43 protein-coding genes and 1 pseudogene are annotated in these 57671 nt (G+C 47.5%); 40 read left to right on the plus strand and 4 right to left on the minus strand.

Annotated features, from left to right (window positions below; genetic code table 11):
• Nucleotides 1-254 precede the first annotated feature (254 nt).
• The 10 genes from RDW05_RS04670 (at nt 255) to trpA (ending at nt 13193) form a co-directional block, all read left to right on the plus strand.
• A complete protein-coding gene (locus RDW05_RS04670; protein ID WP_307978020.1) occupies nt 255-1139 on the plus strand; it encodes a hypothetical protein in 885 nt (294 codons plus the stop codon).
• Between the two features lie 5 nt (nt 1140-1144).
• Nucleotides 1145-2083, plus strand: a complete 939-nt coding sequence (locus tag RDW05_RS04675) for a DUF1848 domain-containing protein (protein ID WP_307978021.1) — start codon at nt 1145-1147, stop codon at nt 2081-2083.
• 149 nt (nt 2084-2232) lie between these two features.
• Complete coding sequence (gene fusA / locus RDW05_RS04680) at nt 2233-4293, plus strand: elongation factor G (RefSeq protein ID WP_210684389.1); 2061 nt, start codon at nt 2233-2235, stop codon at nt 4291-4293.
• Nucleotides 4294-4641: 348 nt separating this feature from the next.
• On the plus strand, nt 4642-5973 hold the full coding sequence (locus RDW05_RS04685) for an RNA-binding domain-containing protein (RefSeq protein WP_307978022.1): 1332 nt from the start codon (nt 4642-4644) through the stop codon (nt 5971-5973).
• A gap of 256 nt (nt 5974-6229) precedes the next feature.
• On the plus strand, nt 6230-8245 hold the full coding sequence (locus RDW05_RS04690; RefSeq protein WP_307978023.1) for a DUF4357 domain-containing protein: 2016 nt from the start codon (nt 6230-6232) through the stop codon (nt 8243-8245).
• 544 nt (nt 8246-8789) lie between these two features.
• Nucleotides 8790-9806: an anthranilate phosphoribosyltransferase gene (gene trpD, locus RDW05_RS04695; protein WP_307978024.1), complete on the plus strand. Its 1017-nt coding sequence runs from the start codon at nt 8790-8792 to the stop codon at nt 9804-9806.
• 21 nt (nt 9807-9827) lie between these two features.
• Complete coding sequence (trpC, locus tag RDW05_RS04700) at nt 9828-10607, plus strand: indole-3-glycerol phosphate synthase TrpC (RefSeq protein WP_307978025.1); 780 nt, start codon at nt 9828-9830, stop codon at nt 10605-10607.
• The gene (locus RDW05_RS04705) at nt 10600-11238 is read left to right on the plus strand and encodes a phosphoribosylanthranilate isomerase (RefSeq protein ID WP_307978026.1); all 639 of its coding nucleotides are present in this window, start codon (nt 10600-10602) and stop codon (nt 11236-11238) included. The genes trpC and RDW05_RS04705 overlap by 8 nt, the downstream gene beginning before the upstream one ends.
• Nucleotides 11225-12409, plus strand: a complete 1185-nt coding sequence (trpB, locus tag RDW05_RS04710) for a tryptophan synthase subunit beta (protein WP_009145719.1) — start codon at nt 11225-11227, stop codon at nt 12407-12409. The genes RDW05_RS04705 and trpB overlap by 14 nt, the downstream gene beginning before the upstream one ends.
• Nucleotides 12402-13193, plus strand: coding sequence for a tryptophan synthase subunit alpha (gene trpA, locus RDW05_RS04715; protein ID WP_307978027.1), 792 nt, complete (start codon nt 12402-12404; stop codon nt 13191-13193). The genes trpB and trpA overlap by 8 nt, the downstream gene beginning before the upstream one ends.
• 75 nt (nt 13194-13268) lie before the next feature.
• Here the strand turns inward: trpA and RDW05_RS04720 are convergent, their stop codons facing one another.
• Nucleotides 13269-13643, minus strand: a complete 375-nt coding sequence (locus tag RDW05_RS04720; protein ID WP_277259348.1) for a hypothetical protein — start codon at nt 13641-13643, stop codon at nt 13269-13271.
• 347 nt (nt 13644-13990) lie between these two features.
• Between RDW05_RS04720 and RDW05_RS04725 the strand changes: the two genes are divergently transcribed.
• The 3 genes from RDW05_RS04725 to RDW05_RS04735 all read left to right on the plus strand — a co-directional run bounded on the left by RDW05_RS04725 (nt 13991) and on the right by RDW05_RS04735 (nt 17501).
• Nucleotides 13991-14962 (plus strand): TAXI family TRAP transporter solute-binding subunit, encoded by a 972-nt coding sequence (locus RDW05_RS04725; protein ID WP_293696384.1) that lies wholly within the window; start codon nt 13991-13993, stop codon nt 14960-14962.
• Nucleotides 14963-15073: 111 nt separating this feature from the next.
• Nucleotides 15074-15511, plus strand: coding sequence for a DUF1850 domain-containing protein (locus RDW05_RS04730; RefSeq protein WP_307978028.1), 438 nt, complete (start codon nt 15074-15076; stop codon nt 15509-15511).
• A 34-nt stretch (nt 15512-15545) separates the two neighbouring features.
• Entirely contained in the window at nt 15546-17501 is a 1956-nt protein-coding gene (locus RDW05_RS04735) for a TRAP transporter permease (protein WP_307978029.1), read from the plus strand.
• A gap of 289 nt (nt 17502-17790) precedes the next feature.
• Here the strand turns inward: RDW05_RS04735 and RDW05_RS04740 are convergent, their stop codons facing one another.
• Nucleotides 17791-18138 (minus strand): hypothetical protein, encoded by a 348-nt coding sequence (locus tag RDW05_RS04740; protein WP_307978030.1) that lies wholly within the window; start codon nt 18136-18138, stop codon nt 17791-17793.
• A gap of 26 nt (nt 18139-18164) precedes the next feature.
• Nucleotides 18165-18692 carry a hypothetical protein gene (locus RDW05_RS04745; RefSeq protein ID WP_307978031.1) on the minus strand — a complete coding sequence of 176 codons (528 nt, stop codon included), beginning with the start codon at nt 18690-18692 and terminating at the stop codon, nt 18165-18167.
• Between the two features lie 292 nt (nt 18693-18984).
• Here RDW05_RS04745 and RDW05_RS04750 point away from each other — a divergent pair, with 292 nt between their 5' ends.
• The 19 genes from RDW05_RS04750 (at nt 18985) to RDW05_RS04840 (ending at nt 49462) form a co-directional block, all read left to right on the plus strand.
• Nucleotides 18985-20649, plus strand: coding sequence for a ribonuclease J (locus tag RDW05_RS04750; protein ID WP_021721156.1), 1665 nt, complete (start codon nt 18985-18987; stop codon nt 20647-20649).
• A gap of 101 nt (nt 20650-20750) precedes the next feature.
• The gene (locus tag RDW05_RS04755; RefSeq protein WP_307978032.1) at nt 20751-23315 is read left to right on the plus strand and encodes a DNA translocase FtsK; all 2565 of its coding nucleotides are present in this window, start codon (nt 20751-20753) and stop codon (nt 23313-23315) included.
• A gap of 17 nt (nt 23316-23332) precedes the next feature.
• Nucleotides 23333-24331: a RodZ domain-containing protein gene (locus RDW05_RS04760; protein ID WP_307978033.1), complete on the plus strand. Its 999-nt coding sequence runs from the start codon at nt 23333-23335 to the stop codon at nt 24329-24331.
• 21 nt (nt 24332-24352) lie between these two features.
• Complete coding sequence (locus RDW05_RS04765; RefSeq protein ID WP_307978034.1) at nt 24353-26302, plus strand: YgiQ family radical SAM protein; 1950 nt, start codon at nt 24353-24355, stop codon at nt 26300-26302.
• A 15-nt stretch (nt 26303-26317) separates the two neighbouring features.
• Complete coding sequence (locus RDW05_RS04770) at nt 26318-27307, plus strand: extracellular solute-binding protein (RefSeq protein WP_307978035.1); 990 nt, start codon at nt 26318-26320, stop codon at nt 27305-27307.
• 128 nt (nt 27308-27435) lie between these two features.
• Nucleotides 27436-28761, plus strand: a complete 1326-nt coding sequence (rimO, locus tag RDW05_RS04775; protein WP_307978036.1) for a 30S ribosomal protein S12 methylthiotransferase RimO — start codon at nt 27436-27438, stop codon at nt 28759-28761.
• 48 nt (nt 28762-28809) lie between these two features.
• Nucleotides 28810-30072, plus strand: a complete 1263-nt coding sequence (locus RDW05_RS04780; protein WP_307978037.1) for a competence/damage-inducible protein A — start codon at nt 28810-28812, stop codon at nt 30070-30072.
• Complete coding sequence (locus RDW05_RS04785) at nt 30072-31661, plus strand: DEAD/DEAH box helicase (protein WP_304097316.1); 1590 nt, start codon at nt 30072-30074, stop codon at nt 31659-31661. Before RDW05_RS04780 ends, RDW05_RS04785 begins: the two co-directional genes overlap by 1 nt.
• A gap of 150 nt (nt 31662-31811) precedes the next feature.
• Nucleotides 31812-33644 carry a GTPase HflX gene (gene hflX / locus RDW05_RS04790; RefSeq protein ID WP_307978038.1) on the plus strand — a complete coding sequence of 611 codons (1833 nt, stop codon included), beginning with the start codon at nt 31812-31814 and terminating at the stop codon, nt 33642-33644.
• A 39-nt stretch (nt 33645-33683) separates the two neighbouring features.
• Nucleotides 33684-34934 carry a methionine gamma-lyase family protein gene (locus RDW05_RS04795; RefSeq protein ID WP_307978039.1) on the plus strand — a complete coding sequence of 417 codons (1251 nt, stop codon included), beginning with the start codon at nt 33684-33686 and terminating at the stop codon, nt 34932-34934.
• A gap of 67 nt (nt 34935-35001) precedes the next feature.
• Nucleotides 35002-35481 carry a tripartite tricarboxylate transporter TctB family protein gene (locus tag RDW05_RS04800; RefSeq protein ID WP_298881863.1) on the plus strand — a complete coding sequence of 160 codons (480 nt, stop codon included), beginning with the start codon at nt 35002-35004 and terminating at the stop codon, nt 35479-35481.
• 12 nt (nt 35482-35493) lie between these two features.
• Nucleotides 35494-36975 carry a tripartite tricarboxylate transporter permease gene (locus tag RDW05_RS04805; RefSeq protein WP_307978040.1) on the plus strand — a complete coding sequence of 494 codons (1482 nt, stop codon included), beginning with the start codon at nt 35494-35496 and terminating at the stop codon, nt 36973-36975.
• 206 nt (nt 36976-37181) lie between these two features.
• The gene (locus RDW05_RS04810; protein WP_307978041.1) at nt 37182-38108 is read left to right on the plus strand and encodes a calcium/sodium antiporter; all 927 of its coding nucleotides are present in this window, start codon (nt 37182-37184) and stop codon (nt 38106-38108) included.
• Nucleotides 38109-38251: 143 nt separating this feature from the next.
• Entirely contained in the window at nt 38252-44221 is a 5970-nt protein-coding gene (locus RDW05_RS04815) for a hypothetical protein (protein ID WP_307978042.1), read from the plus strand.
• Nucleotides 44214-45290 (plus strand): hypothetical protein, encoded by a 1077-nt coding sequence (locus RDW05_RS04820; protein WP_307978043.1) that lies wholly within the window; start codon nt 44214-44216, stop codon nt 45288-45290. Before RDW05_RS04815 ends, RDW05_RS04820 begins: the two co-directional genes overlap by 8 nt.
• A gap of 286 nt (nt 45291-45576) precedes the next feature.
• Nucleotides 45577-46314: a 30S ribosomal protein S2 gene (gene rpsB / locus RDW05_RS04825; protein ID WP_021721143.1), complete on the plus strand. Its 738-nt coding sequence runs from the start codon at nt 45577-45579 to the stop codon at nt 46312-46314.
• A gap of 40 nt (nt 46315-46354) precedes the next feature.
• Entirely contained in the window at nt 46355-47233 is an 879-nt protein-coding gene (gene tsf, locus RDW05_RS04830; protein WP_021721142.1) for a translation elongation factor Ts, read from the plus strand.
• 196 nt (nt 47234-47429) lie between these two features.
• Complete coding sequence (locus tag RDW05_RS04835) at nt 47430-48263, plus strand: MetQ/NlpA family ABC transporter substrate-binding protein (protein ID WP_210684476.1); 834 nt, start codon at nt 47430-47432, stop codon at nt 48261-48263.
• Between the two features lie 77 nt (nt 48264-48340).
• Nucleotides 48341-49462: an amidohydrolase gene (locus RDW05_RS04840; RefSeq protein ID WP_307978044.1), complete on the plus strand. Its 1122-nt coding sequence runs from the start codon at nt 48341-48343 to the stop codon at nt 49460-49462.
• An 89-nt stretch (nt 49463-49551) separates the two neighbouring features.
• On the opposite strand, the gene RDW05_RS04845 is transcribed toward RDW05_RS04840, so the two are convergent.
• The gene (locus RDW05_RS04845; protein WP_307978045.1) at nt 49552-50019 is read right to left on the minus strand and encodes a flavodoxin; all 468 of its coding nucleotides are present in this window, start codon (nt 50017-50019) and stop codon (nt 49552-49554) included.
• A 143-nt stretch (nt 50020-50162) separates the two neighbouring features.
• Here RDW05_RS04845 and larA point away from each other — a divergent pair, with 143 nt between their 5' ends.
• The 8 genes and pseudogenes from larA (at nt 50163) to RDW05_RS04885 (ending at nt 57653) form a co-directional block, all read left to right on the plus strand.
• On the plus strand, nt 50163-51461 hold the full coding sequence (gene larA, locus RDW05_RS04850) for a nickel-dependent lactate racemase (RefSeq protein WP_307978046.1): 1299 nt from the start codon (nt 50163-50165) through the stop codon (nt 51459-51461).
• Nucleotides 51462-51494: 33 nt separating this feature from the next.
• Nucleotides 51495-52457, plus strand: coding sequence for an L-lactate dehydrogenase (locus tag RDW05_RS04855; protein ID WP_307978047.1), 963 nt, complete (start codon nt 51495-51497; stop codon nt 52455-52457).
• A 199-nt stretch (nt 52458-52656) separates the two neighbouring features.
• Entirely contained in the window at nt 52657-53730 is a 1074-nt protein-coding gene (locus RDW05_RS04860; protein ID WP_210684471.1) for a Xaa-Pro peptidase family protein, read from the plus strand.
• A 26-nt stretch (nt 53731-53756) separates the two neighbouring features.
• The gene (gene efp, locus RDW05_RS04865) at nt 53757-54314 is read left to right on the plus strand and encodes an elongation factor P (RefSeq protein WP_009145091.1); all 558 of its coding nucleotides are present in this window, start codon (nt 53757-53759) and stop codon (nt 54312-54314) included.
• 202 nt (nt 54315-54516) lie between these two features.
• Nucleotides 54517-54807 (plus strand): annotated as a pseudogene (locus tag RDW05_RS04870) (type II toxin-antitoxin system RelB/DinJ family antitoxin); the annotation flags it as partial.
• Between the two features lie 287 nt (nt 54808-55094).
• A complete protein-coding gene (locus tag RDW05_RS04875; RefSeq protein WP_293690248.1) occupies nt 55095-55244 on the plus strand; it encodes a hypothetical protein in 150 nt (49 codons plus the stop codon).
• Nucleotides 55245-55262: 18 nt separating this feature from the next.
• Nucleotides 55263-55901: a TetR family transcriptional regulator gene (locus tag RDW05_RS04880; protein ID WP_307978048.1), complete on the plus strand. Its 639-nt coding sequence runs from the start codon at nt 55263-55265 to the stop codon at nt 55899-55901.
• Nucleotides 55902-56072: 171 nt separating this feature from the next.
• Nucleotides 56073-57653 carry an ABC transporter substrate-binding protein gene (locus tag RDW05_RS04885; protein WP_307978049.1) on the plus strand — a complete coding sequence of 527 codons (1581 nt, stop codon included), beginning with the start codon at nt 56073-56075 and terminating at the stop codon, nt 57651-57653.
• Nucleotides 57654-57671: the final 18 nt, after the last annotated feature.

Here is a 57671-nt window from a genome sequence, read left to right on the forward strand (position 1 = left end):
TATTTAAAGTCATATAATAAATCGAAAAATGTTTATAATAAAAGTTAATTAGTTTAATATTATAAGGTTTCAATACTTAAGAAATGATTTCTGCTTTGTACTGTATTTAGAATGTTTTTGCAGATATATAGTGAAGTGGATTAGCAATTTGAAAAGCCAACATGTCAACGCGCACCTTTTTTGCCATGCTCTTTGCAGGCTGGCAACTTATAATTAATATATCGAAAGCATTGAAAACGAAAGGAACTGATAACATGATCTCTATTACTGATTACATTTACATGAAGGCTCAAAATCTCAAAGAAAAGCTGGGAAAAGGTTCTAGCCTGTGCAGCTGCCGTTCCTTGCGCTTTAATGGCGGTAATTTGCCGGACTACACTAACGAACTTCTTCAGGATGTGTATGCTATGCGTTATAGCCTTGCTTATGCCTACGAGTATAAAGAAATTTATCAAAAACTGCTTGAACGCATGACTCTCGGTAGAATGCTTGAGGTTACTTCGATTGGTTGCGGCAACATGGTTGATTACTGGTCCTTAAAGCATGCTCTGCCAGGTGAATGCCATGTCCGTTATCACGGTGTAGATGTTATTGACTGGAATGACAAGTTCGCTGCCTGCGATGGTGATCATATTGATTTCGCGAAGCAGAAGATCGCTGATTATTTGTCAGAGTGTGATGCTCTGAATTCTGACGTATATGTGTTACCTAAGTCCAACAGTGAAATCAATGATGACGAGATAGAGGCCATTTGCCGTACGATTGGTGAAAAGGGCTTTACTAAGAATGAGGTACACTTCCTGTTCTCTATGCGTGCCTACAAAGATAACTTGAAAGACGATAAGAGCAAGGCCAAAAAAATTTGTGAAGCAATTATGGAACTGGGCATGGCACCAGATGCAGATAACGGAATTGTATATGAAGGTGAGAACAAGAAAATCTACTATAGCGATCGTGACTTTTGGATTGGTAAACTGATGAATGGAACATATGATATGCTGTACAATTTCCCGATGCTGTGCGAAAATTATACTAAGGGAATTTGCTCCTGTGCTATGTGCAATAATAATACAAATAGACCAATGTTGAATGCCATGTATATGAGATACCAAATCTTTACTTTCAGAAAGGTGGCTTAAAGCCGATGATTATAAGTGCAAGCAGAAGAACAGATATACCGACATATTATTCAGACTGGTTTATGCAGCGCATCAAAGAAGGCTATGTGCTGGCGCGCAATCCGATGAATGCGCATCAGGTGAGCCGCATCAGCCTCAATCCGGAGGTGGTGGACGGCATTGTCTTCTGGACAAAGAACCCGCTGCCGATGCTGGATAAGCTGCCGCTGCTCAAGGATTACATGTACTACTTTCAGTTTACGCTCAACGGCTATGAGCAGGACGTGGAGGCAGGCGTGCCTCCGAAGGATAAGTTCATTGTGCCAGGCTTTCAGCGTCTGAGCGACATGCTGGGGCCGGAGCGCGTTATCTGGCGCTATGATCCGATTTTGCTCAACAATAAATATACCTTTAATTATCATGTGCAGCGCTTTGCGGAGCTGGCCAAGCAGCTGGCGCCGTATACGAAGCAGTGCACCATCAGCTTTTTGGATATGTACGCCAAAACCGAACGCAACATGCAAGGGCTGGCAGTGCAGCCGTGGAGCCTGGAAAAAATGGACGCTATGGCGAAGGCGCTGGCAGAAATTGCGCACAGCTACGGCTTGGAGCTGGCGACCTGCGCCGAGGGCATCGAGCTGGATAAATATGGCATTAAGCATGCGCATTGCATCGACGGCGGCCTGTTTGAAAAGCTGCTCGGCTGCCCGATGAAGGTGGGCAAGGACAAGAATCAGCGCCAAGAATGCGGTTGCGTGGCAAGCGTCGATATCGGTGCCTACAATACCTGTCGCAACGGCTGCCGTTACTGCTATGCCAACTTCAATAATGCGATGGTGCAGAAAAACAGGCAGCAGCATCATCCCGGTTCGGCGTTGCTATTGGGCGAAGTAGGTGAGGAGGACAGAATTACTGAGCGTAAAATGCAATCCTGTCTGGAGAGACAGCAGGGCCTGTTCGCCTAACCCCCGTCTTCCTCCAAAAAACTGTAATATGCGTTACAATTTTAAGTGAATTTAAAAAATTATGAGAAATTTTTCACAAAAAGCAGGATAAATAGGTAATATCAGCGAAATACTAGTCATAACAAATGCCTGATAAAGGGGGATTTATCATGAAAGAGTACACTGGAGATAAGATTAGAAATGTGGCCATTGTGGGTCATGGTGGAGCAGGAACCACGTCCGTTACCGAAGCCCTGCTGTATCGCAGCGGAGCAATCAGCAGAATGTGCAAGGTTGAAGACGGTGCTACCACCACTGACTATGAACCCGAGGAAATCAAACGTAAGGTCTCCGTTAACGCCACTTTGGCACCTGTTGAATGGCGTGATACCAAGATTAACTTCATCGACACTCCCGGCTTTGCTGACTTCGTTGCCGAGGTTAAAGGAGCTTTTAGAGCAGTAGACAGTGCGTTGATCGTGGTTTGCGCAACCAGCGGTGTACAGGTTGGTACCGAACAATGCTGGAAGCTGGCTGAGGAAGCCGGTTTGCCGCGTATCATTTTTGTCAACAAGATGGATCGTGAGAACGCTGATTTTGATAGCATTTTGGATAACCTGCGTGGCAAGTTCGGTAAGCATGTACTGCCGTTACAGCTGCCTTTGGGCAAGGAGGACAACTTCCAGGGTATTATAGACCTTTACAAAATGAAGGCCTATCGTGCCAACGGTAATGGCTCCGATGAAATAGAGATTCCGGATGAGTATAAAGAGGCTGCTGCTGCTGCTCACGAAAAGATGGTAGAGGCTGCGGTTGAAGCAGATGACGATTGCATGATGCGTTATTTGGAAGGAGAAGAGATTAGCGACGAGGAAATTATGAAATGTCTGATTAAGGGCATTCGTCAGGCTATCATCTATCCTATGCTTTGCGGCAGTGCCTACAAGAACATTGGTCTTGGTCGATTGATGAACGCTATCATCGACTTTACCTATCCGGCAATTTTGAACGACTATATCGTTATGGATAAAGAAACCGGCGAAGAAGAAGTGCGTGACGCCAATGCTCCGATGGCAGCGTTGGTATTTAAGACAACTTCCGACCCCTTTGTTGGCCGTCTAAGTTATTTCCGTGTATTCTCAGGCTCAATTAAAGCAGATAGCGTAGTTTATAACTCCCGCCGTGAAGAAGAAGAGCGTATTGCTAACATCTTCACAATGCGTGGTAAGACTCAGATTCCTATGAAGCAGGTTCCTGCCGGTGATATCGGTGTAGTTGCCAAGCTGCAATATACCTCTACCGGTGACACCCTCTGCGACAAGAACTCTGAGGTTGAATTCCCGCCCATTAACTTCCCGCTGCCGATGTACACCAGAGCAATTTACCCGAAGAAAAAGGGTGATGAGGACAAGATCATGTCCGCTCTGAATCGTCTGATGGATGAAGACCCGACGATTATCGTTACCAAGAACCCTGTTACCAAGGAAACCTTAATCAGCGGTATGGGCGACCAGCACATTGATATCATCATGGAGCGTATGCAGCGTAAATTTGGTGTTGAGGCTATTTTGAAAGCACCGATTATCGAATATCGCGAAACTATTCGTGGCTCTGCCGAGGTAGAAGGCAAGCACAAGAAGCAGTCCGGCGGTCATGGCCAGTATGGTCACGTAGTTATTAAAATGGAGCCCCTACCGCCCGGAGGTGGATTTGAGTTTGTAGATAAGATTTTCGGTGGTGCAGTACCTCGCCAATATATCCCTGCTGTTGAAAAGGGCATGCGTGAAGCTATGGAAAAGGGTATCCTTGCAGGCTATCCGGTTGTAGATATGCGTATTACCCTGCTTGATGGTTCGTATCATACTGTCGATTCCTCTGAAATGGCATTTAAAACTGCTTCCAATATCGCCTTCAAGAAGGCCATGGAACAATGCAAGCCAGTGTTGCTTGAGCCTATTTACAGCTTAAATGTAACCTGTGCCGATTCTATGATGGGCGATGTTATCGGCGATTTGAACTCTAAACGCGGTCGCATTCTCGGTATGCAGAGCGTAGAAGATGGCTTGAGCGTAGTTAATGCTCAGGTACCCTATGCAGAGATTTCGGAATATGCCGTAGACCTCCGCGCAATTACCCAAGGCCAGGGAACATTTGAAATGAAGTTTGACCATTACGAAGATGTTCCGCCTAAGATGGCAGAAAAAATTATCGCTGAACATAAGGAAGCATAATTAAAACTGCGACAACTGAATAAAGCGCTAACGGGCCTGCCGCCTGACGTGAGTCAGCCGGCAGGTTTGTTGTTTGTTTGCAGTTAGTATGTGGAGTGGGAAAGTGAAGTTTTTTCTTGATGTGCTGGTATAAACAAAGTATATAAGAAGGCAGGTTTAAATCTCTGCATCTTAATGATTTTAGTAGGCATGGTTACTGCTTAAGGATGAGGTTAATGTAAGTATCGGACAAGAGGATTGTAGGTTATTTATCTGTATATCAGCTAGTGCTTTTATGATAGACGTTTTTTGTTGCTTTCTTTCTTTAAGTAATGTATAATTAAAGGAAAACGAAAGGAACGAAAGCTAATGACAAAAGAAACACTTGCGTATGAGAATATCGACAGAAAGTTTAAAGAGCTGTATGTCAGTGACATCAAAAAAACAGTAGTTGCTTTTGCCAATACAGAGGGCGGAATTTTATATATAGGTATAAATGATGCAGGAGAGGTTGTCGGTCTGCAGAATGTAGACGAGGTAATGCAGCAGACAGCCAACACGCTTAAGGACAGCATTGCACCGGATGTTATGCCATTTGTTAAAATACGCGCAGTTACCAGGGAAGGCAAACAGATTATTGAGGTTGCGGTGCAAAACGGCACGAGCAGACCGTATTATATTCGTGAAAAAGGCTTAAAGCCAAGCGGTGTTTATATCAGGCAGGGCAGCAGCAACCAGCAGCTGAGCGATGAAGGCATTCGCCGTATGCTGATAGAGGTTAACGGCAAAAGCTACGAAAGCATGCGCAGTATGCAGCAGGAGCTGACCTTTACTGCTTTACGCAAGCATTTTCAGCAGCGTGAGCTGAAATTGGACGAGGCGCAGCTGCGCACTCTTAAGCTCATCGGTGACGATGGCTTGTACACGAATCTGGCGCTGCTGCTTTCCGAGCAGTGCGAGCATTCACTGAAGGTAGCGGTTTTTCAGGGCAGTACGAGAGCGGTTTTTCGCGACAGACGTGAGTTTACCGGCTCCTTGCTGCAGCAACTTTACGATGCTTACGCATTTATAGATAATTATAATAAGACTAAGGCAACCTTTCACGGCTTGGAGCGTGTAGATACGCAGGATTATCCGCCTGAGGCTGTGCGCGAGGTGCTGCTGAACTGCCTTGTACACCGTGATTACAGCTTCAGCGGCAGCACGTTGGTCAATATTTACGATGACCGCATTGAGTTTATCTCTTTGGGAGGACTCGTCACTGGCTTAAAAATGGAAACAATTTTCATCGGTGTATCGCAGACGCGCAATCCTGCATTGGCTGCTGTGTTCTACCGCTTGCGTTTAATAGAGAGCTTTGGTACGGGGATTGAAAAAATTCAGCAGAGCTATCTGGATACTGCGGCAAGGCCGGAATTTATTGCGGTTTATGGTGGCTTTAAGGTTGTTTTGCCCAATATTAATGAGGTGCAGGCCAAGGAGTTTAGCATCAGCGAAACGCAGGAAAGCTATGGCTTTGCGGATGAAAAGGACAAAGTAATGCAGCTGGCTGATATGCAGGGCTATGTTACCCGCAAGCAGGTAGAGGATGCCTTGCAGGTGAAAACAACTAAGGCCTATATGCTTTTGCAGGAGCTGTGTGATGCAGGCAGGCTGGCGCCTATCGGAGTAGGGAGAAGCAGAAAGTATATTAGCAGGTAAGCTTAACGCTCTGCGTATTACTGACGGTAGTACGCAGAGCGTTTTTTGTTATGGTTTTATAGAATTTTCTATTGCGTTTTATGGAAGAGTTTTGTTAGATAGAGATGAAGAAGTAACGCTATTTAAGGATATAAAATAAACTTGTAGATAGAAGAAGTTTTTACTGTTATTTCATGGTATAATAAAATTAATAATCCTGCAAAGAATTGTTGTGATAGATTATTCTTTGTGCAAGTGAGAAGAGGAGAAACGTAATATGAGCAATAAAATCAAAGGTAACGAATACACTTTATCAAAAATATTTAGCTCAGATTTTGAATATCATATTCCTGGATACCAGCGACCATATGCTTGGACAGCTGTTGAAGCAGGAATTCTTTTTGATGATTTATATGATTTTTTTCAAAAAGAGTCTGTTGATGATTATTTTCTTGGGAGTATAGTGCTGATAAAGGAAGAAGATAAACCTTATGCTGAGGTTATTGATGGACAACAGCGCTTAACTACTTTATCAATTTTATTTTCTGCTATGGGCAATGCTTTCGTTACAGAAAAATATAAAAATCTCTGTAAAAAGTATTTGCAAGAGGAGGGTAATGAATTAGAAGAAATACCTGCTCAGCCACGTATTTTCTTGAGAGAATGGGATCAGGATTTTTTCAATAAGTATATTCAAAATGTGCAGCTAAAAGACCTGATGAGCAAAGATCCCATGACATTGAAAACAGAATCTCAACGTCATATACTTATTAATTGTAAGGTGTTAAGTGATAAAATTGCTGATGCTTTTTCAGAGGATGAAGAACTCTTAAAGTTTTGCAAATTCTTATTAAATCGTTGTTTTTTAGTGGTTGTTTCAACATCAAATCAAGAATCTGCATTCAGAGTTTTTTCTGTAATGAATAGTAGAGGCCTAGATCTTTTGCCGACTGATATTATTAAATCTAAAACTATTGGTAGGCTTCCTATAGATAAGCAAGAGGCGTACACTGATAAATGGGAAAAAATGGAAAACAGTATCGGTAGGGATGGATTTAATGAAGTATTTACCCATACTCGTACAATATTTTCTAAAGAGAGACCGAGAACTAATTTACTTAAAGAGTTTGAAGAATATGTAATGAGTACAACAGAACCAAGAGTTTTAATTGACTCATATTTAATTCCATATACAACAGCCTATGAGCAATTAAAGAATTGTACATTTTCGTCTACAAAGAATGCTGATGAAATTAATGATCTCTTATATTGGTTAAACAAAACTAATAACTATGATTGGATGCCGCCTGCAATAAAGTTTTTAGCAGACCATATTGATGATTCTGATTACATCCTCTGGTTTATTCGTAAATTGGAGCGTCTTGCATCATACTTACTGGTAACATCGCAAGATGTTAATCATCGTATGGATAGGTATAAATGGATTTTAGTTGAAATGGACAGTAATCCTCATAGCTCGCTTGCTAATCCGTTAAAAAGTATTGAACTTACCAAATGGGAAAAGCAGAAATTTGCTGATGCTTTAGCTGGGGAAATTTATCCAATGACTGCTCAGCGTCGCAATTATATAATTCAGCGTCTAGATTCTTTTGTTAGTGATGGTGCAGCATCTTACAATTCTAAAGTATTTACTATAGAACATGTACTTCCGCAAAATCCTGCTAAAGATAGCGAATGGATGAAATTATGGCCTGATGAGCAAGAGCAGAAATACTGGCTTAATCGTATAGCAAATTTGGTGCCATTAACTAGAAGACATAATTCGGAAGCTCAAAATTTTGATTTTCCTACGAAGAAGATTAAATATTTTAAGTCAAAGAATGCTACTAGTTCTTATACACTTACAACACAGGTTATTGGGATAGATTCTTGGACACTTGAAATTGTTAAGGAACGACAAAAAAACATAGAAAAGGTATTTGCAGATAAATGGGAACTTCATTTGGATGATTATTCGGCTGCAGAAAATGATACATATGAGTTAGCAGGAAGAGGAGCAAGTGCTACAGGGTATTTCAGTGAATCCGATGCATTTATTGTTTTAAAAGGAAGTAAAATTTCCCAAAACGAAACAGAAGGTATTCCATTGAATATATCCGAAAAAAGAAAAGAGCTAATTACTAGTGGAGTTATTAGTGATTTTTGCTTTGTAAAAGATTATGAGTTTACCAGCGTGTCAACAGCAGCTGCAGTTATTCTAGGTCGCTCTTCTAATGGAAGAAAAGAATGGACCAAGATTGATGGTCGTACCGTGGCACAAACTGGTCATTAATAGTATAAAATATTTGCAGGAATAATAGTGAACCAGTTCACTGACGGTAGTACGCAGAGCGTTTTTTGTTACAAATCTGTAACCTGCTTTACAAAATCACGGATAAATAAAAAAATCCGCAAGTTTTTGTACAAAGTTGTTGACGAAAGATATCCGCAGTGGTAAACTAGGCACAACTTAAAAAAAACCACAAACCGTTGAGACGGAGATCAAGTCAGCAGATGCGCTTACAGAGAGTCCGGGAGGCTGGAAGCCGGATAGAGATGCAGGCTGATAAATGGACCGTTGAGGGTGCTGTCAAATCGCGCAGGCGAGAGTATTCAGCAACGTAACACCAGCGTTAAGGGTGAGGAGTGTGATGGCACTCTGCGAGAGCGCGTCGCAATGGCGGCGAAACAAGGTGGTACCGCAGGTATAAGTATTTACAGCCTGTCCTTGGAATTGCTTAGAAAAGTTAAGCAGCTTCAGGACAGGCTTTTTTGTATAACAAAACTGTGATAGACCTTCTCGTAGAATGTTAGCGTAAACTATGGGAGGAATTAAAATGATTAAAGAAGCTATTGTAAAAATCGTCGGTAAAGAGGACTTAACCTATAACGAAGCATATGACGTAATCAACGAGATTATGAGCGGTGAAACAAGTGCAACGCAGAATGCAGCCTTTCTGGCAGCGCTTTCTACCAAGAGCACTACGGCGGAGACTACCGATGAAATAGCCGGCTGCGCCGCTGCAATGCGTGACCACGCACTGAAATGCGAAACCGGCATGGACATCTTTGAAATAGTCGGTACCGGCGGTGACGGCTCCAACAGCTTCAACATCTCCACAACCTCCGCTCTGGTTGCTGCGGCAGGCGGCATGAAGGTTGCTAAGCATGGCAACCGCGCGGCTTCCTCCAAATGCGGCACCGCAGATTGCCTGGAGGCGTTGGGCGTGAACATTCAGCAGGACCCGGAAAAATGTGTGGAGCTGTTAAAGGAAGCCGGCATGTGCTTCTTCTTCGCACAGAAATACCACACCTCGATGAAATATGTAGGACCTATCCGCAAGGAGCTGGGCATCCGCACCGTATTCAACATCCTCGGACCTTTGACGAACCCCGGCAGCCCGAAGATGCAGCTCTTGGGTGTGTATGACGAGTATCTGGTTCAGCCGTTGGCGCAGGTACTGATGAACCTTGGAGTTAAGCGTGGCATGGTGGTTTACGGTCAGGACAGACTTGATGAGATTTCGCTGAGCGCACCTACTACCGTTTGCGAGTTCAAGGACGGCTGGATGAAAAATTACGTGATCAAGCCTGAGGACTTCGGCATGGAGCGCTGTACCAAGGCAGATCTGGTAGGCGGTCTGCCGGAGGAAAACGCTAAGATTACGCGCGACATTCTGGCAGGAGCGCAGGGACCGAAACGCAATGCAGTTTTGCTGAACGCCGGCGCCAGCCTGTATATCGGCGGCAAGGCTGCAAGCTTTGCGGATGGCGTGAAGCTGGCGGCAGAGCTGATTGACAGCGGCAAGGCGCTGCAGACATTGGAAAAGCTGATTGAGCTGAGCAATAAATAAGCTGATTAAAGAGGTTAGATTATGATTTTAGATGAGATTGCGGAATATACCAAGGAGCGTGTGCGGGCGCTCAAAGCGCACAAAAGCCTTTACGCGGTGCGTGATGAGGCAGAGGGCAGACCGCAGGGCAAGGATTTCAGGGCAGCTCTTGCTGCCCCCGGCCTGAGTGTCATCGCCGAGCTGAAGAAGGCATCCCCCTCGAAGGGCATCATTGCCCCCGATTTTGCGGACATCTACCTGCGCAAGGCTGCAGAGTACGAGGCAGGCGGCGCAGCAGCCATCTCCTGCCTGACGGAGCCGAAGTTCTTCCAAGGCAGCGATGCTTACCTGCAGGCGGTGCGCCAAAGAGTGGAGCTGCCGCTTCTGCGGAAGGATTTTACGCTGGACGAGTACCAGATTTACGAAGCAAAATGCATCGGAGCCGACGCTGTTCTGCTTATCTGCAGCCTGCTGAGTGCAGCGCAGCTGGGCGAATACTTGGCGCAGGCGCAGGAGCTGGGGCTGAGCGCTCTGGTGGAGGCGCACACCGCAGGCGAGGTGCAGATGGCACTGGCGGCGGGCGCGGAAATCATCGGCGTGAACAACCGCAATCTCAAGGATTTCAGCGTGAACCCGCTAAACAGCCTGCGCCTGAGGGATGCGATTCCCGCAAGTAAGATTTTTGTAGCGGAAAGCGGCATTCAATGCGTAGCTGATACGCAGGCGCTGAAGCAGGCGGGCGTGCAGGCGGTGCTGGTGGGCGAAGCATTGATGCGCAGTGCGGATGCTGCGGCGATGCTGAAGGAGATGCGTGATGCGTAAGGTAAAGGTTAAAATCTGTGGCTTGAAGCGTGCGCAGGATATAGAATGCGTGAACAGGCTGCTGCCCGATTATATAGGCTTCGTTTTTGCCAAGACCAAACGCGAGGTGACGGAGCAGCAGGCAGCACAGCTGAAGGCAATGCTTAACCCGCAGATTAAGGCAGTGGGCGTTTTCGTCAACGCCGAGATATATAAGATTGTACGCCTGGCCAAAAGCAGGATTATAGACATCATCCAGCTGCACGGTGACGAGGATGCGGCCTATTGCGAAAGGCTGCGGCTGCAGACGGAGCTGCCGATTATCAAAGCAGTCCGCGTGAAGGACGCAGGCTCCTTTGAAAATCTGCAAGCCTATCCCTGCGATTACCTGCTCTTTGATACCTATACCAAGGGGCAGTACGGCGGCACCGGCAAGCGTTTTGATTTAGCGCTGGTGGCAGATGAAAAAATAAGCAAGCCGTATTTTATCGCAGGCGGTCTTGAGGCAGCGAATGTTGCAGATGTATTAAAAAACAGTAACGCCTTTGCCGTAGATGTAAGCGGTGGCGTAGAAACAGAAGGGTTGAAGGACCCGGAAAAAATTGCCGCATTTATAGCGGAGGTAAGGGGAGATAACGATGACAAAAGGTAGATATGGTATTCACGGCGGTCAATACATGCCGGAAACTTTGATGAACGCAGTTTTGGAATTAGAGGCTGCATATGAAAAATTTAAAAACGATCCCGAATTTAAGGCTGAGCTGGCGCGTCTTTATCGCGAATATGCCAACAGACCGTCCCTCCTGTATTACGCAGAGAAGATGACCAAGGATTTGGGTGGCTGCAAGATTTATTTGAAGCGCGAGGATCTGAACCACACCGGCGCCCACAAAATCAACAACGTATTGGGACAGATTCTGCTGGCGCAGAAGATGGGCAAAAAGCGTGTTATCGCTGAAACCGGCGCAGGCCAGCACGGTGTTGCGACTGCTACCGCAGCGGCGCTGATGAACATGGAATGCGTTGTGTACATGGGCAAGGAGGACTGCGAGCGTCAGGCGCTCAACGTGTTCCGCATGGAGCTTTTAGGTGCGAAGGTTGTGCCTGTAAGCAGCGGCACCGGTACCCTGAAGGATGCAGTAAACGAAGCGCTGCGCGTATGGACGGAACGCGTTGAGGATACCTACTATGTATTGGGCAGCGTTATGGGCCCGCATCCGTATCCGGAAATTGTGCGCGACTTCCAGAAGATCATCGGCGAGGAAATCAAGGCGCAGATGCTGGAAAAGGAAGGACGCCTGCCTGACGTGCTGGTAGCCTGCGTAGGCGGCGGCTCCAATGCTATGGGTATGTTCTATGACTTTATCGAGGACAAGGACGTGCGCTTAATCGGCGTAGAGGCTGCAGGCCTGGGCGTAGACAATCCCAAGAACGCTGCAACCATGGCAAACGGCAAGCTGGGCATCTTCCACGGTATGAAGAGCTACTTCCTGCAGGATGAATACGGTCAGATTGCTCCGGTTTATTCCATCTCCGCCGGTCTTGATTACCCCGGCATCGGCCCCGAGCATGCTTATCTGCACGACATCGGCCGTGCGGAATATGTTCCTGCTACCGATAAGGAGGCGGTTGACGCCTTCAACTATCTTTCCAAAACAGAAGGAATTATCCCCGCAATCGAAAGTGCCCATGCCGTAGCCTACGCTATGAAGCTGGCGCCAACTCTGCCGAAGGATAAGATTATGGTTATAAATATTTCCGGCCGCGGTGATAAGGACGTTGCCGCAATCGCACGTTATATGGGAGTTGATTTACATGAATAGAATACAAAAGGCATTTGACGAAAAGAAAAAGGTATTTATCGGCTTTGTGACCGCAGGCGATCCTAACCTTGCTGTAACCAAGGAGCTGGTGAGAGCCATGATTAAGGGCGGTGCAGGCTTAATTGAGTTCGGCATTCCCTTCTCCGACCCCGTGGCTGAGGGCGAGGTTATCCAAAAAGCAGATATGCGTGCGTTGGCTGCAGGCACCACTACCGATAAAATTTTTGACCTCGTAGCGGAGCTTCGCGAGGAAACACAGGTACCGCTGGTATTTTTGACCTACGCTAATCCGATTTATGCCTATGGTGCGGAAAAATTCTTCACCCGCTGCGAAGAATCAGGTGTAGACGGCGTCATCATACCGGATATCCCGTACGAGGAGCGCGAGGAGATGCGTCCGTTCAGCGAACCGCATCACGTTGCCTTGGTGCCGCTGATTGCGCCTACCTCCAAGGACCGCATCCAAAAAATCGCCGCTATTGCCCAAGGCTATGTATATGTAGTTTCTTCCTTAGGCGTTACCGGCGTGCGCAGCAACATTACTACCGATATCGACGGCATTGTCGCAGAGGTGCGCAAGGCTACCGATATTCCGGTGGCTGTAGGCTTCGGTATCGCTACTCCGGAGCAGGCTTATAAGATGGCCAGGGCCAGCGACGGCGCTATTGTCGGCAGTGCGATTGAAAAAATCGTGGCACAATACGGCGTTGATTCTCCCGAGCACGTTTACGAATACGTCAAGAGTATGTCCGAAGCAGTTGCGCAAGCAGCTGCGGAGGCTTAATTACAAAAGTTTGGGCACAAAAAAACTCCGTTCCTTACTGCACAGGCAGCAGGGAGCGGAGTTTTTCGTTTTAAATTATTGCAGCGGCATGGGCTCAGCGCCACCGTTTACTGCGTCCGGCTGTTCAAAAATGAAGGCAGGGGACGGATAGTAGAATTTGCAGTGCTGGAAGTTGATAACTTCGGTGGAGAAGCGTTTCAGCAGAGCATAGGAAGCGCGCTCTTCGAAATCAATCAGGTTGTCCTTGTTGATATCAGCGTCTTTAACGATTACCAGCAGATAAGCCGGTACTTCCGGTGCATCTTCAGGAACCTGGCTGCGGTCGAGAGGAATGTTCGGAATGATTTCCAAATCGCCGATAGGCTGTTGGTTTTCATTGTACAGCATAGCATGATAAACATTTTCGTACAGGGTACGTGCAAGTCTTAAAGAATAAGCTCCAGAACTCATATTATTCACTCCTTAAAAAGTTGTTTTTGATGACTCTCGCTTTATCGAAAAAAAGCAATAAACATAACGCTATTATTGTAACATAGATTACGGAAATAAGCAAAATGAATCTATAATGAAATGATTTCACAACGATTTATGCAGAAAAGTTGTATTAATAATCAAAAAACAGGCGGAATTTTTCACGTAGTCTGCATTTTTATTCCAATGTATTCTGTATACATGACGTTTTTATGAATTTTTTAGCAGGAATTTACGCAATGTTGACGAATAACAAAAATAACAATATGTTGCTGCATGAAATTTGTTATCTTAGCACATATGTATATTAAAGGAGGGGAACTCTTATGAAAAAACTCTTGGCTTTTTTACTTGGTATCATGGTGATGGCTACTATGATTGCCGGCTGCGGTGGTGGAGACAAAAAAGATGATAAAAAACCTGCTGCACAAAAATTCATTAACATTGCTACCGGTGGTACCTCCGGTACCTACTTCCCGTTAGGCGGTGCTCTTGCTGATATCCTGAATAAAAATATTCCGGGTACCAATGCTTCCGCACAATCTACCGGCGCTTCTGTAGCTAACGTAAACCTGCTCAGCCAAGGCAAGGTTGAAATCGCATTCATTCAAAATGATATTGCTTACTATGCTGCCAATGGCACTGAAATGTTCAAAGGCAAACAGGTTGCCGGCCTGCAAGGTCTCGCAACTCTGTATCCGGAAACTGTACAGATTGTAACTTTGAAAAAATCCGGTATCAAATCTGTTGCTGATTTCAAAGGCAAACGCATCGCTGTAGGTGCTGCAGGCTCCGGTACTGAAGCAAATGCTCGCCAGATCATGGAAGCATATGGCATTAAATATGATGATATTAAAGTTCAATACCTGTCCTTCGGTGAAGCTGCAAGTGCTTTGAAAGACGGCAACGTTGATGCTGCTTTCGTAACCGCAGGCCATCCGACCGCTGCTATTCAGGATATCGCAACTCAGAACGACGTTGTACTGGTTCCGGTTGACGCTGACAAGGCTGACGCTCTGATCAAACAATATCCGTTCTACACCAAGCTGGTTATCAAAGCTGGTACTTATCCGAAGCAGGATGCTGACGTTACTGCAGTAGCAGTAAAATGCATGCTGGCAGTAACTGATAAAATGGATGCAGATACCGCTTATGCAATTGCTAAAGCTCTGTACGGCAACCTTGACCGTATGAAATCTGCTCACTCCGCAGCAAATGCTATCAGCAAAGATACTGCTAAAGACGGCATGTCCATTAAGCTGAACCCGGGTGCTGAAAAATTCTTTAACGAAAAATAAGGATTTTAAATGATGCCGAACTTCAAAGACCGGAAACCGGCGTTTGCCGGTGGCCGGTCTTTTTTCCCAGTAAAGAATTTAGTAATTATTGTAAGCGTTGTTTTAATGCTTTTGGGGTGGTATAGTACGCGCCTGGTGGTGGCGATTATACCTGAGGGAGCTTCGGGAGCTGTTACTTTTGCCACAGCGGCAGGTGATGAATGGTACATCAGCCTGACGCATTCGGTGGAAAAAACTGCCTGGAATGATTATTTCAGGGTTAACGGCGCAAATAACATGACCATGACGCACACCCGCTTTTCCTCGCTGGGCTGGGGCTATCCGTATTCCGCTGCCGACGGCAAGCTGACGCAGACTGCCGACGGTAAGTTTGATATGGAGATGAACCGTCCCTATAAGGAGGTTGCCCTGCGTATATCCGAGCAGGCAATGCCGCATATTGTCCACGGCGGCGACAACTACGACCTGATTGCTATGTACGGGCAGGGGACTGCGGTAACAGTGAAGGTCATGTATCGATATCAGTACTGGTTGGAACGGTACTTATAGGTTTTATTATATTAAATGAGAGGAGCTGATACCCATGTCTGAAAAAGAAAAGAAAGTAAGAGAGCTTTCAGCAGAAGAGGTATTGCAAAAATTTGACAAGGAATCAGACAAGCGTGAGCTTACAGGTGTGTGGGGGAAAATTATTTCCGCAATCTGTATTCTGTTTGCACTTTTCCAATTATATACAGCCACCTTTGGTGTGCTGGACGCGCATCTGCAGCGCGCTATTCACTTAGCCTTCGGCTTTTTATTGATTTTCCTGCTGTATCCCAGCAGACATTCCTGGTCCCGCAGCAAGATGCATCCCTTTGATGCTTTTCTGGCACTGCTCAGCGCAGGTACTGCCATGTATCTGGTTGTGAACTATCAGGAGCTGGTGCTGCGTGCCGGCATGAATACGGAAACAGACTTCATCGTCGGCCTTATCGGTACGATTATGGTTTTTGAAGCAGCGCGCCGCGTAGTAGGCTGGCCGATGATTATCGTTGCCTTCTGCTTCATGCTGTACGCCTTCTTCGGTCCTTATATTCCCGGTATTCTGGCGCATCGCGGCGTTGGCGTGCAGGAAATGTTTGACCATCTGTTCTTCACTACCGAGGGTATTTTCGGTACGCCTATGGGTGTATCTTCTACCTTTATTTATCTGTTCATCCTCTTTGGTGCTTACTTGGAAACCACCGGCCTCGGCAAATTCTTCATTGATATTGCCAACGCTATCGCAGGCTGGGCAGCAGGTGGACCGGCGAAGGTTGCCGTACTGTCCTCCGGCCTCATGGGTACTGTTTCCGGCAGCTCCGTTGGTAATGTTGCCGGCACCGGCGCTTTCACAATCCCGATGATGAAAAAGCTTGGCTATCGTCCGGCATTTGCAGGCGCTGTTGAGGCCGCTGCTTCTACCGGCGGTCAGCTGATGCCTCCTGTTATGGGCGCTGCTGCCTTCCTGATGGCAGAGTTTGTAGGCGTTCCGTACTTTGATGTTGTTAAGGCTGCCGTTATCCCGGCAATGCTGTACTACATCGGCGTATGGCTGGGCGTTCACTACGAAGCTAAAAAGTTCGGCCTGAAGGGCACTCCGCGTGACCAGCTGCCGAAATTCAAGGAGCTGTTCATGGAAAAAGGCCATCTGGCTATTCCATTAATCGTTATCGTTTACCTGCTGGTAAGCGGTTATACTCCTATGCGTGCTGCTTTGGCAGCCATCGTGCTGACCATCGTTTGCGCCTGCCTGCGTAAATCCACCCGCATCGGCTTCAAGCAAATCGTCCAAGGTCTGATTGACGGCTCCAAGGGCGTGCTTGGCGTACTGATTGCCTGTGCAACCGCAGGTATCATTATTGGCGTTGTTACCAAAACCGGCGTTGGCCTGAAGATTGCCACTGCTCTGCTGGACTTGGCAGGCGGTAATCTGCTGCCGGCAATGTTCTTCACCATGATCACTTCTCTGATTCTTGGCATGGGCGTGCCGACAACTGCTAACTACGTAATTACTTCTACCATTGCAGCGCCTGCTTTGGTGCAGATGAATGTACCGGTTCTGGCAGCGCATATGTTCGCGTTCTACTTCGGTATCGTTGCCGACGTTACACCGCCTGTTGCCTTGGCTGCTTATGCCGGCGCTGGTATTGCCGGTGCTAACCCGATGCGTACCGGCGTTATCGCTGCTAAGCTGGCGATTGCTGCGTTCATCGTTCCGTATATCTTCGTACTGGCACCTGAGCTGCTGATGATCAACGCAACTCCGTTTACCATCTGCTACAGCGCCTTCACCGCGATTGTTGGTATGTGGGGCGCTTCCATGGCGATGATCGGCTTCTGCAACAATCTGCTGAATATTCCGCAGCGTATTCTGTTCCTCGTTGGCGGTATCTGCATGATTATCCCTGGCGTATTCACTGACGGTATCGGTGTTGCGCTTGTGGCTGTTGCCTATGTATGGCAGCGCATGAACAAGGTTAAGGGTGCAATTCAGCAAGATAGTGAAGACCTGTAAACCGAAAATTTCATAGTCCTGCGTGCATTTTAGATGCTGCGCAGGACTTTTTTATTGATTAACATTGTTTATTTTCCTTTTTATGTTTTCTGAAATAATCCTAAGGCTTTTCAACTTTTTACCGCAACCATAAGCCTTGACGGCAGTGCTTAGCCTTTGCCTCAAATTTAAATAACTTAAGATTTTACGCAAATGAAAAGACCTGAGGTCCGCAAGAATCCGGACTTCAGGTCCTTTTTTGTATAAAATCGCAAGCCTCAAGAGAGCCTATCTTGGGGCATTCTTCGAATCAGGCTTGGTCAGCTTTTAAGGCTTCAACCTGCTCAATAGGCAGAGAAGTAAGCTCAGCAATATTTTCGAGAGAATAGCATCCCTTGGCTAACATGCGTTTAGCAGTAGCGAGTTTCTCTTTAGCTTCACCTTTGGCAATACCCACAGCTTCGCTCTCACGTCGTTCATCTAATAAACGTGCTTCCATAAGCATAAATTCTCGACTCACTTTCGTATCGAGTTTCAGATAGCAGATTTCATCGTCAATCTGCTTGGTGAAATCAGTAGTTACAATGTGGTTGTTTACATAATCATAAAAGCTCTTGATGTCCTTAGAGATATCGCCATGCGTACCTTTGGTGTTCAAAAAAGATTTAATGACGAGCTATATTGTTAAAAATAGTGTTTGTAGTATTGTTTAAAAGCACAGCTTGCAACAAATGCAATATTGGTGTTGTATTTGATTTTCTGAGAGTAAAGAGGAGTTCCGGTTCCTGCAAATTCACCATTGAACTTATAATATTTTACTGTTTCATCCGAATAACTCATGCCGCAATCTTTTTCCAATTCGGTCAAAAGCATATTATTTTGTTCAGAAAAAGATCTTTTAGAGTTTTCTTCTACTATTTTGTTTAGTAAAGATAAGGTACTGCGGTTATCGTCATAATTAAAAAAACGAGTGCTTTCAGCAATAGCAACCGTGTCATATAATACACTATAAACTTTTGCTTGTAATGTATAGTAAGGAGGACTGTTACGAAGTGATTTTATTGAATTGAGTTCAAGATAAATTGTTCCTGAAGGTGCTTCAATTATCTTTTCATATTGTTCAGGGTTGGATTGTAGTTCTTCCAATGAGATTGCCGAACATGATAATGGGATTAAGAACAGCATAAATAATATTGTTATCATTCGTTTCATTTTGAAAGCCCCCTTTGTTTTTTTTTATTACATTTCTAATTATATTATAGCATAGAAAAGAGTTAAAACAAACTGATTGGTGAGAACCCGGCTTGTTTTTATATGAAAAAAATTTTCTCGCAAAATCATCCGTTTGGCAACAAACTTTTCACAAAAAATATGTATCACTATTTGTCAATAGCCCATATTTAGTGTATAATAAAGTAGAGAGTATGTGTGCGGACACAGTATCAAATTCAATTTCTACATTTGTACGGAAGAATGTAAAATAAAAAATGGAGGTGTATTTTTTTTGGGTAAATTTCAACATAAGGTCCAGATTATCCCGCTGGGTGGTTTGGGCGAAATTGGTAAAAATATGACGGTATTCCGTTACGGGGACGACATGATCCTGATTGATGCAGGCCTGATGTTCCCTGAAGACGATATGCTCGGCATTGACTTGGTTATTCCCGATATTACATATTTGGTTGAGAATAAAGATAAAATTAAGGGTATCTTTCTGACACATGGTCACGAGGACCATATCGGTGCGCTGCCCTATGTTATGAAACAAATTGATTGTCCCGTTTATGGTACCGCACTTACTCTGGGTATTTTACAAGGCCGCTTGAAGGAAAACGGTGTAGGCAACGAAAACCTGCACGTAGTAAAACCCGGTGACAAGATTAACGCCGGTGCCTTTAAGCTCGATTTCATCCGCGTAAACCACAGCATTCCCGACGCTGTTGCTATCGCGATTACTACTCCTATCGGTGTTATTATCCACACCGGTGACTTCAAAATCGACCACACTCCTGTTGACGGACAGGTTATGGAATTCAATAAATTTGCCGAATACGGCGACCGTGGCGTGCTCTGCCTGCTGGCAGACAGCACCAACGCCGAGCGCCCGGGCTTCACTCCCAGCGAAAAAATGGTTGGACAGACCTTTGACGAGGAGTTCCGCTATGCTAAGCACCGTATTATAGTAGCAACCTTCTCCTCTAACGTACATCGTATCCAACAGGTTATTGATACTGCTGTGAAGTACGACCGTAAGGTAGCAGTTATCGGCCGCAGCATGGTGAATGTTGTAAATATCGCTAAGGAGCTGGGTTATCTGAAGGTTCCCGAGGGCGTTTTGATTGATATTGATGAAACCCATAACTATACGCCGGAAAAGGTTGTTATTATCACCACTGGCAGTCAGGGCGAGCCGATGAGCGCGCTCACCCGTATGGCTATGAATGACCATAAAAAGGTTGATATTATGCCTGGCGATACAGTAATTATTTCTGCTACACCGATTCCGGGCAACGAAAAGCTCGTTTCCCGTACTATCGACCATCTGTACAAGCTGGGTGCGGACGTTATTTATGAAAAGAGCAACGGTGTCCACGTTTCCGGCCACGCCAGCCAGGAGGAAATCAAGATGATGCACAATCTGGTGCGTCCGCGTTTCTTCATGCCTGTGCATGGTGAATACCGTCACTTGGTTAAGCATGCTAACCTGGCAAAATCCCTGGGCATGCCGGCGGACCACATTGTTATCGGTGAAAACGGCAGCGTTATCGAGCTGACCAAGAGCAGCATTACCATTAACGGCAAGGTGCCTGCAGGCAAGGTGCTGGTTGACGGCCTTGGTGTCGGCGACGTAGGCAATATAGTACTGCGCGACCGCCGTCAGCTCTCTCAGGACGGTATCATGATTGTTGTTGTAACCATTGACAAGGAATCCTGCCATGTGGTTTCTGGTCCGGATATCGTTTCACGCGGCTTTGTTTATGTACGCGAGGCCGAGGACCTGATGGATGAAGCACGCGATAAGGTACAGGCTGCCTTGGACCGCTGCGAGGAAAACAATGTTTCCGAATGGTCGGCAATCAAGTCCACCGTGCGTGATTCTCTGGGACGCTTCCTGTTTGAAAGAACCCGCCGCCGTCCGATGATTCTGCCGATTATCATGGAGATTTGATAGTTTTCAGTGACTAGTGATTAGTTTTTGGTGAGCGGTTGTCAGCAGTCAGCTGGTAAAGGATGACTGCCGGCAGCTGCGATTTTAGGAGTTGTCTTATCTTGCGCAAGGAAAGAAGAAGGAAGCAACAGAATAGAAGCTACTCGCGCCCTGTCGGCGTTGTCTGCCTGCTTATTGGTCTGCTGTTTGCAGCCGCTCTTCTTATGACGGCTGAGGACGGCGTAATGCATTATGCTTATCTGGTGGAGCAGAATCTGCTGGGGAAGGGTGTCTTTTTGCTGCCTTTGGCTTTCTTTGCTGCGTCCTTTGCTTTGCTTAAAGGACAATTTGGTGTTTTTAACAAGAGAACATTAATTTTTACTTTGGTGACGCTGTGCCTTACAGGCACAGCTCATCATGTTTTTGTGCCTGTTGGCTCTGAGCTGGAGCCTTCGCTGATAGCGGAGGGCGGCGGTCTTATAGGCGGCCTTTTGCTGAAGCTGCTGCGTTCCTTTGCCGGGGATGTAACGGTTTACGTCATTCTGGCTTTAGGATGGCTATGGCTGCTGGGCCTGGTGCTGCCGCTGCGCAAATGGTGGGAGCTGTGGCAGGATTACCTGACCTCTGACGAGATTACGCTGATGCGCCCCGATGACAAGGTGAGGGAGGAGCGCAAGCGCACGGAGCTTGCACCTAAGACTGTGTTCAAGCGCAAGAGTGCCGCACCTCAACAGCATCCCGCTCCTGCGGATAACGTTATCAGCAATTATACCAGCCCCGAGTTTGACGCCTTCAACGAGGGCGTGCAGAAGAAAAGTGCTTTCAGAAGTATTTTGGGCTTTGCCAAAAACAAGAGCGTTTACGAAAAATCACCTTTAAAAGAGGAAATAGAGCGTGACCCGGTGCAGCTGCCCGAATGGGAGCAGTCCAAGCCCGAGGTCATTGTAAGACCGATTATCAATTATGACGATGATTACGAGCCGGACAGCCGCTTTCTGGATGATGCCGAACCGCCGGCTGCCGAACCCGAGCCGGAGCCGGAGCGTCCTGCTTCCGTAATCCGCAACACCTATCGCGAGGAGCAGCCTGCAGCGTTTGCAGCGCCTGTTAAGGCAGAGCCGCAGCCTGAGCCTGAACCGGAGAAGCCGGCCGTAACGATTTTTGACAGCGCAGATAAAATTGCCGCAGCGGCGCCTGCTCAGCAGTCCGCAGCAGCATATGAGCCTGAAGCGCAGGTAGCGAGCAGCTATCAGCTGCCCCCGCTGGAGCTTCTGGATACGCCGAAGGCCAGCGACCCGTCCACCTATCAGAAGGACATCATGGACCAATGTGCGGTGCTGGAGCAGACCTTGGCAGACTTCAAGGTGCGCGCCAGAGTTGTTGCCGTAACGCGCGGACCGTCGGTTACCCGCTTTGAGCTGGAGCCTGCGGCAGGTGTCAAGGTAAGCTCGGTGGTGAACCTTGCGGATGATATTGCCCTGCGTCTGGCTGCGCCCGGTGTGCGTATCGAAGCGCCGATTCCCGGCAAATCCGCCATCGGCATCGAAGCACCGAATACGAAGAACGATCCTGTGTGCTTCCGTGAGGTTGTGGAGGCAGGCAGTGTGCGCAATGCGAAGGAGCATCTGTGTATCGGTCTGGGCAAGGATATCAGCGGTGATATTATTTCCGCCGACCTTGCGAAAATGCCCCACCTTTTGGTAGCAGGCTCCACAGGCTCCGGTAAATCGGTGTGCATCAATACGATTATCGCCGGTCTTTTGTACCGTGCTACCCCGGACGAGGTTAAACTGATTCTTGTCGACCCCAAGGTCGTGGAATTATCTAATTACAACGGTATTCCGCATCTTTTGACACCAGTTGTTACCGAGCCGAAAAAGGCAGCCAGCGCGCTGCATTGGGCGGTAGCGGAAATGGAGCGCCGTTATAAGGCGTTTGCCGACAGCCGTGTGCGTGATATCAAAACCTATAATGCACAGGCCGCAGAAAAGATGCCCTATATCGTAATTATCATCGACGAGTTATCCGACCTGATGATGGTAGCCAAGGTTGATGTGGAGGATGCCATCCTGCGCCTGGCACAGAAGGCCCGCGCTGCCGGTATCCATCTGATTCTGGCAACCCAGCGTCCGTCCGTAGATGTTATTACAGGCATCGTCAAGGCGAATATTCCTTCGCGTATTGCTTTCGCCGTATCCTCGCAGACAGATTCGCGCACCATTATTGATATGGGCGGTGCCGAAAAGCTGCTGGGCAAGGGCGATATGCTCTTTTACCCCATGGGCTACAACAAGCCCGTGCGTGTGCAGGGTGCCTTCGTCAGCGATGATGAGCTGAATAAAATAGTAGATTTCATTATAAAGCAGTCCATTCCTGTAAATTACAGCGAAGAAGTAACGGAGCAGGAGCTGGAATGTGATAATAAAGGCCATAATGCCGAAGATGCAGGCTCGAATGCGCCTGCGGAGGATGAGCTTTTTGAGGATGCCCTTAGTCTGGTGCTGGATATGGGCCAGGCATCAAGCTCCATGCTGCAGCGACGCTTCCGCATAGGCTATACGCGTGCGGCGCGTCTGGTAGATACCATGGAGGAGCTGGGCATTGTCGGTCAATCCGTAGGCAGCAAGCCACGAGAGGTTATAATGTCGCGTAAGGAAGCAGAGGAACGCTTCCTGCGCCGTGAATAAGCGGAGGTGCAGGCGAAATGGATGATAAGGAAAAGACTGTTGGCGCAATTTTAAAAGAAGCAAGACTGGCCAAGGGTATTTCCCTGGCTGATGCCGAAAAGGCTACCAGTATCCGCAGCCGTTATCTGCAGGCTGTAGAAAATGACGAATATGACAAGACTCCGGGCGAGGTTTTCCTGAAGGGAATAATCCGCAACTACGGCAATTATCTGGGCTTGAACGGTCCGGAGCTTGTTAATGAATATAAAGCAAGTGCTGCCGGTATGGCGGCAGAGGCTGTACGCAGCCAAGGTATCCGTGAGGTGGAAAAGGTCCGTCTCAACATCCAGCTGAAGGATAAGCGTGATATCGGCAGCGGTACAGGCCGCTTTGAAATGCCGGGCTTGCCGAAGCTGCCGATGAAGCAGTGTTTAGCAGGCTTAGCAGCGGTAGCGGTGCTCACGGCAGGCTATTTTGCCATTCCCGCTACGATTAACTATTTTAAAAATATGCCTAAGGATGAGGCCAAGCAGACCGAGCAGGTTAAGCCTGAAGCTAAAGCACCCGCAGTGCTGGATAAGGTTACCGTTGACCTGGAGGCCGAGGGTGACTGCTGGCTGGAGGCAAGTGCCGACGGCAAGGAGCTTTTTGCCGGCATTCTGCATGCTAAGGAAAGCAAGCATTTCGAGGCTAAGGATAAGCTGATTGTCAAATACGGCAATATCGGCGTTGTACGCATCAAGGTGAACGGCGAGGCTGTTGACCTGAAGGGCGAGCATGGCGTAGCCGTCAAGACCTATCTGCGCAACGCTCCCGCACAGCCTGCAGCCGCAGCTAAGGCAGAGGAGGCTGCACCGCAGCCCGAGCCGGAAACCAAGGCCGCACCTGCTGCCGCAGTAGAGGAAGCAGCACCGCAGCCGGCTGCAGCCGCACCTGCGCCGAAGGCAGAGGAACCGAAGCCGCAGGCTGAGGTTAAGCAGGCTGAGCCGCAGCAGCCACAGGCTGCCGGCGAAGCGAAGGCCGATAAGAAGAAATAATAATTTGTTCAGGAGTTTTTAATGAAACAGTTTTTACCGATTTCCGCTCAGGAAATAGCCGAGCGTGGCTGGGAGCAGATTGACTTTCTGTTTATCAGCGGCGATGCTTATGTAGACCACCCCTCCTTCGGTCCGGCAGTAATCTGCCGTGTGCTGGAGGCGCAGGGATACAAGGTAGCTATGCTGTGCCAGCCGCGTTGGGATAAAGCAGAATATCTGGCAGAGCTGGGCAAGCCGCGACTGGGCGTGCTTATTTCCGGCGGCAACCTTGACTCCATGCTGTGCCGTTATACGGCAGCCAAGAATGAGCGTTCTGTCGACAAGTATACCGCAGGCGGTGCGGTGGGACAGCGTCCCGACCATGCTACGGCCGTTTATGCGCAGCTCGTCAAAAAGCTGTGGCCCGATATGCCCGTAGTTATCGGCGGCATTGAAGCCAGCCTGCGCCGTTTTGTGCATTTCGACTACTGGGAAAACAAGCTGATGCCCTCTATTCTGGAGAGCAGCGGCGCGGACCTTTTGGTTTACGGCATGGGCGAAAAGCAGATTATGGAAATTGCCGATTATCTGGCAGGCGGTGCTTCTGCCGAGGATATGCATTATATCCGCGGTACGGCCTATATGTCCGACACTTTGCCTGATGAGGAATATGTGGAGCTTCCCGACTGGAAGGCTATCAATGGCGACCGCAAGGAATTTGCCAGAGCCTTCAAGCTGCAGAGCAAGGAGCAGGACCCGTTCTACGGCAAGCCGGTAGTCCAGAAGGGACAGAAGAAATATATCGTACAGAATCCGAATATCTTTCCGCTGACGATGGAGGAGATGGATGCTATCTATGATTTGCCCTATATGCGTAACTGGCACCCGAGCTACGATGCCAAGGGCGGTGTGGCGGCGCTGGAGGAGGTTCAGTTCAGCTTAGTCAGCAGCAGAGGCTGCTTCGGCAGCTGTTCCTTCTGCGCTATTCATGCGCATCAGGGACGTATTATTCAGGCGCGCAGCCATGAATCTATTCTGCGTGAAGCAAAGCTGCTGATACAGCTTCCCGGCTTCAAGGGTTATATCCATGACGTCGGCGGCCCTACGGCCAACTTCCGCCATCCTTCCTGTGCCAAGCAGCTGAAATACGGCGTGTGCAAGGACAGGCAGTGTTTGTTCCCCAAGCCGTGCCCCAATATTGATGCCGACCACAGCGATTATATAGCACTGCTGCGCAAGCTGCGTGCGTTACCGGGTGTCAAGAAGGTGTTTATCCGCAGCGGTATCCGTTATGATTATCTGCTGGCGGATAAAAAACAGGAGTTTCTGGACGAGCTGTGCCGTTATCATATCAGCGGCCTGCTGAAGATTGCACCGGAGCATATCGCACCGCAGGTTCTGGCGCGTATGGGCAAGCCCGGCAAGGAAGTTTATCTGAAGTTTATGCGCATGTTTACGCAAAAAAATAAAGAAATCGGCCTGCCGCAATATCTGGTGCCGTACTTTATTTCCAGCCATCCGGGCTGCACGCTGAACAATGCTATTGAGCTGGCAGAGTTTTTGCGTGATATCAAGCACAATCCGGAGCAGGTGCAGGACTTTATTCCTACTCCCGGCAGTGCGGCGACGGCGATGTATTATTCCGGCATCGACCCGGAAAGCGGCGAAACCGTATTTGTTGCCCGCAATCCGCATGATAAGGCAATGCAGCGTGCGCTGATGCAGTACCGTGCTCCGCGTAACCGCAAGCTGGTGCTGGAGGCGCTGCAGAAGGCAGGACGTATGGACCTTGTGGGCAGCGGACCTAAATGCCTGCTGCATACGGAGCAGGAACAGCGAGGCGGAGCGCGTGGCGCGAAGCGTGATGCATCTCGCGGCCCGAAGCGTAATGCAACGCGCAGTGCTGCAGGCAGTGGAGCGCGTAATGCAACGCGTAGTACCGGTTCAAGCAGTACCGGTGGAAGAAGGCGCGAGGATAAGCGCCGCAGATAGTAACGGAGGGATAAAATGATCCGTTGTATCTTTTTAGTGTTAATTCTGGCCGGAATGCTGACGGGAGGCTGTGGTGAGCAGCCTGCTCCTGTACAGAACGCAGGGGCAAAAACCATTATCCTGTATTCCGAGCTTGATAATAAATTTACTGAAAATCTGGTGGATGCCTTTAACAAGGATAATAAGGCTAAGCTGCAGCTGAAGGCTGTTTACGAGCTGAAGCCCGGCGGGGAGCTGCCGGACGTTGTGCTGGCCGAGCAGCGCACGCTTGCCGGACTGAAGCGTCAGGGAAGGCTGAAGCCTGCGGCCTTTGCCGATGGCGACAGACTGCCGCAGAAGTTCCGTGACGCGGATTTAAGTTGGTACGGTGTTTTCTATGATCCGATAGTTTTTCTGGTCAACCAGCAGTACGCCCGTACTGTCGGCCAGGCCAATATCTGCAGCTGGCAGGATTTGGCAGGAAAAGAGCAGCTGCGCATTGCTCTGGAAAATTTATCCGACAGCAACAGCACGCAAAACTTTCTGGCAGGTCTGGCAGACCGCTTCGGCGAGGATGAATCGCTGGAGTATTTAGGCAATATCAACCGCTTTATCGGGCAATATTCCAAGTTTCCCTTTACACCTGTGCGCATGGCGGCGGTAGGTGATGCGGATGTGGCTATTACCAGACAAAGCTACGTTTTTAAATATCTGGAAAATAAATTTCCCGCTTATGTTGTCTATCCCAAGGAAGGCACGCCGGTAAATCTTTTCTGCGTAGGCCTGTTTAAGAATACTGCAGATGATTTGCAGGGCCTGAAGGTTATGGAATGGCTTTTGACAAGCGAGCAGGTGCAGGCGATAGCGCAGGAAAATGCTACAGGCTATCTGTTCCTGTTCCCGCGCGGCTTTGATGCGGCTGCCGCCGATGCCGATAAAATCTGGCTTAACAGCAGCTATCTTGAGCCTGTTAAGCAGGATAGCCTGACAAATAAGTGGCTGAGTAAGGTTCGTTTCAGTAAATAGTGGCTGGTGATTAGTGAACAGTGATTAGTCATTAGTCATCAGTGAATAGTGATTAGATTATAGTGATTTATGCTCTTGCTTGCTGTCCTGACAGCTAGAGTGAGGGCAGCAGGTTTTGGAGGTAAAGAATGAAAATAGGTATGGTCAGCCTCGGCTGTCCCAAAAATCTGGTAGATTCTGAAGTTATGCTGGGTATTATCAAGGATAAGCAGCTGGAGATTACCAATGATCCCGCAGATGCCGAACTGATTATTGTTAATACCTGCGGTTTTATCGAAAGTGCGAAGGAGGAATCCATCAGCACAATTTTACAGATGGCTCAATATAAGGAGGAGGGTAGCTGCAAGTATCTGATTATGACAGGCTGCCTCGGCCAGCGTTATGCAGACGAGCTTTTCGAAAGCATGCCGGAGGTTGACGCTATCGTTGGCACCGACAGCTTTACCGATATCGGCTGGGTTATCGACCAGGTGCTGGCAGGCAAGCGCGTAAAGCATTTGCAGAAGCTGGCAAGCAAAAATGTGCAGGCTCCGCCCAGAATGCTGACTACGCCTGATTACATGGCGTATCTGAAAATTGCCGAGGGCTGCGACAACTGCTGCTCCTACTGCATTATTCCGCAGCTGCGCGGTCCCTACACCAGCCGTCCTTATGATGAGGTTATGGCAGAGGCAAGAAGCCTGGCTGCTCACGGCACCAAGGAGCTGATTGTCGTGGCGCAGGATACCACCCGCTACGGCGAGGACCTCACCGGCAAGCTGCTTTTGCCGCAGCTGCTGCGTGACCTCAACGAGCTGGAGGGCATCGAGTGGATTCGCGTTATGTACCTGTATCCCAACAATTTTACGGATGAATTGATTGCAGCCTTCGCTGAATGCGACAAGGTGTGCAAGTATATTGATATTCCTCTGCAGCATGCCAGCGACAGATTGCTGGAAAGCATGAACCGTTACGATACACGCGCACAGGTAGAAGAACTTCTGGCCAAGCTGCGTGAGCGTATTCCGGGAATTACTATCCGCACTACCTTTATCGTGGGCTTCCCCGGTGAAACCGATGAGGATTTTGCGGAGCTGATGGACTTTGTTGAAAAGCAGCGCTTTGAAAATGCAGGCGTGTTCCAGTATTCCCAAGAGGAGGGTACTGTGGCCGGCGCTATGGAAAACCAGATTGAGCCTGAGGTTAAGGAAAACCGCTATCATGAGCTGATGGCGCTGCAGGCAGGTATTTCCGAAGAAATCCATCAGGAGCGCGAGGATGAGGAGCTGGACGTTATCGTCGAAGGCTTTGATGAAGAAAACCCCGCTCTTGCGGTAGGACGTTCCTATCACGAGGCACCTGATATCGACGGCAACATCTTTATCGAAAATGCCGCCGGTCTGAAGGTTGGCCAGATGGTAAGAGTGCGTATTCTGCAGGGCTTTACCTATGAAATGGTGGCAGAGCTGGTTTAAGAGCGGTGCTGTAAGAGTCAAAATAACCGGTGAGAGGGTGACAGCAGGATGAAGGTTGAAATCATTACTACCGGGACGGAGCTGCTGCTGGGTGAAATTTTGAACACCAATGTGCAGTATTTATCCCGCAAGCTGAATAATATAGGCTTTGATGTTTTATATCAAACTACGGTCGGAGATAATCCGGAGCGTATGCGCGCAGTGCTGGAGCAGGCTATGCAGCGCGCCGATATCATCATTACCAGCGGCGGTCTGGGGCCGACGCGCGGTGATATTACCAAGGAGATGGTGATGGAGGTTTGTCATACAGAAGGCTATCTCGATTTGGATACATGGGGACGCATAGATGCATATTTTGCCAAGAAGGGACTTTGCCCTTCGCAAAATAACGAAAAGCAGGCGTATGTTCCCATCGGGGCCGAGGTACTGCAGAACGATGTGGGTACCGCTCCCGGACTGTGGCTGGAATATAAGGACAAAATCTTCATTATGCTGCCAGGACCTCCGAGCGAGCTTATGGATGTGTGCGAAAAGCAGCTGCTGCCGCGCATGCTGCAGCGCTTCAGCGAGCACGGCATTATCATGTCGCGCACCTTGCATCTGCGCGGTATTGGCGAATCCATGGTTGCTGCCAAGCTCGACGAGCTGATTATGGCGCAGACAAATCCGACGATTGCGCTTTATGCCCGCTACGGTGAAATTCTCATCAGGCTTACGGCGAAGGCTGCCAATGATAAAGAGGCAGTCAAGCTGCTCGACGCTATGGAAGCCAAGGTACGCAAGAGCGTTGATAATTATATATACGGTGTGGATGATGCCACTCTGGCGGCCTGCTTAGGGCAGGAGTTGCTGAAGCAGGGCAAAACTATTGCCTTTGCGGAATCCTGCAGCGGCGGTCTTGCCAGCAGCCTGGTTACGGATGTGCCGGGCAGCAGCGAGTATCTGCTGGGAAGCATCGTCAGCTACACTAACATGGCCAAGCAGAAGCTGCTCAATGTGCAGGCAGATACGCTGGCCAAATACGGTGCTGTCAGCCGCGAAACTGCCTGCGAAATGGCGTTGGGCGTGCGCAAGCAGCTGGGCAGTGATTATGGTGTGAGCATTACGGGCAACGCCGGACCGGGAGCCAGTGAGGGCAAGCCGGTAGGCCTTGTATATATTGCCGTTGCCACTGACGACGTGGTATATTGTCAGGAGCACCGTTTTATGTCGACAAGAACAGAAAATAAGCTGAGAATAGCTCAGACAGCTATTTCCATGGCTATTGATAAATTATTAGAAGAAAAAAACAATATGGAGGATAAACATTAATGACCATTCAAAAAGAGATGTTCGGCAACTTAGAGCTGGACAAAAAAATTGTAACCGCCTTGACTGACATGGGCTTCGAAGAGCCTTCTCCGATTCAGGCCGCTACTATTCCCCTGGTGCTCGAAGGTAACGACGTTATCGGCCAGGCACAGACCGGTACCGGCAAAACTGCTGCTTTCGGTATTCCTCTGGTGCAGGCAATTACCGACTTCAAGCATATTCAGGCGCTGATTATGACTCCGACCCGTGAGCTGGCTATTCAGGTTGCGGAAGAGGTAGGCAAAATCGGCCGTACCCGCCGCGTGCGTGCACTGCCTGTTTACGGCGGCCAGCCGATTGAACGCCAGATCCGTGCGCTGCGCAACAATGTGCAGATTGTTATCGGTACTCCGGGCCGTCTGATTGACCATATCAACCGCGGTACTATCCATCTGGACCATATCAAATTCCTCGTACTGGACGAGGCTGACGAAATGCTGGATATGGGCTTTGTTGATGATATCGAAGAGATTATGCGCAGCCTGCCGGTTGAACGCCAGACTCTGCTGTTCTCCGCAACTATGCCACGTCCGATTCTGAGCCTGACCAAGAAGTACATGAAGGCGCCGAAGAATGTAACCATTTCCAAGGAAGAGCTGACTGTACCTCTGATTGAGCAATACTATTTCGAAACCAAGGATAAGATTGAAGGCCTGTGCCGTCTGCTGGACGCAGAAATCGACGGCAAGCTGATTATCTTCTGCCGTACCAAAAAGGGTGTTGACGACCTGTCTATCGCACTTTCCAGCCGTGGCTACATGGCTGAGGGCCTGCATGGTGACCTGAGCCAGAACCAGCGTGACCGCGTAATGAAGAAATTCCGCGAGGGTGCTGTTGATGTACTGATTGCAACCGACGTTGCTGCCCGCGGCATCGACGTTGACAATATTACCCACGTTATCAACTTTGATATTCCGCAGGATCCGGAAAGCTACGTTCACCGCATCGGCCGTACCGGTCGTGCAGGCAACACCGGCGTAGCTATGACCTTCATCACTCCGCGTGAGTTCCGCCAGCTGAAGCTGATTGAGCGTACCGTCAAGACTAAAATCCAACGCCGTCAGCTGCCGACCGCTGCTAACGTTATCGAGCGTCAGCGCGACCAGATTATCAGCAAGATGCAGACTGTGCTGGAGCTGAACGCTTACCATGACTATATGCCGATTGCCGAAAGCCTGCTGGATGATTACAGCGCCGAGGAAGTTGCTGCCGCAGCTCTGAAGCTGATGCAGGAGGGCATTAAGGCTCTGGAGGCTCCGCAGGAGGATATCCTCTCCAAGGACCTGCGCAACACCGGCGGCCGTCCGGGCATGGTGCGCCTGTTCATCAACATCGGCCGCAGCCAGAAGATTATGGTTAAAGATATTGTCAGCACCATTGCTATCGAAGCAGACATTCCGGCGCGCGATATCGGTCTGATTAATATTTATGATAAGTTCACCTTTGTTGAGGTACCGGAGGATGTAGCCGAAAAGGTTATCGGTGCGATGAACAAGAACTTTATCAAGGGGTATAAGGTTAATATTGAGCCGGCGAAGGCAAGAAGATAATAAAAAGGGCGACCGAGTATAATGCGTCATTTGCGTCGTCATGGCTCCTAGGAGTACCTGTGTGTACGCCGTTGTCGCCATTCCTTGCATCTGACGCATTCTTCTCTAGTCGCGGAAGCATACATCCCCAATTATTGGAGGTGAATACCCATGGCTAATGAAATTTACGGCAACCTGAAGGGTATCCGTAATTCCGTTATTGAAGAATTAAAAACCTTTTATAATATCCGTCTGGAGGGCGGTCAGCTGCTGACAAGCGAGCTGGCTTTGCGTATGGCGGATGTTACTGATTTTATTAACCGCGAGGTGAGCGTTTACGTTGCGCGCAACGGTCAGGTGCTTGCCGTATCGGTGGGCAATGATCAGAGTGTGGAGCTGCCTCCGGTTGAGGGCAGACGCGGTGCCAGCCGTTTGAGCGGTGTGCGCTGCGTGCATACCCATCCCAACGGCAATCCGCTGCTGAGCGGTGTGGATATTTCCGCGCTGAAGAATAACCGCTTTGATGCGATGATTGCTGTCGGCGTTACTTCGCCGGATATCAGCCAGTCGCAGATGAGCTTCGGCATGATTACCGGTATTGACGACAACGAGCAATATCAGGTGGAATGCTACGGACCGCTGACGCTGCAGGAGGCGGAGGGAGTGTTCTTCCCGAATCTGGCGGCGATGGTGGAGCGCATCCTTGACAAGCAGACGGGCAGTGCCAGTCTGGCGCAGGGAACAGAACGGGCGATTATCGTAGGCATGGAATACGGTGCCCCCAACAGCAGCGGCTGGACGGCCGAGGATTCATTGGAGGAGCTGAAGCAGCTGGCAGATACTGCCGGTGCGGAGGTTGTGGCACGCTTCCTGCAGAAGCGCCCCAAGCCGGACCCGGCATTCTTTATCGGCCGCGGCAAGGTGCAGGAGCTGGCGCTTTATGTGCAGCAGGAGAACGTAGACCTGTGCATTTTTGACGATGAGCTGTCGCCGGCACAGCAGCGTAACATCGAGCAGTCAATGGGTGTGCGTGTGCTTGACCGCACGGCGCTGATTCTTGATATTTTCGCTCAGCGTGCGCATACTAATGAAGGCAAGCTGCAGGTTGAGCTGGCGCAGCTGCAATATACGCTGCCGCGTATTATGGGCAAGGGCCTGGCGCTGTCGCGTCTTGGCGGTGGCATCGGTACCCGTGGTCCCGGCGAAACTAAGTTGGAGGTTGACCGCCGTCGCATCCGTGACCGCATTGCTTATATTAAGGAATGCATCGGCAAGGTTAAGAGTGTGCGCACTCTGCACCGAGCAGGACGTGCGAAGGCAAGTGTGCCTACGGTAAGCCTTGTTGGTTATACCAACGCTGGCAAATCTACGCTTTTGAATACGCTGACTAATTCGGATATCTACGCGCAGGACCAGCTTTTCGCAACGCTGGACCCGACTACGCGCCAGTTAGACCTGCCGAATAAGCAGCAGGCTATTTTGACAGATACCGTCGGCTTTATCCAACGCTTGCCGCATCAGCTGGTTGCAGCCTTCCAGTCTACGCTGGAGGAGGTTGTGCAGTCCGACGTGCTGCTGCACGTTATTGATGTCAGCCACGAGCTGTATAAGGAGCAGGCTGCTGCTGTTTATCAGGTTCTGGATGAGCTGGGTGCCAAGGATAAGACGATTATCACGGTTTATAACAAAATTGATAAGCTGCCGCCGGATTCCGGTCTGGCAGAGCGTTTGAGCAAGGAAGAAAACAGCATCTGCATTTCCGCCAAGGCACGTTATAATCTTGACGGCCTGCTGGCGCTGATTGCAGAAAACCTGAAGCTGAAGGCGGTAGAGGAGAGCTTCCTCGTGCCTTACAGCGATTCCGCTGCGGTAGGACGCTTGCATGATGCAGGCACGGTACTGGAGCAGGAATATCTGGCAGAGGGCACACTGCTGAAGGTGCGTCTGGACGCGGAGCAGGTGCAGCAGTTTGCAAAGTATCTTGCTGCAGACGCCAAGGCTTAGGATGAATTGGCGCAATGCCAAAAAATATAAAAATATCAGGTGAGAATTTTGGTTGATTACAATGCATTAGAGCAGGCAGCCTTAGCTGAGGTTGCCAAACACACCGCAGAGCTGGAAGCAGCAGCTTTGTACAATACTGAAAAGGTTATTGCGGCTTTCCGTAATAACATGGTTTCCGACTATTACTTGAAGCCTACTACAGGCTACGGCTACAGTGATGTGGGCCGTGATACTCTGGATCTGATTTATGCCGAGCTGTTCAAAACTGAGGCAGCATTGGTGCGTTCTCAGTTCGTCAGCGGTACTCATGCGCTGGCAGTTGCTCTGCTGGGCAATCTGCGCGCAGGCGATGAGCTGATTGCCGTAACAGGTGCTCCTTATGACACTATGCAGACTATTATCGGCTCTCCGGTTAAAACTCCCGGCTCTTTGGTTGACCTGGGCGTAATTTACAAGGAGCTGCCGATGACCGGCGACCATGTCGACCTGGAGGCTGTAAAAAATGCTGTTACCTCCAAGACTACGATGATTCATATTCAGCGCTCCTGCGGCTACAGCAGCGAACGTAAGACTATTGACGTTGCGGAAATCGGCCGTATCTGCAGTGCTGCTAAGGAAGCTAACCCGAATGTTATCTGCTTTGTCGACAACTGCTACGGCGAGTTTATCGAGAAGCAGGAGCCTACCGAGGTTGGTGCTGATTTGATGGCAGGCTCTCTGATTAAAAACCTCGGCGGCGGTCTGGCTCCTACCGGCGGTTATATTGTCGGCCGTGCCGATTTGGTAGAGAACGCTTCCTACCGTCTTACCGCTCCCGGTCTGGGCGGCGAGATGGGCGCAACCTTGGGTGACACTGCTCGCGAGTTCTATCAGGGACTTTTCCTGGCTCCGCATATCGTGGTGCAGGCTGTTAAGACTGCTATTTTTGCGGCTGCTGTTTTCAAAGGCCTGGGCTATGCTGTTAAGCCGCTGCCGGAGGAACGCCGCAGCGATATTATTCAGGCTATTACCTTGGAGAGTAAGCAGCGTTTGTGCGATTTCTGTGTTGCTATTCAGGGCAATTCTCCTGTTGATGCGCATGTTGAGCCGGTTCCGAGTCCGCTGCCGGGTTATCAGGATGAGATTATTATGGCTGCTGGTACCTTTGTACAGGGCGCTTCTATTGAGCTGAGTGCTGATGGTCCGTGCCGTGAGCCGTTTAATGTTTTCTTCCAGGGCGGTTTGACTTTTGAGCATGGTCGTCTGGCGATTATGGCGGCGGCTAAGCGTGTTGGGCCTAAAGAGGCGTAAGAATTTAATTACTCAATTTAGTCTGGCATCGAATTGACGTCAATTTTGATGGCGGAGTTGTTTAAGGATGATTTATATGAATAACATGGCAGTATGTAATTATATAGTGGGCGTGCTGGGCGCGGTTATCGGCGGTCTGATTATGCAGGCGGCTGCAGCCTTTCCGCTGGAGTTTACGGAGAACGGCCCCGGCCCGGGCTTCTGGCCTTTTACGCTGGGCGCGGTGCTGGGCGCTGTTTCGGTTTTGCTGCTGCTTTATACCTTTATCAATAAAACTGATTTACATGGCGTGAAGGTGCAGCTTTCTTCGACAGGCAACAAGCGCGTTTATTTAATGATGGGACTTGTTGTTTTGTTCTGCGTGCTCATCAGCATTCTCGGCTTTTATCCGGCAGCGGCACTTATGATTCCGGCTGTTATGCGTCTTATGGATTATCGCAATTATAAGGTAATCGGCCTGACAACGGTGCTTAGTCTGCTGTTTATTTATCTTGTTTTCGGCATGCTGCTGCATACGCAGATGCCGCAATCTGTATTCATGGAGTAGGAGGTCATACTGATGGTTGATATAATGAGCGCATTAAATATGATTTTCGTCCCCATGAATCTGCTGGGACTTTTCTTCGGCGTGCTGGTGGGCATTGCCTTCGGCTGTATGCCGGGCCTGAGTGTTAACATGGGCCTGGCGCTGCTGTTTCCGCTGGCCTTTACGTTCCATGGTATCGGCGGCATTCTGATGCTGCTGGGCATTTACTGTGGTGCGATTTACGGCGGCAGTATTTCGGCAATCCTGTTGAAAACTCCAGGTACGCCTGCTTCCGTAGCGACTACTCTGGACGGCTATCCGATGGCGACGAAGATGGGGCAGCCCGGACGTGCTCTCGGCCTTTCTACATTGGCCAGCACCTTCGGCGGTATTTTCAGTACCATCTGCCTGATTTTGCTGGCACCGCAGCTGGCGAAGGTTGCACTGCAGTTTTCCAAGCCGGAATATTTTGCTCTGGCTATTTTCGGCCTCAGCATTATTACCAGTGTTTCCTCCGGCAGTGTTATCAAGGGCATTATGGGCGGTCTTATCGGTCTGTTCCTGGCAACAGTCGGCATTGACGGTATGAGCGGTGCTATCCGCTTTACCCTGGATACTAACTATTTTATGGGCGGTGTGTCCTTTATCCCTGTGCTGATTGGCGTATTCGCCTTTGCGCAGGTGTTGAGCAGTATTGAGGATTATTATCACAATGAACGCAAGGAGCAGCACATGATGCTGGACCGTCTGCTGCCTTCGTTTGAGGATATCAAGAGAGTATTTACCACGCTTTTGCGTTCCTCCTTCATCGGTACCTTCATCGGCTGTGTGCCCGGTACCGGCGGCGATATCGCTTCCTTTGTATCTTATGATCAGGCGAAGCGCTGGTCTAAGCATAGCAAGAACTTCGGCAACGGTGAGCCCGAGGGCATTGTAGCCTCCGAGGCAGGCAACAACGCTGTTTCCGGCGGTGCCTTCATCCCGGTACTGACGCTGGGTATTCCCGGCGACGGCGCAACGGCAATCATGATGGGTGCGCTGATGGTTCAGGGTCTGCAGCCCGGTCCCTTGCTTTTTGTGGAGAAGGCACCTGATGTTTACGCTATCTTCATCGGTCTGCTTTTAGCTAACGTGATTATGGGTATCATGGGCTTTTCGTTAATCAGACTTTTTATGAAGGTTGTTAACGTGCCTGTACACATTCTGCTGCCGATTATCGTAATGATGACCTTCGTGGGAACTTATTCCTACAATAATTCGCTGAACGATGTTTATCTGATGGTGGCAAGCGGTTTCCTGGGTTACTTTATGAACAAGCTGGGCTTTTCCATGTCGGCGATTATCATCGGCATTATCCTCGGCGGTATGGCAGAGCAGAACTTTGTCGGCTCGCTGATTATGAGCGACGGCAGCTTCAGTATCTTCTTCCAGCGTCCGCTGTGCCTGTTCTTCCTGGTGGCAGCTCTTTTATCCCTGCTTTCACCGCTTTTTGGCAAGCTGTTCAAAAGAAACTAAATTTTACTTGACAAACTCCCTGCGTTTAGCTAAACTAAGCATATAAAGGGAGTAGCTTGCACGCATGGCGTGTTCACTCTGTCGTCAGTACGATTGCTTTGGCAATCCGGCTTTGTGACTAAGTAGCGAGACTTTGTTGTAATTTTATTGCAGCAATGTCTCGCTTTTTTGTTTTTAGGGACGGCTGCAAATCAAGGAGGAAGAAAATGGAAATAGCTTTACAGTTTGTTTTATTGGCTTTAGGCTTTGTGATGCTCGGTAAAGGTGCGGATTGGTTTGTAGAGGGCGCTGCAGGTATTGCCATGCGCTTCGGCATTCCGCAGCTGGTAATCGGTCTGACAATCGTGGCGATGGGCACGAGCGCACCGGAGGCAGCGGTAAGTATCGCTGCTGCAGTTAAGGGTAATGCGGATATTACTATCGGTAATATCGTAGGCAGTAATATTCTTAACATACTTGTTATTTTAGGCCTTGCGGCTTCTATTGTGCCGATTGCGGTAGCGCGTTCTACCGTACGCATCGAAATCCCCTTCATGATCGGTGTTACCGCACTGCTGTTTTATCAGGGACGCGACGGCAGCATCAGTCTGGCGGACGGCGGCGTGCTCATGGTAGCGTTTGCCGCATATATGATGTATCTGTACACCATGGCGATGAAGAGCAATGTCGACAGTGATCTGGAGGAGCCCGGCCTGCCGCTGGGACGCTGCCTGTTGGGTGCAGTTGGCGGTCTGGCGCTGATTATTGCGGGCAGTAATGTAACCGTAGGCGCAGCAACCTCTATTGCAACCTATGCAGGACTCAGCGAGCGTTTTATCGGCCTGACGATTGTGGCTTTGGGCACCTCGCTGCCGGAGCTGTTCACCTCTGTAGCGGCGGCACGCCGCGGTAATGCGGATATTGCGATAGGCAATATCGTCGGCAGCAACATCTTTAATATTCTTTTCGTAGTAGGCTTATCCTCGCTGATTATCGACATTCCCTTCTCATCTGCCTTCAACTTTGATACTTATGTAGCGCTTGGTGCGGCAGTGCTTCTGTGGCTGTGTGTGCTGCGTACACAGAAGCTGCAGCGTTGGGCAGGTGCGCTGATGCTGGTGTGCTATGCGGCGTATTTGGGATATATTTTGTAAGCATTAAGTAAAGTTAAGATTTTTACAGCTAAATAATATGTCATTAGGAATTATCAGAAAAAATATGATATAATATGTAAGTAACGAATGTTTTTTACTTACGTAGTTCTCTTATTATATTTAATGGCGAAGGAGTTTTGTTTATGGTTAAACAGGAATTAACAAAAGATGCGCTCGCTAAGCTGGAAAATCTTCGAAGGCAGTTTGCTGATTTTCAGCAAAACTGCTCGAAGCTATTAGAGAGTATCCAAAATGACAAATTTTTTGACAGTAAAATAGCAGCTGGTGTGCAAAGCTCATTGGCAAACATAACAACAATTCAAAGTCAGCTGGGAATTATATACCAGGATTTGGCGCTTGGTTCCTTGCCGCATAAGCTCACTGAGGCTACTGAGAATATCAGCAACCTGCAGCATGAATTGTCTTTAAAGGCTGATCTTATTGATGCTGTTGATTTCTTTAAGGCTTTACACTGCAATGTAGCAGAAATCGAAGCGATTCTTGCTGCACAAAAGGAAGCTCTAAAGGATATTTGTATAGAAAGTCTGCCTGTTGCACAAGCGAAGGAGCAGCTGCAGAAGTTTGTTGAATTTAAACAGTTTTATGATGGGAAGAAGTGCTTGTTAACCAACGTATCCATTCAATTCGGTTATGAGTTAATTTATAATCTGATTGAGAATAAAGCTGGTTATTATACTGAGACTATAGTTGCAGCAGCAGAGGATAAGCCTGAACCTTCTACCAATATAGTATTAGCAGATGAGGTTAAGACTGCTACCAGCGAAGTGATAGTAGCAGCAAAAGTTGAGAACAAAGCTGATGCAGTAGCAGAAGCAGAAGCAAAGGTTGAACCTGTTGTTGATGAAGTGGCAGAGGATAAGCCTGAGCCTTCTGCAAATGAAGTAGTGGCACATGATGTTAACCATGCTACCAACGAAGCGATAGTAGCAGCAACAGTTGAGGACAAAGCTGATACAGTAACAGAAGCAAAGGTTGAACCTGTTGCTGATGAAGTGGCAGAGAATAAGACTGAGCCTTTTGCAAATGAAGCCAAAGGTGACGATAAAGACGGCAACATAGATAATGCTTTTGAAGACGAACCAGCCTTTATTATGCCAACTGCACCCATACCCAGGGAAATCTTTTCGTCTGTTACCATAGAACCGGAAATAAGCAGGGCTGCTGATAAAGAGAATAAAACGATGACAGCGTCTATTGCTGCTAGAGAAAGAAAAAAATTACTGCAAATAGGTTGTCTATTAGAAGGATTAGTTGAATTTAATGCTAATGCATTGGTAAATGCAAAATGGCTGCTTGCGTCAAGTGGCAGAATTCCCAAGAAAACAGACGCGGACTCCTTAGGTACTTACACTTTTGCTCTTGATAATTGCAAAAAATACGGTTATGCGGTTAAGTATGACTGTGGCAATGGCAGATGCTTTTATACGATAACTCCCAGGGGCTCAAAAGCCTTCAGCTATATAGCAAAAAGAGATCCTAGGGCGGTAGCTATCCAGCAACATTTTATTGACAGAATGAATCAGGTTAACCATTTGGTAGACCTGAAGGCATTTGACCTGATGCTCTTGTACATGAGCTTTGCCGATATTATCAGATGCTTGTCTGTTGAAAGTGGTGTGCAGGTACTTGGTGATTCGTTTGATCATGATGGTAAATTCTGGCTTGGCGCATGTACTATAAAAAAAGCCAAAAGTAAAGTATCTGCCTTGGTGATTGCATTCAATTTAGCTAATGAGGTTGATGTAGTACGCTTCTATAAGGGTTTGATGGAGCTTAAGGCTACGTGGCAAAATGCTGCCTCTGTAATTTTTATTGCCTTTGGGGAAGCCTGCGTAAAAGGATTAGGCTCCTGGCTTGCTGAAGCTATGGGCGATGATTTTACTGCTAAGGCTAAGTATTATTACACATTAGACAAGGAACAATTATGCTCCTATGATGATGATCATGTAATTACTGAATTTGATGAGCTTGCAGAAGCTGCTGCTAATGTTATTGCCAGTGATGAACAAAGTGCAGAAAGCAAGTCGGAAAAGATAGTTGCAGGCGATGATGCTGCCAAAGCGCAGACAGACGAGACAGTTACAGGCAGTGATGCTACTGAGGCACAAGCAGGCGAGACAGTTGCAAGCAGTGATGCTGCCGAAGCGCAGACAGGCGAGACAGTTACAGGCAGTGATGCTGCTGAAGCGCAGGCAGACGAGACAGTTACAGGCAGTGATGCTGCTGAAGCGCAGGCAGACGAGACTATTGCATGTAGTGATGAAATTCAGAAGTTGGAAACAGAAGATAAGTCTGCATTGTCAGTTGAAGCCGAAGCTGCTTTAGAGCCTGCAATAGCACCAGCTATTGCAGAAAAAGAAAAGGATTCAGTAATTGATAAAACTGCAGCAGACGCAACTGAAACTGTTGCAAGCGACACAAATAAAAAACAGACTGGAAGTGCAGCAGATGATTTTGTTCTTCATCCGTTGACACAGCAGGAAAAGGAAGAGTATTATGCAACATATAAAAAAATACTCATGACCGGAAAAACCTACTGCGCGTGTGCCTATCTCAAAAGATTAGCTGAGCTTGATGCTTCATTTAAGGATGAATACCTGCAATTGGCATATGCAGTAAACGATCCGCTTGCTGCCTGCACCTACAATTCTGATCAGATAGCAAATACCTACCTGGCTGATGGCTACGAGCATAACAGCTATTATCTTGCAGCAGCTATTCTGCGTAATTTCTACTCTAACCAATGCTTGTACGATTATGCAATTGATTCGATGATGGATTCCTTTGCTGAGGATAAGCTTTTGGCAAGCAATGACAAGCTTAAGCATCTTATCGATATTCTGCGCATGTTCAAAAAAGAACATCATTGCGGTATGGGTAAATTTGCTGATTATAAGAAAAGCGACATTGCAGCGCTGAAAGCCAAGCTGGATATTTTCGCCAAAAGGGCTATGGAGCAGAGTAAACTTGCTTCCGAGCAATCCTATAATGTAGCCATTACTAATGCCAGATTTGGCAAAACGCTGGAGTATCTCTTTAGAGGAAACAGCGATTTAGCCAGCTTCCTGGATATGATTGCCGAAAAGGAGAAGGATGAAGCTGCCATAGAGCTTATGAAGCAGTATCTGCAGGAGCATTTCATTAAGGAAAATGCCCCCGTAGCAGTAGAAAACATCAATAGTAATAAAATTGATGAGCTTATTGATATTGCCTGGGATGTTGCCGGTAATCTGATAAGAAATAAAAAGAAAACCTCTAAGCTGGTAAGCGGACCGCGTGTTAATCTGCGCCATCGTCTGGAGGAAATTGGCAAGCTGATTAGTGAATATCTGGTAACAGTTGAGCAAATCAATAATGCTGATGAGGATGACAAGGCTTACCCGGCTTATCAAAAGGCGTATAAGACAACCTCCAGACTGTTCCAGGAAATTATTGCAGAGTACGAAGCGGAAGCAAAGCAGGCAGATAAGGATTATGGCTATAAGCTTGTGCTTATTCAGACCTTGAAAGAGATTTATGCCAAAATGAAGGGCTATAACCCTGAATTTACAGGCAAGTATTTTTATCTGCCCTTCTTAGGTGATTCTCACGTTCTGCTTAATGCAAACTATCAGCCTGAATATCGTGACATAAAAGAATTGCCAGCTATGGGTACTTTGGCGCGTATTGAAAAGCACGCCTTTGAGGGCGGTGATATGTCAGTAGATTTGCAGGTGCGTCTTAAAGGCATTATGGAGAAGGATACTGATATTGTACAGAGTATCATCTCCGATGATAATTATGGCAGTCTGCGCCTGCTTACTGGTTATATCAATGATCAGCAGCCTGGCTTTGAAGCCGAATTTATGAAGAATTTTAGGGTTGCAATGGCTTTGGACTTTGCCAAAAAACAGGCGAAGAAGGAATTTGAGGATTTTTCTGATGAGCTTGCATTGTTCCAAAGCTATGGACAAATTGATAATACAGAGGAAAACAAAAAGGAAATAATTCTTCAGACTGCAGGACTGCTTTATGAGGCAGCACAGGAGGATGACAATTACGGCTTCTTCGAAAAGGTATTGGTTGAATTTAAAAATAAAATTCAAAGAGATGCTGTTGTTCAGGGTGATGCCCTGAAGCAAAATCTGGAGAATTTCCTGCTGGCACATCAGGAGCTCAAGGAAAACGAAGCTGCCAATAAGCTTATTGAACGCATCAGACAGTGCATTGACAGTCAAAAGTATTCTTCGGCAGAAGAGCTGCTTAATCGCCTTGAAAATGATGATTATGAAAGCCTGCAGGAGCTGGAGATGAAGGATTATCTGCAGGATTTTCTGAATCATTATAATAACTATATCAAGAGTGTAGCAAACAATGATAAAACGCTGCGCGCTCAGGTAAAACCGTACAGAACTGCCAATAAGGATACGAGAGCTGCTGAACGCCTACTGAATGCCTGGCCGAAAGGCAACAATGATATCAGACCGGATGAACTGCTCAGTTCACTAGGCTTTAAGCTGGCAAGTGTAGACAAAATGGATAAAGTTGACGGCAAATTCCCAAGTTTTTTTGTTAAGCTGCAAAAAGCTTTGGGTGGACGTGTCAATAATTACAATTATCCTGTACCGGCCTTTGGCTCTTTGGGTGAGACGGATGGCTTTAGAATAGTTTATATCTTTGGCGCATATGATGCTGAAAGACTAGTAGAGATTTTCAACAATATAGGTGATGAAAAGCATACGCTTATCATTCTTGATTATGCCTTGAAGGAGAGTGCTAGAAGAAGATTGGCACTGCTGGTCAAAGGAAAGGCAAATTGCAAAATTTTTGCAGTGCTTGACCGTGTTGTCCTGAAATATCTTTATGACAATTATTCCGAGCAGACGATTACCAAGCAGCTGCTGCATATCATCATGCCGTTTGCTTATTATCAGCCTTATGTTGCTGATTCTTCCAAGCCAATGCCATCAGAGCTTTTCATCGGCCGTAAGGAAGAATTGAAAAAGATTAAGGATGTCAACGGTGTAAATATTGTTTATGGTGGCCGTCAGCTTGGTAAATCTGCTCTGCTTATGAAGGCTAAAAAGGATATTGATAAGAATGAATCTGGTGACCGTGCTGTTTATATCGATATTAAGGGCCGTAATTATAGCGAAACTGCTTTGAAAATCAGTGAGGAGCTTGTTATTGCAGATATCCTGGAAAAGAAGGAGATTACAAGTGATTGGCGCGAGCTTGCTATGAGTATCAGAATGCGTCTGAAGGATGAAGATAAGCCGATTCACTACTTCCTGTTATTGCTTGATGAAGCAGATGCTTTCCTCGATAGCTGTAAAGACGTACAGTATAAGCCTTTTGATGCTTTAAAGGATATTCAGGCTGTGGGAGAAGGACGTTTTAAGTTTGTTGTTGCCGGCTTGCGTGATGTTCTGAGATTTGAGCATGAGGCTGCGCTGAATGATAATTCTGTTTTACCGCAGCTCAGCAGCATGACAGTTAAGCCCTTTAAGTATGCAGAGGCTAAGGAGCTGTTGGAATATCCCTTGTCCTATCTTGGCTTCAGGTTCCGCGATGATGTGGAAACAGATACCCTGGTTTCTGCAATTCTCAGTCATACCAACTCTTTCCCAGGCATGCTGCAGCTTTACTGTACTAAGCTTATTGAGGCTATGAAAAATGGCTATGCCGGCTACAAGGAAGCAGGTACGCCGCCGTATTATGTTTCAGAGGATCATATCAAGAAGGTGCTGGGCGAGGATAATCTGCAGGAGGAGATTCGTCAGAAGTTCTTTATTACTCTGACTGTAGGCAGTGATAATTATTATCTGCTTATAGCAATGATTACTGCATATCTGTATAAGAATGATGAGGGAATCTGCGTTACTCCTAATGATGTCCTGACATTTGCCAAGGACTTTGAAATCAAGGATATTGCAGCTCTGAGCCCGGAAAAGGTGGCAGCCTTGATGGAGGAAATGCGCGAGCTTAATGTTTTGCAGCATAATGGTGAGCATGGTTATCGCTTCACACATTTCAGCTTCTTCCAGATGATGGGAACCAAGGCATATTTGGAGCAGGAGCTGGAAAAATATATGGGGGATAGCGATGAATAACTTATGGTGGAAAGAAATAAGTGGTGCGCGGAGAATAATTGACTTCATTTTCAAGGCTGTAGAAAACGAGAAAAATGTTATCCTGAAATTTTCCCCTTCGACACCCTGGGTTGATGATTTTCGCGAGGTTCTTTCGGAAAAAATCGAAATAGAGTTAACGGAACAGGAATTAAAGCAAATCAATTATTCTGAAGCTGATGTCGGAGATTATATGTTGCAAAATTTTTGCCGTGAAGCGGTGCGCGTGTATTGGCGTCCGCCAGAAACTGTTGGCGCGTTTTTAGGGAAATGCGAGGATTTGACGTTAAATGACAAGATTCTCTGGGTAAATGTACAGGATAAAAAACAGCTTGAGGATTGGCTGAGCTTTATCAGCGAATACGATAAGGCTTCTGGCAAAGAAAGCAGGAAAGCTGTATTTTTGCTGGAAATTGATGATTCAGTTGAGAATTTGCCTGAGAAAAAGTATTTTGAAGTATACAATATCGGCGACGAAATTCCCGAATATGTCAGGTATACCTACGCATCAGTTTTAGCTTCAGAGGCTGATATCAAGGATTCACTGGTTATGTATTTGTCCCAGCTTGCTACCTCGTGCTGCAATGACATTGAGCTTATCCCGTTATGCATAAATGAACAGCGTCGCTTTATGGAAAATCCTTATGATACTATGGTGCAGCTTGTTGCAGACAATTGCCGTAGTGATGGCAGTGATTTTGTTTTAGCAGAAGACCGCAGCAGAATCGATTATTTTGTCTGGCAGGCACAGCTCAAAATTCTGTTCCCCAGCATTGAACGTTATAGAGTTTATCTTATTCAAAAGATGAGCAAGCAGATTAAGGATAAGCTTCAGTTTCCCTATAAAACCAACTTCGGTGACCTTGATTTGCCGGAAGAGCTGGAGCTGAAGGATTTGACTTATGCAATAGGCAATGGGCGCTTGTTGATGGATGATTCAAAGGAATATAATCGTCTGGAAAGGTTCCGGGAGTATCGCAACAGTCTAGCGCACGGCAAGCCGTTGAGCTTTGAAGATGTCAAGTTCCTTCTCGGTAACGTTATGGGTTAAAGCAGAGTTCATGACATGATGGAGAAGGGTGCCTACAGGCTTATGTAGGTGGTTGCAATCACGCTTTATTATCACACCTGATTTGTAAGCAAGCATTATAATGTAAAAAATTTAACATTTACCCTCTGCAAGCAGTAAAAATCTCTTGCCTGCTTGCGGAATTTATGGTAAAATATTTTGGTGTAAAAATAACACACGCAGGAAAATTCATCTGTTGCTACGTTTTGCCGCGTAGAGAAGAATTATAACCCATTCCTGCGGAGGAAAAAACAGGAGGAAACAAAAAATGGCTATTATCTCTATGAAACAATTACTTGAAGCTGGTGTACACTTTGGTCACCAAACCCGTCGTTGGAACCCTAAAATGGCTCCGTACATCTTCACCGAGCGTAACGGTATCTACATCATCGACCTGCAAAAAACCGTAAAAAAGGTTGACGAAGCTTACAACTTCATCCGTGAGGTTGCTGCTGCTGGCGAAAACATTCTGTTCGTTGGTACCAAAAAACAAGCTCAAGAAGCTATGAAAGAAGAAGCTACCCGCTGCAACATGTTCTTCGTTAACGAGCGTTGGCTGGGCGGCATGCTGACCAACTTCAAAACCATCCAAACCCGTATTGCTCGTCTGCGCAAACTGGAAGCTATGGAAGCTGACGGCACCTTCGACCTGCTGCCGAAGAAAGAAGTTATCGGCCTGAAACATGAAATGGAAAAACTGACCAAATACTTGGGCGGTATCAAAGACATGAAAAAACTGCCGGGCGCTATGTTCATCGTTGACCCCCGCAAAGAGCACATCGCTGTTCTGGAAGCTCACAAACTGAACATTCCTATCGTTGCAACCGTTGACACCAACTGCGATCCGGACGAAATCGATCATGTAATTCCTGCAAACGACGACGCTATCCGCGCTGTAAAACTGCTGACTGCTAAAATGGCTGACGCTGTTCTGGAAGGCCGTCAAGGTATGCAAACCGAAGAAGCTGCTGCTGAAGAAGCTCCGGCAACCGAAGAAGCTGAATAATCCTAACGTTAATATATTACATTTTGAGGAGGAATAACTGATGGCTCAAATTACTGCTGCATTAGTTAAAGAACTGCGCGAGCGTACTGGCGCTGGCATGATGGACTGCAAAAAAGCACTGACCGCTGTAGAAGGCGATATGGACAAAGCAATCGACTTCCTGCGTGAAAAAGGTCTGGCTGCTGCTGCTAAAAAAGCTGGCCGCATTGCTGCTGAAGGCGTTGTTGGCTCTTTCGTAAGTGCTGACGGCAAAATCGGCGCTATCGTAGAAGTTAACTGCGAAACCGACTTTGTTGCTAAAACCGACGGCTTTAAAGAACTCGTTGAAAAAATTGCTGCTCATATCGTAGCTACCAAACCGGCTGACGTAGAAGCTCTGCTGGCTTCCGAGCTGGACGGCCAAACCGTTGAAGCTCTGGTAACCGCTAGCGTTGCTAAGATCGGCGAAAAGATTTCCGTTCGTCGTTTCGCTCTGTACGAAGCTCCGGAAGGCGTTGTTGCTGCTTACATCCATGGCGGCGGCAAAATCGGCGTTATTGTTGAATTAAAAGGCGGCAATGCTGAACTGGGTAAAGACGTTGCAATGCATGTTGCTGCTGCTAACCCGAGCTACCTGGAACGCTCTCAAGTACCGGCTGCTGAGCTGGAACACGAGAAAGAAGTTCTGTCCGAGCAAGCTAAAAACGAAGGCAAACCGGAAAAAATCATCGAGAAGATGGTTATGGGCCGTATCAACAAATACTATAAAGAAGTATGCCTGGTTGACCAAGAGTTCGTTAAAGATCCGGACCAAACCGTTGGCAAGCTGGTAAAAGCTGCAGGCGCTGAAGTTCTGGCATTCTCCCGTTTCCAACTGGGTGAAGGCATCGAAAAGAAACAAGAGGACTTTGCTGCAGAGGTTATGTCTCAAATTAAATAATTCGTTTAGTTTGGACTGCAACTGAACATTTAAGGCTATCACAAGCAATTGTGGTAGCCTTTTTTGCATTGCAAAACTTTTAAAAAGTGTAAAATAGTATACATTTTTCCTGCTTGACTATACTCCTGCAAAAGAATATAATAACAAGGTATTTTGTTTTAGCAGTTTATTGAACTGCTGGGGAGGTTAATGTATAATGAATAAGTTTTTAAAATACGCTCTTGTAGGCGTACTGACAATGTTTGCTATCGTAGCTGCAGGCTGCGGCGGTTCTAAGGATGACGGCAAGGTAGATATGAATAAGCCCGTTATCGTAGGCGTAAACCCCGGTCCTCATGCTATTATTATGGATAACGTAAAGAAGATTGCCGAGAAAAAAGGCCTGAAGATTGAAGTTAAAGAGTTCAGTGATTTCGTAACTCCTAACTCCGCTCTGGCTTCCGGTGAAATCTGGGCTAACTGCTTCCAGCACGAGCCCTTCCTGAAGGCAACCATGAAGAAGGAGCCTTCCTTCAAGCTGGCTAAGGCCTTCAACACCGCTTTATTCCCGATTAACATCTATTCTAAAAAATTGAAACCCGGCGACACCATTCCTGACGGTGCGAAAATCGGTATTCCTAACGATCCGACCAACGGCGGCCGTGCCATTCTGCTGCTCGCTGCCAATAACCTGATTAAGGTTAAAGACCCGAAGGATGTTACTACCAGCGTTAAGGATATCACCGAAAATCCGCATCATTTCGAAATTGTTGAGCTGGAGGCTGCAGCAATTCCCCGCAGCCTGGATGACCTGACCTGCGCAGCAATCAACACTACCTACGCAATCAGCGCCGGTCTGGACCCCGCCAAGGATCCTATCCTGCGTGAAACCAAGGATTCTCTGTATGTAAACATTGTTGCCGTACAGGAAAAGGACCTGAACGATCCGCGTCTGAAGATTTTCCAGGAAGCATATCAATCTAAGGAAAATGCAGAATTCATCGAGAAGAAATTTCCCGGTTCTGTATACTTAGGCTGGGATAATAAATAATGAGCTCATGGTCAACGCGCAAACTCCTGCGGGAGCTTTGCCGTTGGCCTTTTCTCTATGCAAAGGTGGTTTTTATTATGGATATTCAAGCACATATTAATGAGGTATGGCCCAAGCTGCACGCTCTGGCGGAGCCTGCCTTCAAGGAAGTCAGGTCTGCCGCTTTTCTGGCAGATTTTTTGCGCAAGCTGGGTTACGACGTAACCGAGAACGTCGGCGGTACTACCGCACTTACCGCTGTGCTGGACAGCGGTAAACCAGGCCCTACGGTAGCAGTGCGTACCGATATGGATTGCCTGCTGTTCAAAAACGAAGACGGCTCGCTGGAGCCTATTCACGCCTGCGGCCATGATGCGCATATGACTATCGCTTTGGGCGTAGCAAAGCTGCTAAAAGAGCAGGGCCTTGCCTGCGGCCGCGTAAAGCTTCTTTGCCAGCCTGCGGAGGAAATCGGCAGAGGCGCGCTAGCAATGCTGGAGGCAGGAGCGCTGGATGATGTGCAGTACGCTTTAGGCTATCATGTAATGCCTAAGGATATGGCACGCAGCGGTCAGATTATCGCGCAAATCAACTGGACGGCCTGCACCCTGATGGAGGGCGAAATCCATGGGTTGGCAGCGCATGGCTCCCAGCCGCATCTGGGCGTGAACGCTATCGATGCCGGTGCCGCTATCGTAAATGCCATCAACGCGCTGCACAGCAACCCGCTTTTGGGCGGCAGCATCAAAACTACCCGCTTCATGGGCGGTGCAGGCTCGCTCAACGCTATCTGCGACAAAGTAAGCATAGGCTTTGACCTGCGCAGTACGTCGAACGCCGAGATGCTGGAGCTGCGTCGCAAGGTAGAAGATATCGTCGTGAATACGGCGAAGGTGTACGGCGCGGAGGCGGATTGTCATATTGTCGGCACCTGCCCGGCGGCGGAGGCGGACCCGTCACTGTTGGCGCTGACGCAGGAGGTAATTTCCGCAGAGCTGGGAGCGGGGGGACTGATTCCCGCTGCCAATATTACGGTAGGCGAGGACTTCAACTTCTTCAAGCAGGAGCGTCCGCAGCTGAAAACTGCCAGCCTGGGCATAGGCTGCGACCTGGAGCCGCGTCTGCATGACCGCGATATGCACTTTGACCACAGCGCATTGGCTAATGCCATCAACGTGCTGACAAATCTTACGCAGCGTATTTTATGCGTAAAGCCGTAAGCATATCCTGAAAAATTATAAAGCAAAAGGCTTCTGCAGCAAGGTGTTGCCAAACTGCGGAAGCCTTAATTTTACGCTTAGGATTCTTTTTATGCTTCTTCGATTGCTGCGGAAATGGCTGCAACAGCCTTATCTTTAAGGCCGGTTGCTTCAATGCAGGGCTTAAATGTTGCGTCCTTGCAAACTTTAGTCATAGCCTTTTCACTGCTGCCCTTACCGCTGCTGCCGTAGGTGCAGACAGGGATAACTGTTTTGCCGCTCAGGTCATTTTCCTCCAGGAAGGTGAGGATGATATTGGGGCAGGTGAACCACCAGATAAGGAACATCACCACAATGGTGTCATAGTCCTGCAGGTTCTGCGGCTTAGCCTTAATCGCAGGACGGGCGTTCTGCAGGTTTTCGATTTTAGCCTGACCTACGCAGACAAGATAAGAGGAGGAATATTCTTTTACCGGCTCGATGGCAAAAAGGTCGGCACCGGTTTGCTTAGCAGTGTCCTCGGCCAGCTTTTTAGTAATGCCTGTGCGTGTAAAATAGGCGATGAGAGTTTTCTTCATAATGGGAACCTCGCTTTCATATAGTAATATTATAACACAATTTTGGACAAAGGCTGAATTTTCTTTACAGTTTTACTCTTAGCTTGTATATTTAGCTGATTTCATGTATAATAGAGTTAGTTTTTTCAAATGGAGGGATATCGATGAAAAAATACTTTCTGCCTATAGGCAAACGACAGGAAGAGGTACTGCTCCCCGAGGAGCGCGTTATATATGATATACACGGCAATGAATCTACCGTCTGCGAGGATGTTGTTGCCGCTACTACCGAAGCAATCCGTAACCCGATCGGTACCAAGCCGCTGCGCGAAATTGTGCATGCAGGCGAAACTGTAACCATTGTCATCAGCGATATTACCCGTCTGTGCGGCACGTCCGAATTTCTGCCGGTCATTGTGGCTGAGCTGAACAGTGTGGGCGTAAAGGACGAGGACATCACTGTTATTGTTGCTACCGGTACCCACCGCGGTCATACGCATGAGGAGGATATCACCGTTTGCGGCGAGGATATGGTGCGCCGTCTGAAAATTGTTCAGCATGACTCCCGCAAGAGCGAGGACATGGTGCTGTTGGGCAAAACCTCCTTCGGTAACGATGTTGCCATCAGCAAATATGTTGCCAACGCTGACAGAGTTATTCTGACCGGTGCCGTAACACTGCATCCTTTTGCAGGCTTCGGCGGCGGACGCAAGGCTGTTATGCCGGGCGTAGCAGCGTATGAAAGCATCATGAAGAACCATTGCATGACTATGTCCCCGGTAGAAGGCGCAGGCTGCAACAAGTCCTGTGACGCAAGTCTGCTCGAGGGCAATCCTATTCATCAGGATATGTATGAATCCTGCAAGCTGCTGGATCCGGATTTTCTGGTGAACACTGTATTTACTCCGGACGGAGAAATCAGCGAGGTTGTTGCCGGTCACTGGTACGAGGCATGGCAGAAGGGCTGCAAGGATTTGCTGGCTATGGCAGGAGTACACATCAAGCAGCTGGCTGATGTAGTAATTGCTTCCGCCGGCGGTTATCCCAAGGACCTTAATCTGTATCAGGCTACCAAGTGCCACATGAACGCACAGTTTGCGGTTAAGCATGGCGGTATCATGATTTTCACTCTGGACTGCCCGGATATTAAGGAGCCTGCTATTTTTACGGACTGCTTCAGCCGTAACGATATGGAGCAGTTTGAAAAGGATATCCGTGCCAATTTCACTATCCCGGCCTTTGTTGCCTTTAAAGCACGCTGCATTGTCAACGATGTAACCGCTTACCTGGTAACACGTCCCGAGAACTTCGATTTTGTCCGCAAGACAGGTCATATTCCCTGTACATCCTTGCAGGAGGCCTGGAATCTGGCGCAGGAAAAACTTGCAGAGCAGGGCAAAAAGGATTACAATATTACCATTATGGGCCATGCTTCAGCTACGCTGCCTATTTTGGACAAATAAAATATTAAAGAAAAATTTGGGGGGAACTTAATTATGAAAACAAGAAAAGTTGGTATTATCGGTTTAGGTCACGTTGGTGCTCACGTTGCGTACAGCCTGGCTATTCAGGGCATTGCTGCCGAGCTGGTGCTGGTAGACCCGAAAGAATCTAAGCTGGCTGCCGAGGTGCAGGACCTGCGCGATGCAATTCTGTATTGCCCGCATGATGTAAAAATCAACGGCGGTACCTACGCTGATCTGGGCGACTGCGACGCTATCGTCAACTGCATCGGTGATATCGATTTGGTTGCCAGCGGTGACCGCTTAGATGAGCTTACCTTTACTGCAGCACAGGTTAAAGGTTATATCCACAAGGTTATGGCCAGCGGCTTCAAAGGCTTCATTGTTAACATCACCAATCCTTGCGATGTTATCACCAACATCCTTTATCGCGAAAGCGGCCTGCCGAAAGGTCATGTAATCGGCACCGGTACTGGTCTGGATACCTCCCGTCTGGTATCTGCTTTATCCCTGCAGACCGGCGTTTCTCCGCAATCCATCAGCGCTTACATGATTGGCGAGCACGGCGCTTCCCAAATGGCTGCATGGTCCTGCGTTAACTTCAACGGCATTCCTTTAAGCTCTCTGGAGCATGAGGATCCTAAATTCGCTTTTGACAAACCGGAGCTGCAAAAACGCGCTATCGGCGGCGGCTGGGTAACCTACAGCGGCAAGCACTGCACCGAATACGGCATCTGCTCTACCGCAGCACGTATGGTACGCTGCATTTTCAACGACGAGCAACGCATTATGCCTGCTTCCATGCTGCTTGACGGCGAATATGGCGAAAAGGATGTCTTTGTAGGCGTTCCCGTACTGCTGGGCAAAAACGGCGCAGAGCGTGTGCTGGAGCTGCCTCTGACTGCTGAGGAGCTGGCAAACTTCCACAAATGCTGCGACGATGTACGCAAGAACATCAAAACCGCAGAAGGCATTGCTGCTGCAGAATGTAAATAATTTTTAACGTATGTCTTTGAAAGGGCAGGCCGACAACGCTGCAGGGCGGTGTTAACGGCCTGCTTTTTTGTTGGTTATGCTACAAAGTTAACAAAAAAAGTGCCTTAGCAAAGATAATAGTTGAAAGTTTTGCAAATGAGTGGTAAAATATTTAGGTGATTCATAGCTGTCACTAGTTTTATGGAAAGAGGGTAATATCATGACGCGTATCAATAGAGTTTTGGAGCATATGGCCAAGCTGCAGGTAGACAGTGTCATTATTAAGGATGTTACCACAATCCGTTATCTGACCGGCTTTACAGGAGATTCCAGTCTGCTGTATCTGGACAGACAACAGGGCGTGCTGATTACGGATGGCCGTTATACAGAGCAGGCCAGAAACGAAATGAAGTTCTTCAAGGTGCTGGAGTATACTCCGACAGGTGCGCACAGCATCTGGGCTGCCGCCGCTGATTTGGCAAAGAATGCCCAAGCGCAGGTAGTAGGCTTTGACGGAGCGTATTACAGCTATGATGATTATACTGTGCTGCACGAGCTTTTGGGCGAAACCTATATGCAGAGCATTGATTTCAGCGATATCCGTATGATTAAGGATAAGAAAGAGCTGGACATGCTGCTGAAGGCTGCTAGCATTGCTGACGAAGCCTTTATCCATCTGCTGGAGGATATCAAGCCCGGATGTACCGAGCGCAGTCTTGCAGGCCGTCTGGAATACTATATGCGTGCCTTGGGAAGCGAAAAAACTTCCTTTGATACGATTGTAGCCTCCGGCGTACGCAGTGCTTTGCCGCATGGCATGGCATCCGACAAGGTTATCGAGGTCGGTGATTTTATTACCTTTGACTTCGGCGCTGTCTATAAGGGATATCATTCCGATATGACGCGTACATTGGTAGTGGGCCTGGCAAATTCCTGGCAGCAGGAAATTTATACTATAGTTGAAGAAGCACAGCGCAAGGGCTTGAAGGCTGCCGAAGCAGGCATGACCGGCAGAGAACTGGACGCTATTGTGCGTGACAGCATTACCGCCTGCGGCTACGGCGATTATTATGTGCATGGAACAGGTCACGGCGTAGGCCTGGAAATCCACGAAATGCCGATGATCAACAAGCGTGGCGCTACAGTGCTGCAGACAGGCATGATCTTCACTATTGAACCCGGTATATACATTCCCGGTAAAGGCGGGGTACGTATAGAAGATACTGTTGTTTTGACAGAGGATGGGGCAAGAGCCTTGAACGGTGTCAAAAAGCAGCTTATTGAAATTGTCTAATATTTAAATTTATAGGAGGGCTTCCAATGATATCCACAAACGAATTTAAAACCAACGTAACTGTTACCATCGATGGCGACGCTTGGCAGGTTGTTGAATTCCAACACGTAAAACCTGGTAAGGGTGCTGCTTTCGTACGTGCAAAAATGCGTAACCTGTGCACCGGTGCTGTTGTTGAGCGTACCTTCAACGCAGGCGAGCGTCTGCCGAAGGCTCATATCGACCGTCGCGAAATGCAATATCTGTATGAATCCGACGGCATGTATGTATTCATGGACAATGAAACCTACGAACAAACCGAGCTGAGCAAAGAAACTCTGGGCAGCGCACTGAACTTCCTGAAAGAGAACATGGACGTTAAAATCATGATTTATGACAACCGTGTACTGGGCGTTGACCTGCCGAACACTGTAGAACTGACCGTAGTTGAAACCGAACCCGGCATCAAAGGCGATACCGCTACCGGCGGCAGCAAGAATGCTACCATGGATACCGGCTATGTTGTTAAAGTTCCTCTGTTCATCAACGAGGGTGACGTTCTGGCTATCGATACCAGAACCGGCGACTACATTTCCCGCGCTTAATTTTAATTAAGAATTTTGCAGCAGCTGCTGCAGGCTTGTTTTGTTACTTACGGTGACGGAACCTGCCTGCGGCAGCTTTTTTGGTTCTATAATAAGTGTTGGGGTCTTGACCTAATCAAGGACAAGGTTTCTTGCACTTATTTTTTTGCTTGAATTGTGACGTTAAAAGCGTTACGATTATCTTGGGAGGCGATAATAATGGAAAAAAACTGCAACTTTAAATTTACGCGTTAATCCTGATGTTAAGGAAAAGGCTGAAGAAGTATTAAGCAAACTTGGCGTACCAATGTCTACTGCTATAACGATGTACTTGAATCAGATTGTTCTTACGGGCGGAATACCGTTTTCTGTTACGCTGCCTAAAGCACCTGTGGCAGTTAATGCTGATATGATGACTAATGCGCAGCTACATGACAAGTTGGCAAAGGGTTATGCTGATATAGAAGCTGGCAGAGTTTATAAAGCTGCGGAAACGTTTGCTGGCAAGAATTAGATAATATGTTATAATATAGTGTCAAGAAAAATTATGGAGGCGTAAGCACAATGAATTATACAGAGAGCCTGGCGTATTTAGACAGCCTGGGCAAGTTTGGTATTAAATGAGGTATGGAGCGCATTGAAGGTCTTTTGCGCTAGCTGGGCAATCCTGAGCAAAAAATCAAAACCGTACATGTTACGGGTGCGCATGGTCTGCTGGAGTTTCTTGTTGTCTGGTGGGGGATTTTTCTGCCTGCCGGCTGGAGGCTTGCTTATTACGGACGCAGCCTTTGGCTGAAGGCGATGGGACGCGGCTATGTGCTGGCGACGGTGGGCATTATCGTCGGCGGTCTGACTGACCACGTATATTTTAATACGCAGATGGGCTTGTGCTTCTGGACGCTGGGCGGACTGACGATGCTATGCAAAAAGCTGAATGAAGAAGATGATTAAAGAATTTAGAGGAGAAAGATGAGTTTTTTAAGAGCGCATGGAGAAAAACAGAAACAGGAAAGAGTGCAGCAGATAATAGATGCCACGATAAAACTGTATGATGAGATTGGCTATGATAAGATTACTTTTAGTAAAATTGCCTTAAATCTCAATTTCAGCAGAATAAATTTATATAATTACTTTTCTTGTAAAGAGGATATTTTTTTACTGATTCTCATGCAGGAAATCAGGCAGATGGTGGCAGATGCAGAGGTAAGCTTTACAGCTCCTATTGATGATCTGGATGCTTTTTGTCAAAAATGGGCGGCTATGCTGCTAAGGCATGAGCGCCTGCTGTCTATTTTTTCTATTACGAATACGATAATTTTAGCAGGAGCGAGCGATGAACAGCATAAGGAATTTAGGCAGCAAATGCATGTTGATTATTGTCGCTTGGCGGCTGTAGCAAGGGTTGCTTTACCACAGCTTGATGCAGAGCAAGCCGTTCGCTTTATAAATTTAGAGAACAGCTTTGCTTTGGTACTCTATCCTGCAAGTTGTGAATATAAAAAAGCTAATAACATAACTATTTTCTATGAAATTGGCTATGGTACAAGAGAATTTATACCGCAGTTTGTTGCCTATCTCAAGGTTGTTTTGGCAGGTCTTTTGACTTGAAAGATTTTATAGCAGCGTTCTTCAGCTGCTATATTTTTTTGGCAAAAATCTAAATTACATCTTGAAATTTAGAATCGCAAGTGCTATAATGATAATGCAATAAAAGTTCTAATAGCATAGATTATTATTTTTATATCTATCTTAGAATGAATGTTTGAAAGGAGTATGTGTATGAAGTTAACTTGGAAAAATTTTTCAGCAACGGCTCTTGCTGCTGTTATGGCGTTGTCTTTAGCTGGTTGCGGAGGCAGTAAGTCTGATGATGCTAAGGCGTCTGGTAATAAGGTTTTAAAATTTGGTGTGGTAAACTTTGCCGATAATCTTGAGCCTACGAACCATGCTGTTGGCTGGGCGCTGACGCGTTATGGCTTAGGCGAGACTTTGATTAAATTTGATGAAAAAATGAATGTGAAGCCTTGGATTGCCGAAAGCTGGTCGGTTGCCGACGACAAGCTTACCTGGACCTTCAAAATTAATGATAAAGCAAAATTTTCGAATGGTAACAAGGTTACTGCTGAAGCCTGCATGTCTTCCATTCAAAGAACTATTGATAAATCTTTAGAAGCAAAAACCTGGGCGCAGATTGCTTCTATGAAGGCAGAAGGCCAGAATCTGATTATTAAAACCACGAAGCCGACTCCTGGTCTGCCTGGAGTTTTAGGTGATCCTTATTTTGTTATCGTTGATACGAGCGTTAAGGATAGAGACATTTTGCGCATGGGACCTATCTGCACAGGTCCATATATAGTGGAATCTTTCAACCAGAATAAGGCTGTCATGAAGGCTAATCCTAATTACTGGGATGGCAAGGTACCCTATGATACTGTGGAGATTCCTTCTGTTAATGATCCCAATACCAGGGCTATGGCGCTGCAAAAGGGAGAGATAGATGTTGCTGTTAATGTAGCTTATGGTGATATGCCGCTCTTTAGAGATAAAAAAGGTTATCATGTAAGTGAAATGGCGTCTATTCGTGATTGCTTGGCTAGAATGAATGTTAATGAGGGCAGGCCTTTAGCAGATCTGCGTGTAAGACAAGCTCTGTTATCTGCACTGGACCGCCCTACTTACTGCAAGACTTTGCTGCATAATACCTTTGTTCCTGGTGGGCCTGCTATGCCGCCGACTTTGGATTTTGGTTATAATGAACTAAAAGATCCGAACACTTATAATGTTGAGCGTGCAAAACAGTTGCTTGCTGAGGCTGGTTGGAAAGATAGTGATGGAGATGGTTTTGTAGATAAGGATGGCAAAAACTTAGAGCTTGAGTATGTTATCTATACCAGCCGTGCCGAATTGCCTATTTTTGCAGAGGCAACTCAGGCTGATGCGAAGAAGGTTGGTATTAAAATCAATATTAATGCTGTAGACTATAATGTGCTTGATGGCATTGGTACAAGTGGCAAATATGATTTGCTTATTTCTAATATTTTGGCTGAGCAGGCTGGCTCACCCATAAACTTTATGAATATGTATTGGCGTACTAATGTGAATGGTTCCAATCCACAAAATGGCTCTGGCTATAGTAATGCTAAATATGATGCCTTGGGTGATCAATATATTAGTGAATTTGATGAAAGCAAGCGCCGCCAGTATATCATTGATATGCAAAAGATTTTGCTCGATGATGCGGCAACGATTATCTATGGACATCCGCAGACTAATATTGTAAGCTCTAGCAAGGTTGCTAATGCCAACATTCAGGCTTGCGATTTCTATTGGCTCACGAAAGACTGGCAGCCTGCAAATTAATATGAAGTGCAGATTTTT

It is taken from the genome of uncultured Phascolarctobacterium sp. (assembly GCF_902463975.1).
Classification (GTDB): Bacteria; Bacillota; Negativicutes; order Acidaminococcales; family Acidaminococcaceae; genus Phascolarctobacterium_A.

What these genes read in the sequence shown, in the direction of transcription:
- RDW05_RS04785 (WP_304097316.1), top strand. Translation starts at nt 30,072, where the DNA reads ATGACCATTCAAAAAGAGATGTTCGGCAACTTAGAGCTGGACAAAAAA.
- RDW05_RS04745 (WP_307978031.1), bottom strand. Translation starts at nt 18,692, where the DNA reads ATGAAACGAATGATAACAATATTATTTATGCTGTTCTTAATCCCATTA.
- RDW05_RS04815 (WP_307978042.1), top strand. Translation starts at nt 38,252, where the DNA reads ATGGTTAAACAGGAATTAACAAAAGATGCGCTCGCTAAGCTGGAAAAT.
- RDW05_RS04860 (WP_210684471.1), top strand. Translation starts at nt 52,657, where the DNA reads ATGACGCGTATCAATAGAGTTTTGGAGCATATGGCCAAGCTGCAGGTA.
- larA (WP_307978046.1), top strand. Translation starts at nt 50,163, where the DNA reads ATGAAAAAATACTTTCTGCCTATAGGCAAACGACAGGAAGAGGTACTG.
- trpA (WP_307978027.1), top strand. Translation starts at nt 12,402, where the DNA reads ATGAATAGAATACAAAAGGCATTTGACGAAAAGAAAAAGGTATTTATC.
- tsf (WP_021721142.1), top strand. Translation starts at nt 46,355, where the DNA reads ATGGCTCAAATTACTGCTGCATTAGTTAAAGAACTGCGCGAGCGTACT.
- hflX (WP_307978038.1), top strand. Translation starts at nt 31,812, where the DNA reads ATGGCTAATGAAATTTACGGCAACCTGAAGGGTATCCGTAATTCCGTT.
- RDW05_RS04885 (WP_307978049.1), top strand. Translation starts at nt 56,073, where the DNA reads ATGAAGTTAACTTGGAAAAATTTTTCAGCAACGGCTCTTGCTGCTGTT.
- RDW05_RS04800 (WP_298881863.1), top strand. Translation starts at nt 35,002, where the DNA reads ATGATTTATATGAATAACATGGCAGTATGTAATTATATAGTGGGCGTG.
- RDW05_RS04875 (WP_293690248.1), top strand. Translation starts at nt 55,095, where the DNA reads ATGGGACGCGGCTATGTGCTGGCGACGGTGGGCATTATCGTCGGCGGT.
- trpD (WP_307978024.1), top strand. Translation starts at nt 8,790, where the DNA reads ATGATTAAAGAAGCTATTGTAAAAATCGTCGGTAAAGAGGACTTAACC.
- RDW05_RS04810 (WP_307978041.1), top strand. Translation starts at nt 37,182, where the DNA reads ATGGAAATAGCTTTACAGTTTGTTTTATTGGCTTTAGGCTTTGTGATG.
- RDW05_RS04765 (WP_307978034.1), top strand. Translation starts at nt 24,353, where the DNA reads ATGAAACAGTTTTTACCGATTTCCGCTCAGGAAATAGCCGAGCGTGGC.
- RDW05_RS04835 (WP_210684476.1), top strand. Translation starts at nt 47,430, where the DNA reads ATGAATAAGTTTTTAAAATACGCTCTTGTAGGCGTACTGACAATGTTT.
- rimO (WP_307978036.1), top strand. Translation starts at nt 27,436, where the DNA reads ATGAAAATAGGTATGGTCAGCCTCGGCTGTCCCAAAAATCTGGTAGAT.
- RDW05_RS04760 (WP_307978033.1), top strand. Translation starts at nt 23,333, where the DNA reads ATGGATGATAAGGAAAAGACTGTTGGCGCAATTTTAAAAGAAGCAAGA.
- RDW05_RS04690 (WP_307978023.1), top strand. Translation starts at nt 6,230, where the DNA reads ATGAGCAATAAAATCAAAGGTAACGAATACACTTTATCAAAAATATTT.
- RDW05_RS04820 (WP_307978043.1), top strand. Translation starts at nt 44,214, where the DNA reads ATGAATAACTTATGGTGGAAAGAAATAAGTGGTGCGCGGAGAATAATT.
- RDW05_RS04770 (WP_307978035.1), top strand. Translation starts at nt 26,318, where the DNA reads ATGATCCGTTGTATCTTTTTAGTGTTAATTCTGGCCGGAATGCTGACG.
- RDW05_RS04855 (WP_307978047.1), top strand. Translation starts at nt 51,495, where the DNA reads ATGAAAACAAGAAAAGTTGGTATTATCGGTTTAGGTCACGTTGGTGCT.
- RDW05_RS04735 (WP_307978029.1), top strand. Translation starts at nt 15,546, where the DNA reads ATGTCTGAAAAAGAAAAGAAAGTAAGAGAGCTTTCAGCAGAAGAGGTA.
- RDW05_RS04675 (WP_307978021.1), top strand. Translation starts at nt 1,145, where the DNA reads ATGATTATAAGTGCAAGCAGAAGAACAGATATACCGACATATTATTCA.
- RDW05_RS04780 (WP_307978037.1), top strand. Translation starts at nt 28,810, where the DNA reads ATGAAGGTTGAAATCATTACTACCGGGACGGAGCTGCTGCTGGGTGAA.
- RDW05_RS04720 (WP_277259348.1), bottom strand. Translation starts at nt 13,643, where the DNA reads ATGAGTTCTGGAGCTTATTCTTTAAGACTTGCACGTACCCTGTACGAA.
- RDW05_RS04725 (WP_293696384.1), top strand. Translation starts at nt 13,991, where the DNA reads ATGAAAAAACTCTTGGCTTTTTTACTTGGTATCATGGTGATGGCTACT.
- fusA (WP_210684389.1), top strand. Translation starts at nt 2,233, where the DNA reads ATGAAAGAGTACACTGGAGATAAGATTAGAAATGTGGCCATTGTGGGT.
- RDW05_RS04840 (WP_307978044.1), top strand. Translation starts at nt 48,341, where the DNA reads ATGGATATTCAAGCACATATTAATGAGGTATGGCCCAAGCTGCACGCT.
- RDW05_RS04685 (WP_307978022.1), top strand. Translation starts at nt 4,642, where the DNA reads ATGACAAAAGAAACACTTGCGTATGAGAATATCGACAGAAAGTTTAAA.
- RDW05_RS04705 (WP_307978026.1), top strand. Translation starts at nt 10,600, where the DNA reads ATGCGTAAGGTAAAGGTTAAAATCTGTGGCTTGAAGCGTGCGCAGGAT.
- trpB (WP_009145719.1), top strand. Translation starts at nt 11,225, where the DNA reads ATGACAAAAGGTAGATATGGTATTCACGGCGGTCAATACATGCCGGAA.
- rpsB (WP_021721143.1), top strand. Translation starts at nt 45,577, where the DNA reads ATGGCTATTATCTCTATGAAACAATTACTTGAAGCTGGTGTACACTTT.
- RDW05_RS04880 (WP_307978048.1), top strand. Translation starts at nt 55,263, where the DNA reads ATGAGTTTTTTAAGAGCGCATGGAGAAAAACAGAAACAGGAAAGAGTG.
- RDW05_RS04845 (WP_307978045.1), bottom strand. Translation starts at nt 50,019, where the DNA reads ATGAAGAAAACTCTCATCGCCTATTTTACACGCACAGGCATTACTAAA.
- RDW05_RS04805 (WP_307978040.1), top strand. Translation starts at nt 35,494, where the DNA reads ATGGTTGATATAATGAGCGCATTAAATATGATTTTCGTCCCCATGAAT.
- trpC (WP_307978025.1), top strand. Translation starts at nt 9,828, where the DNA reads ATGATTTTAGATGAGATTGCGGAATATACCAAGGAGCGTGTGCGGGCG.
- RDW05_RS04670 (WP_307978020.1), top strand. Translation starts at nt 255, where the DNA reads ATGATCTCTATTACTGATTACATTTACATGAAGGCTCAAAATCTCAAA.
- efp (WP_009145091.1), top strand. Translation starts at nt 53,757, where the DNA reads ATGATATCCACAAACGAATTTAAAACCAACGTAACTGTTACCATCGAT.